This window comes from Ruminococcus sp. RTP21358st1_G6_RTP21358_211008 (genome assembly GCF_040908885.1).
GTDB lineage: Bacteria > Bacillota > Clostridia > Lachnospirales > Lachnospiraceae > Blautia_A > Blautia_A faecis.
In genome coordinates, this window is the sequence record NZ_JBDGDM010000024.1 from 1 (window position 1) to 57,671 (window position 57,671).

At 39.9% G+C, this 57,671-nt stretch carries 62 protein-coding genes and 3 pseudogenes (1 of these 65 running past the window's edge); 32 read left to right on the plus strand and 33 right to left on the minus strand.

The window, feature by feature from the left end; translation table 11 throughout:
- Nucleotides 1–89: 89 nt before the first annotated feature.
- The 15 genes from AB5Z12_RS10840 to AB5Z12_RS10910 all read right to left on the minus strand — a co-directional run bounded on the left by AB5Z12_RS10840 (nt 90) and on the right by AB5Z12_RS10910 (nt 12,195).
- Entirely contained in the window at nt 90–467 is a 378-nt protein-coding gene (locus tag AB5Z12_RS10840; RefSeq protein WP_117787972.1) for a hypothetical protein, read from the minus strand.
- Between the two features lie 50 nt (nt 468–517).
- The gene (locus AB5Z12_RS10845) at nt 518–736 is read right to left on the minus strand and encodes a hypothetical protein (protein WP_368368644.1); all 219 of its coding nucleotides are present in this window, start codon (nt 734–736) and stop codon (nt 518–520) included.
- A gap of 117 nt (nt 737–853) precedes the next feature.
- On the minus strand, nt 854–1,756 hold the full coding sequence (locus AB5Z12_RS10850) for a conjugal transfer protein (RefSeq protein WP_368368645.1): 903 nt from the start codon (nt 1,754–1,756) through the stop codon (nt 854–856).
- 14 nt (nt 1,757–1,770) lie between these two features.
- Complete coding sequence (locus AB5Z12_RS10855) at nt 1,771–2,778, minus strand: lysozyme family protein (RefSeq protein WP_055067926.1); 1,008 nt, start codon at nt 2,776–2,778, stop codon at nt 1,771–1,773.
- Nucleotides 2,775–4,922, minus strand: a complete 2,148-nt coding sequence (locus AB5Z12_RS10860; RefSeq protein ID WP_368368646.1) for a CD3337/EF1877 family mobilome membrane protein — start codon at nt 4,920–4,922, stop codon at nt 2,775–2,777. The genes AB5Z12_RS10855 and AB5Z12_RS10860 overlap by 4 nt, the downstream gene beginning before the upstream one ends.
- Nucleotides 4,919–7,372: an ATP-binding protein gene (locus AB5Z12_RS10865; RefSeq protein ID WP_368368647.1), complete on the minus strand. Its 2,454-nt coding sequence runs from the start codon at nt 7,370–7,372 to the stop codon at nt 4,919–4,921. The genes AB5Z12_RS10860 and AB5Z12_RS10865 overlap by 4 nt, the downstream gene beginning before the upstream one ends.
- Nucleotides 7,359–7,748, minus strand: coding sequence for a conjugal transfer protein (locus tag AB5Z12_RS10870; protein ID WP_005611098.1), 390 nt, complete (start codon nt 7,746–7,748; stop codon nt 7,359–7,361). Before AB5Z12_RS10870 ends, AB5Z12_RS10865 begins: the two co-directional genes overlap by 14 nt.
- Nucleotides 7,749–7,860: 112 nt before the next feature.
- Nucleotides 7,861–8,361, minus strand: coding sequence for an antirestriction protein ArdA (locus AB5Z12_RS10875; protein WP_204638399.1), 501 nt, complete (start codon nt 8,359–8,361; stop codon nt 7,861–7,863).
- A gap of 19 nt (nt 8,362–8,380) precedes the next feature.
- On the minus strand, nt 8,381–8,776 hold the full coding sequence (locus tag AB5Z12_RS10880; RefSeq protein WP_055200585.1) for a hypothetical protein: 396 nt from the start codon (nt 8,774–8,776) through the stop codon (nt 8,381–8,383).
- A 15-nt stretch (nt 8,777–8,791) separates the two neighbouring features.
- Nucleotides 8,792–9,283 carry an antirestriction protein ArdA gene (locus AB5Z12_RS10885; protein ID WP_003698244.1) on the minus strand — a complete coding sequence of 164 codons (492 nt, stop codon included), beginning with the start codon at nt 9,281–9,283 and terminating at the stop codon, nt 8,792–8,794.
- A gap of 83 nt (nt 9,284–9,366) precedes the next feature.
- The gene (locus tag AB5Z12_RS10890) at nt 9,367–9,894 is read right to left on the minus strand and encodes a YcxB family protein (protein WP_005334889.1); all 528 of its coding nucleotides are present in this window, start codon (nt 9,892–9,894) and stop codon (nt 9,367–9,369) included.
- A gap of 79 nt (nt 9,895–9,973) precedes the next feature.
- Nucleotides 9,974–10,195 carry a hypothetical protein gene (locus tag AB5Z12_RS10895; protein WP_004844214.1) on the minus strand — a complete coding sequence of 74 codons (222 nt, stop codon included), beginning with the start codon at nt 10,193–10,195 and terminating at the stop codon, nt 9,974–9,976.
- Nucleotides 10,192–10,326 carry a DUF3789 domain-containing protein gene (locus AB5Z12_RS10900; RefSeq protein ID WP_005334887.1) on the minus strand — a complete coding sequence of 45 codons (135 nt, stop codon included), beginning with the start codon at nt 10,324–10,326 and terminating at the stop codon, nt 10,192–10,194. Before AB5Z12_RS10900 ends, AB5Z12_RS10895 begins: the two co-directional genes overlap by 4 nt.
- A 3-nt stretch (nt 10,327–10,329) precedes the next feature.
- Nucleotides 10,330–11,535 (minus strand): MobT family relaxase, encoded by a 1,206-nt coding sequence (mobT, locus tag AB5Z12_RS10905; RefSeq protein WP_207635669.1) that lies wholly within the window; start codon nt 11,533–11,535, stop codon nt 10,330–10,332.
- 246 nt (nt 11,536–11,781) lie between these two features.
- The gene (locus AB5Z12_RS10910) at nt 11,782–12,195 is read right to left on the minus strand and encodes a hypothetical protein (RefSeq protein ID WP_005334885.1); all 414 of its coding nucleotides are present in this window, start codon (nt 12,193–12,195) and stop codon (nt 11,782–11,784) included.
- A gap of 119 nt (nt 12,196–12,314) precedes the next feature.
- On the opposite strand from AB5Z12_RS10910, the gene AB5Z12_RS10915 reads away from it, so the two are divergent.
- Nucleotides 12,315–12,503 (plus strand): helix-turn-helix transcriptional regulator, encoded by a 189-nt coding sequence (locus AB5Z12_RS10915; protein WP_226814521.1) that lies wholly within the window; start codon nt 12,315–12,317, stop codon nt 12,501–12,503.
- Here the strand turns inward: AB5Z12_RS10915 and AB5Z12_RS10920 are convergent.
- The 5 genes from AB5Z12_RS10920 to AB5Z12_RS10940 all read right to left on the minus strand — a co-directional run bounded on the left by AB5Z12_RS10920 (nt 12,495) and on the right by AB5Z12_RS10940 (nt 18,507).
- A complete protein-coding gene (locus AB5Z12_RS10920; protein ID WP_005334883.1) occupies nt 12,495–13,886 on the minus strand; it encodes an FtsK/SpoIIIE domain-containing protein in 1,392 nt (463 codons plus the stop codon). The genes AB5Z12_RS10915 and AB5Z12_RS10920 overlap by 9 nt on opposite strands.
- Before the next feature lie 90 nt (nt 13,887–13,976).
- A complete protein-coding gene (locus AB5Z12_RS10925) occupies nt 13,977–14,468 on the minus strand; it encodes a hypothetical protein (protein WP_005334878.1) in 492 nt (163 codons plus the stop codon).
- Nucleotides 14,469–14,556: 88 nt separating this feature from the next.
- Nucleotides 14,557–14,940, minus strand: coding sequence for a YdcP family protein (locus AB5Z12_RS10930; RefSeq protein ID WP_005334877.1), 384 nt, complete (start codon nt 14,938–14,940; stop codon nt 14,557–14,559).
- Between the two features lie 15 nt (nt 14,941–14,955).
- Nucleotides 14,956–15,279 carry a YdcP family protein gene (locus AB5Z12_RS10935; RefSeq protein ID WP_005334875.1) on the minus strand — a complete coding sequence of 108 codons (324 nt, stop codon included), beginning with the start codon at nt 15,277–15,279 and terminating at the stop codon, nt 14,956–14,958.
- Nucleotides 15,280–15,456: 177 nt separating this feature from the next.
- The gene (locus AB5Z12_RS10940) at nt 15,457–18,507 is read right to left on the minus strand and encodes a VaFE repeat-containing surface-anchored protein (RefSeq protein WP_368368648.1); all 3,051 of its coding nucleotides are present in this window, start codon (nt 18,505–18,507) and stop codon (nt 15,457–15,459) included.
- Nucleotides 18,508–19,261: 754 nt separating this feature from the next.
- Between AB5Z12_RS10940 and AB5Z12_RS10945 the strand changes: the two genes are divergently transcribed.
- From AB5Z12_RS10945 to AB5Z12_RS10955, 3 genes are read left to right on the plus strand one after another with little or no spacing between them, the layout of a single operon-like run.
- A complete protein-coding gene (locus AB5Z12_RS10945) occupies nt 19,262–20,146 on the plus strand; it encodes a ParB/RepB/Spo0J family partition protein (RefSeq protein ID WP_368368649.1) in 885 nt (294 codons plus the stop codon).
- A 10-nt stretch (nt 20,147–20,156) separates the two neighbouring features.
- The gene (locus AB5Z12_RS10950) at nt 20,157–20,942 is read left to right on the plus strand and encodes a ParA family protein (RefSeq protein WP_368368650.1); all 786 of its coding nucleotides are present in this window, start codon (nt 20,157–20,159) and stop codon (nt 20,940–20,942) included.
- Nucleotides 20,932–21,840 (plus strand): ParB/RepB/Spo0J family partition protein, encoded by a 909-nt coding sequence (locus tag AB5Z12_RS10955; RefSeq protein ID WP_368368651.1) that lies wholly within the window; start codon nt 20,932–20,934, stop codon nt 21,838–21,840. Before AB5Z12_RS10950 ends, AB5Z12_RS10955 begins: the two co-directional genes overlap by 11 nt.
- A 68-nt stretch (nt 21,841–21,908) precedes the next feature.
- Here the strand turns inward: AB5Z12_RS10955 and AB5Z12_RS10960 are convergent, their stop codons facing one another.
- Both AB5Z12_RS10960 and AB5Z12_RS10965 read right to left on the minus strand, forming a co-directional pair.
- The gene (locus tag AB5Z12_RS10960) at nt 21,909–22,655 is read right to left on the minus strand and encodes a response regulator (RefSeq protein ID WP_368368652.1); all 747 of its coding nucleotides are present in this window, start codon (nt 22,653–22,655) and stop codon (nt 21,909–21,911) included.
- Entirely contained in the window at nt 22,652–23,101 is a 450-nt protein-coding gene (locus tag AB5Z12_RS10965) for an ATP-binding protein (protein ID WP_330386372.1), read from the minus strand. Before AB5Z12_RS10965 ends, AB5Z12_RS10960 begins: the two co-directional genes overlap by 4 nt.
- On the opposite strand from AB5Z12_RS10965, the pseudogene AB5Z12_RS10970 reads away from it, so the two are divergent.
- From AB5Z12_RS10970 to AB5Z12_RS11030, 13 genes and pseudogenes are all read left to right on the plus strand, one after another.
- Nucleotides 23,014–23,817, plus strand: a pseudogene (locus AB5Z12_RS10970) (FGGY-family carbohydrate kinase); the annotation flags it as partial. The gene AB5Z12_RS10965 and the pseudogene AB5Z12_RS10970 sit on opposite strands and share 88 nt — an antisense overlap.
- A gap of 221 nt (nt 23,818–24,038) precedes the next feature.
- A complete protein-coding gene (locus AB5Z12_RS10975; protein ID WP_173769903.1) occupies nt 24,039–24,890 on the plus strand; it encodes a Gfo/Idh/MocA family protein in 852 nt (283 codons plus the stop codon).
- Nucleotides 24,826–25,041 carry a hypothetical protein gene (locus AB5Z12_RS10980; RefSeq protein WP_173769902.1) on the plus strand — a complete coding sequence of 72 codons (216 nt, stop codon included), beginning with the start codon at nt 24,826–24,828 and terminating at the stop codon, nt 25,039–25,041. The genes AB5Z12_RS10975 and AB5Z12_RS10980 overlap by 65 nt, the downstream gene beginning before the upstream one ends.
- 244 nt (nt 25,042–25,285) lie before the next feature.
- Nucleotides 25,286–26,983 (plus strand): sensor histidine kinase, encoded by a 1,698-nt coding sequence (locus AB5Z12_RS10985; protein WP_173771332.1) that lies wholly within the window; start codon nt 25,286–25,288, stop codon nt 26,981–26,983.
- Entirely contained in the window at nt 26,980–28,491 is a 1,512-nt protein-coding gene (locus tag AB5Z12_RS10990; RefSeq protein WP_368368653.1) for a response regulator, read from the plus strand. Before AB5Z12_RS10985 ends, AB5Z12_RS10990 begins: the two co-directional genes overlap by 4 nt.
- 56 nt (nt 28,492–28,547) lie before the next feature.
- Nucleotides 28,548–29,816, plus strand: coding sequence for an ABC transporter substrate-binding protein (locus AB5Z12_RS10995; protein ID WP_173769899.1), 1,269 nt, complete (start codon nt 28,548–28,550; stop codon nt 29,814–29,816).
- Between the two features lie 25 nt (nt 29,817–29,841).
- On the plus strand, nt 29,842–30,651 hold the full coding sequence (locus tag AB5Z12_RS11000) for an SDR family NAD(P)-dependent oxidoreductase (RefSeq protein WP_173769898.1): 810 nt from the start codon (nt 29,842–29,844) through the stop codon (nt 30,649–30,651).
- Nucleotides 30,652–30,660: 9 nt separating this feature from the next.
- Nucleotides 30,661–31,692: a lactonase family protein gene (locus AB5Z12_RS11005; protein WP_173769897.1), complete on the plus strand. Its 1,032-nt coding sequence runs from the start codon at nt 30,661–30,663 to the stop codon at nt 31,690–31,692.
- Between the two features lie 60 nt (nt 31,693–31,752).
- Complete coding sequence (locus AB5Z12_RS11010; protein ID WP_173769896.1) at nt 31,753–33,051, plus strand: extracellular solute-binding protein; 1,299 nt, start codon at nt 31,753–31,755, stop codon at nt 33,049–33,051.
- A 32-nt stretch (nt 33,052–33,083) separates the two neighbouring features.
- Nucleotides 33,084–33,992, plus strand: coding sequence for a carbohydrate ABC transporter permease (locus tag AB5Z12_RS11015; RefSeq protein ID WP_173769895.1), 909 nt, complete (start codon nt 33,084–33,086; stop codon nt 33,990–33,992).
- A complete protein-coding gene (locus tag AB5Z12_RS11020) occupies nt 33,992–34,843 on the plus strand; it encodes a carbohydrate ABC transporter permease (RefSeq protein ID WP_173769894.1) in 852 nt (283 codons plus the stop codon). Before AB5Z12_RS11015 ends, AB5Z12_RS11020 begins: the two co-directional genes overlap by 1 nt.
- 50 nt (nt 34,844–34,893) lie before the next feature.
- Nucleotides 34,894–35,964, plus strand: a complete 1,071-nt coding sequence (locus tag AB5Z12_RS11025; RefSeq protein WP_195590266.1) for a sialidase family protein — start codon at nt 34,894–34,896, stop codon at nt 35,962–35,964.
- A gap of 259 nt (nt 35,965–36,223) precedes the next feature.
- The gene (locus AB5Z12_RS11030; RefSeq protein ID WP_368368654.1) at nt 36,224–37,465 is read left to right on the plus strand and encodes an IS256 family transposase; all 1,242 of its coding nucleotides are present in this window, start codon (nt 36,224–36,226) and stop codon (nt 37,463–37,465) included.
- 512 nt (nt 37,466–37,977) lie between these two features.
- Here AB5Z12_RS11030 and AB5Z12_RS11035 read toward each other — a convergent pair.
- A pseudogene (locus AB5Z12_RS11035) lies at nt 37,978–38,193 on the minus strand (DUF6040 family protein); the annotation flags it as partial.
- Nucleotides 38,194–38,500: 307 nt separating this feature from the next.
- Here AB5Z12_RS11035 and AB5Z12_RS11040 point away from each other — a divergent pair.
- From AB5Z12_RS11040 to AB5Z12_RS11060, 5 genes are read left to right on the plus strand one after another with little or no spacing between them, the layout of a single operon-like run.
- Complete coding sequence (locus AB5Z12_RS11040) at nt 38,501–39,934, plus strand: phospholipase D family protein (protein ID WP_368368655.1); 1,434 nt, start codon at nt 38,501–38,503, stop codon at nt 39,932–39,934.
- Nucleotides 39,913–40,623, plus strand: coding sequence for a response regulator transcription factor (locus AB5Z12_RS11045; protein WP_003693048.1), 711 nt, complete (start codon nt 39,913–39,915; stop codon nt 40,621–40,623). The genes AB5Z12_RS11040 and AB5Z12_RS11045 overlap by 22 nt, the downstream gene beginning before the upstream one ends.
- Nucleotides 40,623–41,666: a HAMP domain-containing sensor histidine kinase gene (locus AB5Z12_RS11050; RefSeq protein WP_005347239.1), complete on the plus strand. Its 1,044-nt coding sequence runs from the start codon at nt 40,623–40,625 to the stop codon at nt 41,664–41,666. Before AB5Z12_RS11045 ends, AB5Z12_RS11050 begins: the two co-directional genes overlap by 1 nt.
- 33 nt (nt 41,667–41,699) lie before the next feature.
- On the plus strand, nt 41,700–42,791 hold the full coding sequence (locus AB5Z12_RS11055; RefSeq protein ID WP_195979693.1) for an FUSC family protein: 1,092 nt from the start codon (nt 41,700–41,702) through the stop codon (nt 42,789–42,791).
- Nucleotides 42,754–43,326 (plus strand): CDP-alcohol phosphatidyltransferase family protein, encoded by a 573-nt coding sequence (locus AB5Z12_RS11060; RefSeq protein WP_118254538.1) that lies wholly within the window; start codon nt 42,754–42,756, stop codon nt 43,324–43,326. The genes AB5Z12_RS11055 and AB5Z12_RS11060 overlap by 38 nt, the downstream gene beginning before the upstream one ends.
- Nucleotides 43,327–43,503: 177 nt before the next feature.
- On the opposite strand, the gene AB5Z12_RS11065 is transcribed toward AB5Z12_RS11060, so the two are convergent.
- Both AB5Z12_RS11065 and AB5Z12_RS11070 read right to left on the minus strand, forming a co-directional pair.
- Nucleotides 43,504–43,656: a hypothetical protein gene (locus AB5Z12_RS11065; RefSeq protein WP_005421564.1), complete on the minus strand. Its 153-nt coding sequence runs from the start codon at nt 43,654–43,656 to the stop codon at nt 43,504–43,506.
- A gap of 13 nt (nt 43,657–43,669) precedes the next feature.
- Nucleotides 43,670–44,380: a S24 family peptidase gene (locus AB5Z12_RS11070; protein WP_118698555.1), complete on the minus strand. Its 711-nt coding sequence runs from the start codon at nt 44,378–44,380 to the stop codon at nt 43,670–43,672.
- A gap of 182 nt (nt 44,381–44,562) precedes the next feature.
- On the opposite strand from AB5Z12_RS11070, the gene dinB reads away from it, so the two are divergent.
- The 3 genes from dinB to AB5Z12_RS11085 all read left to right on the plus strand — a co-directional run bounded on the left by dinB (nt 44,563) and on the right by AB5Z12_RS11085 (nt 46,865).
- On the plus strand, nt 44,563–45,813 hold the full coding sequence (gene dinB / locus AB5Z12_RS11075; protein ID WP_173683452.1) for a DNA polymerase IV: 1,251 nt from the start codon (nt 44,563–44,565) through the stop codon (nt 45,811–45,813).
- 5 nt (nt 45,814–45,818) lie between these two features.
- On the plus strand, nt 45,819–46,064 hold the full coding sequence (locus tag AB5Z12_RS11080; RefSeq protein WP_330386437.1) for a hypothetical protein: 246 nt from the start codon (nt 45,819–45,821) through the stop codon (nt 46,062–46,064).
- A gap of 237 nt (nt 46,065–46,301) precedes the next feature.
- Entirely contained in the window at nt 46,302–46,865 is a 564-nt protein-coding gene (locus AB5Z12_RS11085; protein ID WP_173719747.1) for a hypothetical protein, read from the plus strand.
- 74 nt (nt 46,866–46,939) lie between these two features.
- Here the strand turns inward: AB5Z12_RS11085 and AB5Z12_RS11090 are convergent, their stop codons facing one another.
- The 8 genes and pseudogenes from AB5Z12_RS11090 to AB5Z12_RS11125 form a co-directional block, all read right to left on the minus strand.
- Complete coding sequence (locus AB5Z12_RS11090) at nt 46,940–47,149, minus strand: DUF6219 family protein (protein ID WP_118511955.1); 210 nt, start codon at nt 47,147–47,149, stop codon at nt 46,940–46,942.
- Nucleotides 47,150–47,281: 132 nt separating this feature from the next.
- A complete protein-coding gene (locus AB5Z12_RS11095; protein WP_226815879.1) occupies nt 47,282–47,503 on the minus strand; it encodes an MmcQ/YjbR family DNA-binding protein in 222 nt (73 codons plus the stop codon).
- 72 nt (nt 47,504–47,575) lie between these two features.
- A pseudogene (locus AB5Z12_RS11100) lies at nt 47,576–48,467 on the minus strand (radical SAM protein).
- A 79-nt stretch (nt 48,468–48,546) separates the two neighbouring features.
- Nucleotides 48,547–49,017 carry a GNAT family N-acetyltransferase gene (locus AB5Z12_RS11105; RefSeq protein ID WP_005924656.1) on the minus strand — a complete coding sequence of 157 codons (471 nt, stop codon included), beginning with the start codon at nt 49,015–49,017 and terminating at the stop codon, nt 48,547–48,549.
- Complete coding sequence (locus AB5Z12_RS11110) at nt 49,017–50,492, minus strand: amino acid adenylation domain-containing protein (RefSeq protein ID WP_368368656.1); 1,476 nt, start codon at nt 50,490–50,492, stop codon at nt 49,017–49,019. Before AB5Z12_RS11110 ends, AB5Z12_RS11105 begins: the two co-directional genes overlap by 1 nt.
- A 20-nt stretch (nt 50,493–50,512) precedes the next feature.
- The gene (locus AB5Z12_RS11115) at nt 50,513–51,187 is read right to left on the minus strand and encodes an alpha/beta hydrolase (protein ID WP_118338790.1); all 675 of its coding nucleotides are present in this window, start codon (nt 51,185–51,187) and stop codon (nt 50,513–50,515) included.
- A gap of 375 nt (nt 51,188–51,562) precedes the next feature.
- A complete protein-coding gene (locus AB5Z12_RS11120; RefSeq protein ID WP_118512131.1) occupies nt 51,563–51,766 on the minus strand; it encodes a hypothetical protein in 204 nt (67 codons plus the stop codon).
- 26 nt (nt 51,767–51,792) lie between these two features.
- Nucleotides 51,793–52,512 (minus strand): hypothetical protein, encoded by a 720-nt coding sequence (locus tag AB5Z12_RS11125; protein WP_368368657.1) that lies wholly within the window; start codon nt 52,510–52,512, stop codon nt 51,793–51,795.
- Between the two features lie 138 nt (nt 52,513–52,650).
- Here AB5Z12_RS11125 and AB5Z12_RS11130 point away from each other — a divergent pair, with 138 nt between their 5' ends.
- The 7 genes from AB5Z12_RS11130 to AB5Z12_RS11160 all read left to right on the plus strand — a co-directional run.
- On the plus strand, nt 52,651–52,815 hold the full coding sequence (locus tag AB5Z12_RS11130; protein WP_118062271.1) for an Arc family DNA-binding protein: 165 nt from the start codon (nt 52,651–52,653) through the stop codon (nt 52,813–52,815).
- Between the two features lie 395 nt (nt 52,816–53,210).
- Complete coding sequence (locus tag AB5Z12_RS11135) at nt 53,211–53,687, plus strand: sigma-70 family RNA polymerase sigma factor (protein ID WP_294432410.1); 477 nt, start codon at nt 53,211–53,213, stop codon at nt 53,685–53,687.
- An 82-nt stretch (nt 53,688–53,769) separates the two neighbouring features.
- On the plus strand, nt 53,770–53,958 hold the full coding sequence (locus AB5Z12_RS11140; protein WP_055057014.1) for a helix-turn-helix domain-containing protein: 189 nt from the start codon (nt 53,770–53,772) through the stop codon (nt 53,956–53,958).
- Between the two features lie 5 nt (nt 53,959–53,963).
- Nucleotides 53,964–54,131: a hypothetical protein gene (locus tag AB5Z12_RS11145; protein WP_368368658.1), complete on the plus strand. Its 168-nt coding sequence runs from the start codon at nt 53,964–53,966 to the stop codon at nt 54,129–54,131.
- On the plus strand, nt 54,088–54,927 hold the full coding sequence (locus AB5Z12_RS11150) for a helix-turn-helix domain-containing protein (RefSeq protein ID WP_368368659.1): 840 nt from the start codon (nt 54,088–54,090) through the stop codon (nt 54,925–54,927). Before AB5Z12_RS11145 ends, AB5Z12_RS11150 begins: the two co-directional genes overlap by 44 nt.
- Before the next feature lies 1 nt (nt 54,928).
- Nucleotides 54,929–56,329, plus strand: a complete 1,401-nt coding sequence (gene xerC / locus AB5Z12_RS11155; protein ID WP_368368660.1) for a tyrosine recombinase XerC — start codon at nt 54,929–54,931, stop codon at nt 56,327–56,329.
- An 833-nt stretch (nt 56,330–57,162) separates the two neighbouring features.
- Nucleotides 57,163–57,671 carry the 5' portion of a hypothetical protein gene (locus AB5Z12_RS11160; protein ID WP_368366639.1) on the plus strand. The gene runs 16 nt beyond the window's last position, so 509 of the gene's 525 nt are visible here — the first part of the coding sequence; it begins with the start codon at nt 57,163–57,165; the stop codon falls past the right edge of the window.

Genomic DNA, 57,671 nt, shown 5'->3' on the forward strand with positions numbered 1-57,671 from the left:
CCACTGCTTTTTATTAAAGTGTAAAGAAAAACTGCGCCATAGCCTTGGCAGGCCATCGCGCAGCGATTTTGTTCAACGGGAATTTGTAATTACATTCCATACATATTGGCATTTTTTACAATTACTTTATCGCCTTTTTCTAATTGTTCCTTGGAAATTCCTCGTAACCCAAGTCCAACATGCTCTGTTTTATATCCACAACCATTTGCTTTTCGTTCTTTTGTATGTACATCGACAGTAGTAATTCTGGATTCTAAGATATCTCCATTTGCTTTATAAATACACGCATTTTCCCCTTCTCTGCACATCCCTATTAATATGTTTCCTGTGGCAACTGTTCCAACCCCCATAATTGTAAATGCATCATCAATAATCAATTCAAAATTTTCTTTTAAACACGATGGAACATCTAATTTGTTCATGTATTCTTTTTCTCGTTCTTTTTTGCTTTTACCAAATAATCCCATAGTATTTCTCCTTTAAAACTTCCGATTTTCTTAATTCTACAAACTTCGATTTAGTAACGCAAAAGGAAATATATGACATACACCCAACTAAGTAATCCATGAAAAATTGCCCAACCGACAGACTTCCACGTTGTATAACTAATAACCATAGCTAACGCACTTCCAAAAGTTATTCCTGATTTTACCGTTTTCTTGACAGTAGTTGATTTATTATCTTCCACATTTGTTTCCTCCGTAAATTCCGATTTGTCTTTTTCTTCATTATACACAGTATTTATGCATTTTTCTACATATTTATCGCTTTAGAAATTGCCTTAAGATATTATAATAGATTGCAGAATAGTATAGATTAAATAATAACTTTCCATACTATTCTGCTGTAATATTTATCCTACAATTTTCCAGTTATCGTCCTTATGAAGCACAAGCTCATACTGTGAGATTTGTGTCATTTTCGACTTGTTATCCAGATATTTCACTGACACACTGACTTTGAGGTTATCGCCGTCTTTGGTAAAGACAGGGTTTACCAGTTCCGAAAATACATAGTCGCCGGAAACAGGAGCAAGCACTCCGTCTTTGACATAATAGGCAAGTTCTTTTTCCGTAGCTGTCGGATAGAGCTTAAAGAATGTTTCCAAGAAAGCGGTAGCGTCCTTGACAGTATCGGAGCTGACACTGACATCTGTTTCCTGTGCTTTCGGTTCATACTTTGATTTCTGCATTGCCGGAGCAAGGGTAGGATTCTGGGTAATGACCATTGCACCGTCCTTATCCACATGAACGGTTACAGTGTAATTTTCTGTGACTGCCTGTGCCTGTTCTCCCTCTTTTACCTGCTGATCTACTTCGTAGGCAACGGTAAAATCGTCCGTTCCAGACTGTTCTATATTCCAGACCAGCACATTTGTAACAGTAGCACTGGTTGGTATGTCCGTTCTGATGGTATCGGCGTTCAAGTCCTGCAATTCTTTGGTAAGGTATTTACTGATTTCTGTTGTCCTTGATTCAATGGCTTCCTTGCTGGTATCCCATGAGTAGTAGGCTTTCGCAAAGTTCTTGACGAAATTCTCAATACCGTTGGTATCGTTCAATCTTAGCTGAATGATTTCTTTTTCATGTACCGTGTGGGTGTCAATGGCGGTAAAGTTCTTATACACACCAAAACTGGTGCTTGCCAGAAGCACCGCCCACAACAACAGGACAGATTTCTTATGTGTCCCGACTTTCATGGTACGCACTTTCTTATTCTTAGGTGCTTTCTCTGTTTTTTCTTTCTTCTTAAACATATTTCAAGTCCTTTCTATTGTTTGATTCTTCCGACACAAATGATGTGCTGTTGCCAGTAGGCAGAAGTCAAATCGGTATAGCCGATTGGATTTCCGGCATGATACATCTGATTGTTTCCCACATAGATTCCTACATGGGTTACATAGTCGCTGGTATTGTAGGTGGAATGGAAAAAGACCAAATCGCCAGCCTGTGCCTGTGACAACGGGATATGCTGGGTTGCGTCATACTGTGCCTGTGCGGTTCGTGGCAGGCTGATTCCGGCTTTTCCGTAGCACCACTGGGTAAGACCAGAACAGTCAAAAGAGGTGTTTGGGTTACTGCCACCATAGACATATTTCCAGCCTTGATACTTCAACGCTTCATTCATAACCGCCTGTACCGTTTCGTTACTGAACTGCTTTATATTCAGATATTGGTTGACCAGCTCCACATAGAACATATTCCCGTAGTTATAACGCCAGCCACCATTTTTGCTGACCGCTATCGGGTTCGTATAGGTCACTTTTGTACCGCCGGATTTATTCTTTGCGAAATTCTCTGCAAGGTTGAAGCTGTGCTTTTTCCCGTTCTTCGCCACATAGTCTGCATAGCCACCACCATAGTTATAAGATTGAATGACCACGTTAATGTCATTCATGCCTTTTGCTTTACAGGAAGAAAGCAGGGACGCAAAATATTTACACCCCTGCTTAATGGATTCTTCTGTACTTAATGAGTTTGGCGGTAGTCCCAGACTTTCGCTGGACTGCATGACATCGGTAGCCGTACCGCCACTTTCCACCTGTATGATGGCAAGCAGGACGTTCACATACTCCGAGATACCGTTTTCTCTGGCGTATCTTTCTACCATCGGCTGATGTTTGAGGACATCGGCTGACAGGTTCATGCCAGAATAGACAGGCGAATAGCTGTTTGAACTGTCGTCATCTTCGCCGGAAATCAATATCCCGAAAAAGAGGACGATGGAGAAAAGGACTGGAAATATCGTACCTATGATAAGGATACGTTTTAATCTCATTTCTTCCGTCCTTTCTCTGGTTGCTTCGTAACAGTCTTACGATTTTGTTTTTGGTTGACCTGTTTCTGTACGGTTGTTTTCTTTTGATTACTTCTGGATTCCGCTACGTTTGACTGATTCGTTCTGGCAACAGATTTGACCTGTTGTTCCTGTCTGATATTGGTTCGGACATTTTCTTTTCCAGCCTTGACTTCTGCATTTTTTATCACAGAAGAAGTAACAGGACGTTTCATATCCGGCTTAGTAACTGTATCGGTCTGTGCAGGTTTTGGAACAGGTGTGGCAACAGGGCGTTCATGGCTTCTGGTAGCTCCGGCTGTCGCTGATCCATTCGCATGAACTGTCTGTCTTGCTTCCTGTGCTTTCTGTAATTCCTGCTTTTTCTGTGAGATATTTTCCCTGTGCTGATTGCGTTTCTGTGTACGCTGTTCTTGTCGGTTTTCCCGTTCTTCCACAACGCCACGCTTAAAGTCAGATACGTTATCCTTTGCTTTCTGTTTTGCAGAGTGGACAGCATAACCAGCCTGTGTCGGCAGGTCTTTCACATTTTCTTTCAGTGAGGAAGCACTGTCACGGACTTTATTTTTCGTATCCATCACAGCACCTACCGCAGAACCGACACGGCTTCCCATCGAAACATCATTATTCCTTTGTGGTCTGGCTGGCGTATTTTTATGTGTAGAACGAGAGTGATTATAAGCAGAACCAGCGACTGCACCAGCACCAGCTCCGACCATACTTCCTGTACCAACAGCCCTTGCAATTCGGCGTTCCATACGTCTTGCCCTGTGTCGCATGAACACCATCGGTCTACGGAATATCCGACGACCTATCTGCTGGCTGTCATTCGCATTAAGGCTGAACATACTCATTAGTTCTCCGAGCTTCATATAGATTCCGGCAAAACAGATTATCTGCAAAAACGCCACCATGAAAAACGGGTAGTCCGTGGAAATGTTGTAGAACATACTGGAAATCGAAAATGCCACGGTCACAATCAGCGTAATTCCGGCTCTTGTCATAATGGCATTGAACACACGGACAACTGCCTGTTTCGCCATGTTCTCATAGGTCGGTATCATGGACAGTAAAAAACTAATCGGTAAAAACATGGCATATATGATAAATAGTATCTGGGAAAATAACATCATGCCGGTAAGCAGAAAGATAAAGATTGTGATACCGAGATTGAAAATGAGCAGGAAGAACACCATGCCAAGACGGTTGACGACCTGTGGAATGGTAAGATTGTCATTGTCGTTATCCTCGATCTCTGTTTTCACAATATTTTCCCTTGTTTCCCCATCTTCATCGGACGGGCTGGCAGATACCAGAGCTTCTACACGGTCAGTCCCGATTTCTTCGGTATCGCTGTTCCCGAACTGCAACAACAGCCACGGTTTTTCTACCTGTATCGCAAAAAGGCTGTCACGGATAAGGTCTACGCTGTCCTTGCCTTTGCTTTGTGAATCGGGGAGCATGATTTTTGTCCCCAAGTCCAGAGAAGCGGTGCTGATGTCCGAACTGAAATCATTGATTTTCTGGATATAATTGGGAGCATAAGCAATAAAGGACGCAGACACAATTAACACCACCACAAAGTTGATAACAGCGTGAAGTGCTTTGCTTGTTTCCCGTTTGAGAAGCCCTGTATAGGCGGTGTAAACACCTACAATCAGAATGATAATGAGCAGGAATCCCACATAGAATCCACTGCTGGAAAATCCATGTTCGGTCACTCCGGCAAGTGTCTGGATACTTTTCCCGATACTGTCTGCCATGTCATTGATGAAGTCCAGCTTATACGCCTGTTGCACCACATATCCTGTGGCATTGCTAAGATACAGGCTGATTGTCCAGACAAAATTTGTGATACAGTAAAGTCCGTACTGCACCGATTTTCCAATGCCGTCCAGCCAGTTCCACGGTAGCCAAGACCAGCTATTGTCCACATAGAAATCAAGCTGATAGTTGGAAAGCGGATACTTTGAATACAGGTTGTCTGCATTGACCGTATCATCGACCAGTCCAGACGCATGAGCTACCGTCCCAAGCAGGGACAGCAGTACCAGCGTAACGGTCACGGCAAGCAGTACCAGTTTCAGTACATGGAATACCTTTTCTCTTGTGATAGATTTCATCATTCCAAATCCACCTCACTTTTTATCGGCGGTCTGGTATCAAAGGCATGGAGCAGTTCTACAAAGACAGGGTGTATCTGTACCACACCGACACGCCCGTATAAATCCTGCATTAAGCATTGTCCGTTCTCCAAATCCCTCAACCGTTTCTGGTTGTTTTCGTCCTCACTGTCCAGTCCGAAAAACTCTAAGGTCTGTTTGATTTCATTGGTATCTGTGGAGCGGAACGCAAACTTTAAACCGATGTTATTTTTTAGGCTTTCTTTCGATACGTCCCCAGAGGATTGTGTTACGAAATAAACTCCGGCGTTCATGGCTCTACCAGCACGCACCAGCTTATTTGAGAGTGTTTCACCCTGTGCCACATTTAAGAACGCCCATGCTTCATCAAGGTCTACAATCTTAAAAATGCTTCGGTCTGAATGGATAAAGTCTAAGGCAAAGGTAGATATTACAATCAACATTGCCACCGATAATAATTCAATGGTCGTGTATTCGTCAAAAGTAGTATCTTTATCCGGCAGAACCAAATCCGCAACCTGTATGATATTGAGCTGGTTATCCAAACTGATAGTATTTTTCGCTGTTCCGTCTGAAAAGAGCAGGTGTGCAAAATCATAATTTGTAAAACTGTCAATATGATTTGCGATATGGTTTGAAATAGGCGTATTTTCTTTCCGTAATTCTGTGATAACATTTAGCAATCCTCTTTGTTCACTTTCTGATACTTTGCTGATTGCACTGATAAGCACAGGGAACTTGTCTCCATCACGGGTTGAGATACCTGTTAAAAATGTTAAAATTTCTTTTGCCAGTGTAGCTCCGTCCTCTTTATCTTTCATAATTACAAACGGGTCAAGAAGCCCTGCATTTTCCTTGTCGCTAGTAAGATTTACAATGTTGATTTCCTCTGCAATCTCCGGCAGTGTTTCTTTCCAGTTTCCACGCTCACTTTTCGGGTCTAGGATAACTGCCTGTCCACCGAACAGAACGGAATAATACACTAGCAGGTTATTACAGAATGATTTTCCACCACCAAGCGAACCTACAAAAGCAGAAGCCAACGCATTTGTGACCGTACCTTTTACCCCTTGACTGGCAAGGGACGGTTGCAGGTAGACATTTCTTCCCGTATCCACGGAATATCCGATATAGATTCCTGTATTTTCGCCCAACATCTGGGTAGCACCGAAGCCAAGTCCGGCTAAAAAATCGGATTTCACATACTGGATATAATCATTGATATAACGCCTGCTGGCGGGAAGAAACTCTCCATGCAGTCCCATCATATCTCCGGCAGGACGTACCAGCTTCACGTTCAAATCATCGTAAAAGTCCTTGACTTCATCACAACGGCGTTTCAGTTCGTCAAGATCGGGTGCAGACACCCGTATGACGTAACTTAACTTGTACATACTTTCCTTGCTTTGGTCTAAATCTGTTTCCAGTTCATCGACACTGTCTAAGGCTTCCACCACATTGGAACTTGTTTCATTTCCTGCTTGATAGGCGTGATTGTCCAAGTCTTTTAATTCCTTTTTCTTATTGCGGACAGTGGTTAAGGCTTTCTTATTTCCCACAATTTCAACATTCATGGAAGTGTCCACAGGGAATGTGAACTGCTGTTGCTGGAAATAAAAGATTTCCGATGATGGGAAGTCCAGTTCCCCGACAATGGCATTGACCGTAAAGTAGGATACATAACTTTCGCTGTTCTCATGTTCCAGACGCAAATATCGCTGGCTTTCTTCCACCACGCAACGGGTAGGACGGATAAGGTCATAATACTTAATCAGTGTTTCTCTTTTTAATTTTCTTTTTGGGAGAGGATACACATAATCTTCATAGGCTATCCCGTCCCTGCCGTAGAGGTGTTCCATCAGATAGGCAAAGTCTTTGGCTTCCAGTCGGCGGATTTTGAACCTACGGGAGATTTTGTTTTCCAGTAATTTCTCCATCTTCACATAACGGTTGATTTCATCATTGCTCATAGAAACAAAGTCGTTCATCAGCGTATGCCTTACCTCATTCAAAAACTCACGGAATGTCAGAAATACCGATTTTTTGATGTTCTTCAGATTGACTTCGTCCTCTGTGACCATAAGCTTGAATCCCAGAAAGAAACGGTAATCAACTTGATTGTCGCCTATCATGGATACAAGGGCTTCGGTCTGGTCGTCTATTTTCTGATAGGCGACTTCCTTTAATTTCCCCGTTACCAGCTTCTTTGACTGTTCCTGTATGCTTCGGATTGAGCTTTCGGTTGCAATCTGCAACGCATGAATCTTTCCCTCACGGGACTGTGCGATAAGCTGACGGAAGCTGTCATGCACAAGGTATTTCTGTTCTGGGGATAAGAACGAATAGTTGTACGGTATCAGCTCATAGTAGGCGAACACCTCATTGTCCTTATTCCAGACAAGGTTATTGTCGATATATTTAATCGGGAACATAGGTCACACTCCTTACTGCCGTGATAGTTTCCTCAAATTTCTGCTTATGCAGGTTCACGGCTTTTCCGGCATAAGTCACTTTGGGACGCAGGGCATACAGAACCATCGTCTTGATGTAACTGTATGGCTTTTTCCCGTCAAAGGTTTTCTGTGACATAAACCATGTAAGAGCAACGGGAATCCCGAAATATTTTAAAAATGCTCCCTCAATCATGGAAAGTGGCGGTACATCTGCAAACAGAATGATGATAAATTCCGTCAGTACAAACCATGTAATCTGGGTAAAGGTCACGGGGAATGGCAGGTTTACATCATTGATGGCATACAGTACCTTTTCCACGTTCCAGATACTTGTATAACTTCGGATTTTCTTCACTTGTAAATGCTCCTTTCTTCATTTTCATAACAACAGGGACAGCCGGATTTCCTAGACTGTCCCCAAGAAAAAGCTGACAGTAGCACCAGTGGCGGTGCTGATCTGCCAGCCCTTAACGCAGTACCTCACAGATACCAGCGTTTGTTGCAATAAATGTCCCCTCTATATCGAGGTCACGCCCGTAGGCTTCATAGTCGATATAGTTCTGTAAAGAGGACGGGATTTCTCCGAGTACCTGTTCTTCATCAATCAGATAGTAGGCTAAATCGGTCATCGTTTCACAGCCGGAATACAGAATGATGTCGTCCTTATGTTCCACCAGTTCTTCCAGACTTCCATAGCAGGATATAAAACTGTCCAAGTCGTCCAGCAGGTAATCCGGTAATTCTTCCAACTGCTCATAGATACGGTTCAGTTCTTCGATGGAAATGTATTCGCTAATCTCCATCGGGAAGTTGTCCGTATCATGGATTGCGTATTCTTCGTACTCAGCATTTAAGCCGATACGTTCTGCAATCACTTCTTCGTCCAATGGAAAAGAGAACCAGTCCCCGACCAGTTCTCCCTCATTGTACTTGCCAAGATTGGCTATATAGACTTGCATATCATCAATCATAAGCGGTCACTTCCTTTCACTCATTGTATTCATAAAATCTGCCATGCACACACAGGAAATGTTCTGATGTTTCTTCCATATCTGAACAGTTCCGATGGTATGTAATATTGCAAAGTCCGGCTTCCAGCTCTTGCAGGTTTGAAAACCATTCTCTTTGAATTGCAGGTATATCTTCGGGTGGGATTTCACTCTCCGAAATCGCAAGGCAGATATTGTTTAACAGGTCAAGGTCTGTATCTTGCAGGATTTCAAAAGGGAAATCATAATCACTGATAAGATAACGGTCACTGTCCGGCGGTAAGCCAATGGATTGTTTTAATGCTTCTATGTTGCAGGGAAGTGTAAACCATGCACAGCCTGTATCTTTTTCCTGTTCATCAAGATTGATAACAAATACTTTCATTTCTGCCATAAGCAATGCCACCTGTCAAAGTTTGAACATACCATTGTTGCAGAGAGCATAACGTCCTTTTTCTTCCAGTTCATGGGCGTAGGCTTCCAGATTAAAATATTTCTTTCCCTTTTCGGAGAGAGCAGAAAATTCAATGTTATGCTCCAAGCGGTAGCGGGCAACGTCCATGATGTTGTGACACTCTGGATAAAACAGAAATTCTTCTGATTTCTGCAATAAATCCTCTACACCGCCACAATAAGGAATCAACTCTTTGTATGCCTGCTGAACTTCTGGCGATAAATCCGTGTAAGCAAAGTATAGCTTGTTTAATCGTCTGACAGAAGTTGTCCTTACAATATCGCCAGCAAAGGGGAGCTTCATATCTGTGATTTGATAATCATTGCTGTCAGCTTCCACACCGAGCAGGTCACGGAACAGCTCATAATCAATGGGTAAATCAAACCAGCGAGAGGTTTTATCCTCTGCTGATTTGGTCGTTTCAATCAATACGCTACATTCTTCCATCGTAATTCAGTCCTTTCTTCTAATTTTGAGTATGAAAAAAGCAGTCGATCATAACTGAAAGACTGCTTAACTCTAAAACAATATTAAAGCGTTTCTTCTTTTAAATTCTGACTCAAAAGGGATTTTAACTCTTTTACATCATTTTCAGACAAATCATTTTGATTAACAAGAACCATTTCATTTTTTATTGTTCTGATATATATGTAATTTCTGAAAATCCCCCAACATTTAAAGGCGTTCCAATGATTAGTCCCGTTACCGATATCAGAACTAACTGTAATACCATCGGTATCAAAACAATATTCACGTTTTCCCGAAGTCAATTTATTATCCATCTTTGAATGAACAATATTTATTACTTTTTTCTGAAATGTGTTAGCTCCGTTTATGATAATCCAGATAAAGAAAACCGAAAATAATAATCCAATAATACCATATCCAATACGACTATTCATAAAACAAAGAATCGTATATATTAACATTATGACAGCCATCACAGACGATAACCCTGTTGCAAATTTACGTTTCTTTACATTTTTATCACTGGCTAAAACGATTTCTTTTAAAATATCTTGTTCTTGCTGTCCGATTTCAATACTGTATCTAACCATAATAAGAATCTCCTTTAAACATTTTAATGATATTAGTATATTACCACAAGTTTGTGTTCAAAATGTGGGATTCTTAATTTTACGCTCCAATAATCTTATTGAATAACTGTAACAATACGTCTTTTACGCCGGACGCATTGAATACAAGACCAACGGCTACTAAGGCAACTACCAAGAATCCGATGAGTTTGGAAAACTCACGTTTGAATCCCAAGTAGATACCGATAACCACAATCGCCATAAGCACAAGGCTCTGTGCGTTGCTTAAAAACCAGTTATAAAGGTTCTGTCCAAAATTCATGCTTTCTTTTCTCCTTTCAGTTCCATCATTTTTCTGTCAGACTGTCTGCCAGCCTGTAAAATACACATGGCAATCACGCCAGCCGTTCCTCCTAATGAGAAAAACAGGAAATCAAATAATAATCGTTGCATTTTTCAATTCTCCTTTTCTAAAATCACATCTTCGGTAGATGTGGTCTGTTGTTCGATTATCTTGTAGTGCTTTTCCGTCAGCTTCGTGGATTTACGGATTTCTTTCAGATAATCAATTCCTGTTTTTGCTGTGATTGTTTCCAGCATTTTGAGTGTCGGGTCAACCTGCCGTTGAATCCAGCGTAGGGTTCTGTCCAGTGTGTAAGGTTCTGGTTTTGTCGTGAGCTTTAACGGCTCTCTGTTTTCTCCGATGAACCACGCCCAGCGGACAGATAATTTCCAGTCGCTCCGTTTTTTGTCCACCTCCTTATCCACGAAACGTATGTAACGGTTGATAATAGAAAATGCCGTCCGTTCAGCGTCATAGTAAGTCAGCAGGTCACGGACGGCATAATAAGCACGTTCATTTTTCAATCGTATTTCAAATCTGTTTTTTATCGGTGCTTCCTCAATGGGAATCCCAAGTTTGATGTACTGTTCATAACTTTTTTCATAGACACAGAAGTACACCTCACTTTTTAATGAGCCGATATACAGGGTGTAGCCCATACCAGCTTTGTCCTGTTCCTCATGCTTCACTAATTCGCCGGAAGCATAGGACTTAAAGGAACGGAACACCGATACACATTCCTCATTCCGGCATTTTTCGGTCAGTTCTGGAATATCTAACATTCCCGTATGGTCATTGATGGCAAGGTCAAGGCGTTTCATCACACCGCCGTCCACCAGAGCGTCCATAAGGAAATCATACCAGCTCCGTTCCTGTGCCAGCAGATAACTTTCAAACTGGCGACAGCCTTTTCCTTTCAGTTCCAGCAGGACACCTTTTTCTTCATCGGGGGAAGTATATACAAAAATATCTCCGATGTAGTAGTGTTCCGTGTAGCTGTAATGCCCGAAGTCCTCATGTATCATGTACTGGATATTGAGCTGTAAGATGTCCTTAATGATATGTCCAATATCCAGTGTCGGAAACCGTATCCTCACATAATCAAACAGCATGGTAAGCGGTGCGTCTGGATTGAATTTTTCCAGAGCTTCCAGAAGTTTTATTTTCATTTCCTCTGTGACCGCAACCTTGCCGGATTCGATACGGCTTAAATGTTCACGGCTGATTCCAGCCATGACCGCAAGTTTCGTCTGGGATACACCGTACTGCAAACGTTTGTCTGCAAAATCCTGTATCCACTCTGTATCATTCAGTGCGATACCCCCTTTACGAAAAAACTGTGACATTTTATATCCGATGTCACAGCAGTAAAAAAAGCTACCAAATGCTTGATTTCAGCCAAGAATCAGTAACTTTTGTGTATGTTTCCTTGTGATTTGTGCCCCTCTGTTAGATACCGAGGGGCTATTGTCTGCTGGCGTGGCTACCGCCACACCAGCAAGGCTAGTCCGTACCTGTGGCTTTCGCTTCGCACGCCACCTGTCCGTCCTGCCTTATGTGTGCAATCAGTCCATTTCCAGAGTAAATTTTTCTGGATTGTCCACAATATTGTATGTGCCGTCTATCTGGTTCTCCTGCCGATAGGAAAAGCTAAATGCCGAGTTGCCGGATTCAGCGTCTTTCTGGTTCTTGTAGACCGTAACAGAAAGTGCGTGGGGAATCTGAATATCATAACTGAAACGGACACTGTGAAAAGAGTTGTCCCTGCATTTTTCAAATATTTGTTCCGCACATTTCTGTTGATCGGTCACGACCAAAGTGTTGAGTATGACCGACACCCGTAGCTCATAATGGTTATCAGAGCCAGAGCCAGACGAAGAAGATACGTCCATCTGTCGTCCCCATTGCAGGTAAAACAGGATTCCTGCCAAGAGCAGAAGTATAGTGATTACTATAATTATTGTCCGTTTTCTTATCATTTTAATTTCCTCCGTACACCTGTATTACAGTACAAGTGTAGAGCAAAACAGCTTATTTTTCAATACAGCTATATTTATAATTTGATTAAAAGACGAGGTAAACAAAAATGACAGTATACATGGATTTAGAAAATCTTCTCAAAGAAAAGAATATCAGTAAAAACAAAGTCTGTGAAGCCTGTAATTTACAGAGGACACAGCTCAACAACTACTGCAAAAATAAAGTAACCAGAATCGACTTCTCCATCTTAGCAAAGTTGTGTGAATATCTGGACTGCACACCTAATGACATCTTGAAATTAAAGTAAGGCTTCGGATTGTTCGAGAGCCTTTTTTTCTGTTCTCCTTTCTGCAAGTTCCCCAATCGTACCCAAGAAATCATAGCCTTTGGGTACAAGGGGAGTGTAAAATTCTGATATGACACTTGTTCCCACATCACAGTATCCACGCCCTTTAATTCGCTTCTGGAAAAATTGTTTTTTCACATCACTTCCAAAGAGCATACCGTAACCAAGTTCACTCATGCGACCAAGCCCCACACGGAAGTTAAAGTTATCTCTGATACCGTCCCCGAAATATTTTGCGTCTGGACGCTGGCAAGCCACAATCAGAAAATAGCCAGCCTGTCTGCCAAGCATGACGATTTTCTTTAGCTGGCTTAACAGGGCGGTGCTTTCTTTTGTCGTGAGCATTTCCAAGAACGCCACATACTCATCAAATACAAGGAACTGTGGAGCAAGCCCCAGATAGGCATAGTTTTCCCCTGTACGGTAATTCGGGTGCAGTTTCATTTCTTCCGAGCGTGTGACCATGCCCTCATAAAAGGCATTGACGCACTCAATCATATCGTCTTTCGTGTGGTAGACATTTCCCATGACCGTTCCCAAGTCTGCAAGGTCAGCGTTCTTCGGGTCAAGAATGTATAAATTCGCATTGGTTCTTAGCAGGGCTTCAATGATGGTCAGCAGAAAATAGGTTTTTCCACCACCTGTACCACCGCAGATAAGGGCATGAGGAAGTGAATCATATTCCCACACCAGATTTTTCATTAACCATAGACCGCCGTTTTCAGCAATCACTTCATCAATCGAAATACGGTTCGCTATCATATCATAGAGCAGGGTGTATTCGATATAGCCGTCATGCAGTGTCTTGTCGGTCAGCTCACAGTACAGTCCTGATTCCAGTTTATCCTCTAAGGACAGGAGCTGTTCTTGATATTTTCCCATTGTAATTTCACACAGGATATGGAGCAATCCATTGTCCATCTGGTAGTAAATTTTCGGAAACCACACGATTTTTTCTCTTGATCTGCTTTGCAGGTCAGTGAAAAAAACGCTGTCTTTGGTGTTCTCCGCTTCATACCATTTATTTTCCAGCACCATGCGAGCCAGTTTTTGTCTGTGTAGCAACCGCTTGATACGGTCATATCCATAACGGTAGTAGAGAAAAGCGACCAATGCACAAACACCAGTCGCTATCAGAACCGTAATGGAATTGTAGGCAGTCCAAGTAATTCCGGCATGGAACAGGTTAAAATCTTTCCATTCTGTAACAAGAATCTGTCGCAGGTTCAGTAGCAGGAATACCGCAACAAACAGGAGCAACAGCCAGCCAATACAGAAATGATAGACCAGCGATTTGTCACTGGCACGAATCCTGTTACCTTTAGATTTTTGCCATACTTTCATATAAACTCCTTTCTTTGGACGTAAGAAAAGCAGTCAATCATGTAGACTAACTGCTTTGTGAATATAAGTATTGAATTGTAAAACTGGAATTTATAACAGTCCTTCTGCTTTTGCCCGAATCGCATAAAACTCTTGAAATGTATCTGGTTCTTCCATTATAGTTTCTTTCATAATTCTTAATCGCCGTTTACCAACTCGTCTATCCAATACAGCAAATATTTTTACGATTAAATTTTCACTTTTAAGACTCGCTTCAATATCTTGATTATCAAACTCTGCAAACGCATTATAAAAACAACGTTGGTCAAAAATACCCAATTTTATAGCTGTATCGTCCATATACGCATTTTCTACTTTCATGCGTTTCTCATATTTTTCGTCTTGAGGAAACATGTCTGCTTTCGCCCAATTGTTCCAATAGCATCCCTTGATGATTTCTTTTCCATCATATCTTATCGCCGCCCGTCCCTCATGGTCGTGACTCCTGCTATATGATGTTGCATAATACTGAATATGACCTTGCAGACTTTGAGCCAGATATTCCGTTTCCAACTTTTTCCTTATACCACTCCATGTTGCCATTCATTGTTCTCCTCAAATCCCGATTTGATTTTTTTATATTATATCAATTACATTTGAACAATACAATGAAAATCCATTAGTTACAAACTTATTTCTTCGGCGGTTGCTGGGGAGCATTGTTCTGTGGATTTCCGGCATGAGTGCCTTTGTTCTTCGGAACAATATCGTCTGCCTTTACATACCAGTCCACATCTGCACCACGGTAATTCGCATTGGCTACCGTATCTGCAACAGGATTGATAAGTTCCACTTCGGCATTGTAATCATAATCCTTTAATGGTACAGTCGCCGGAACGGATACCTGTATCATGCGTCCCTGTGTATTGCATTTTAAATCGTAAGTACGTTCCTTGATTTCTTCACTGACTGTTCCATCTTCATTCTGTACATGAACTTCACGGCGTAATGCGGAGAACTTCAACACTCCGAAAGTCTTTTCTTTATCAATGACGATTCCATTTGCTAATCTCATAATCTGAATACCCCCTTATTTATTTTCTGCTGGTAACATATCGTCTGCAAGTAAGATGTAATTGACAAATCCACGTTCTCCGATTTTATAGCCATCAGTAGTGATTCGTGGGTTGATAAGTTTTACTTTCTGCTCCGGCGAGAAATGTTTTTCGCCAGCTTTGGCAGGAAGTGTCACAACTACATCATCGGCTCTCTGCACATCGGAATACAGGTTGTAGCTTCTGGTAATGACAGCCATACGCCCGTTGATTCTCTGCTGTTCCGTAGTATTTTCTCCGGCAAACTCCAAGTTTCCGAATGTCTTTTCCATATTTGGTACGACAAATCTTAATTCCATGATAATTGACCTCTTTTCTTTCTATATATAAGTTCTTTCCTGCTGTACTTTGTGGGGAGCTACACTCCCCACGCCCCTAGTGGACTTCACGCCCCCGTAAATCAGAGCTTCACGGGAGCGTGAAGTTGCAAAAAGGGTGGCGACCTTGAACGCTCTACCAACCGCTACATTACCGCCTTATGATTTCTTTCTACGGCGTTTGAAGTAAAGCATACCGCCAAGCCCTACGCAGGAAAGACCGAGCATGGCAAGGTAAGCATAGATATTGGTATTGTCGCCTGTTTTTGGGCTGTCACTTGTCTTAACCGTAGATGGTGTATCCGGCGTGTCAGTATCCTTTGGTGTGTCTGGGACTTCCGGCACTTCCTTGATTGTCACAGTCTGTCCATCGTCTGTGATGTCCTTATGTTCTGTCACTTTCTTTGGTTCGTCTGGATTGGTCATATCGTATAATTCCTCAAATGTGACAAGGCTCTTTCCACCAAGAGAAGAACCATCAAAGGTAAATGCAATCTCAACCGTCATTTTTTCACTGTCGGCTGTAAACTCATAATCATTGGATACTTTCTTTCCATCAATCAGAAGTTCTGCATTTTCCTCTTTTAACATCTGCCAGCCGGAAAGTTTGTATTTTGTTCCAACTTCCAGACCATCTAATGTGACTTTATCCACAATCGTTACATCTTTTCCGGCTTCGATTTCTTTCTTGCCGTTCTTGTCCGTAGCGGTCGTATGGATTTTGATGATACGTTCTGTGATAAGAACCGTCTGTCCATCATCGTTGATGTCTTTATGTTCGGCAACCTTGACAGGCTCTTTCGGATTGCTCATATCGTACAATTCCTCAAATGTAACAAGGTTCTGACCGCCAAGAGCTGAACCATCAAAACTGTAAGTAATCTCAACCGTCATTTTTTCGCTGTCAGCAGTGAATGTGTAATCATTGTCTACACGTTTCCCGTCAATCAGAAGTTCGGCGTTTTCTTCCTTTAACATCTGCCAGCCGGAAAGTTTATATTTTGTTCCAACTTCCAAGCCATCAAGTGTGACTTTGTCCACGATCTTGATGTCTTTTCCGGCAACAATCATTTTTTCGCCTGTTTTCTTGTCGGTCGCTGTGGTATGGATTGTGATTTCTTTTTCGTATTCATCAGTAAGTGTCCCTAAATCTACGGTCACTTTATTTCTGGATACAACCACCTCAAAGGCTGGAATCAGCTTAAATCCGGCGTTGGAATCACACTTTAATTCCTCAATCACATAGGTATCATAGAGTAATGCACCTTTGCTGTCGTCTGGTTCAGATGTCCCAAACCATACACCGTCCTCACTGGATTTTCCGGCATTGGTATTGACCTTGTGGGAAGCCCAGCTTGAAGCAGTAGAGAACTGACCGTTTTTGTCAGTAACTACAATATGGGATTCTCCCGTTGTCTTGCTTGTAATTCTGAATGGAACACCTGCAAGACGTTTGTGTGTACCTGCACCGATTTTTACACCCTCAATATCGCCACGTTTAATCTGGTTGTAGACAGAGTGGGATTTGTCGGTCAAGTCCGCGATTTTTCCATTTTCCGTGATAAAAAAGTCGATTGCCTTTGCACCATCTGTCAAGTAGCCCTCTGGTGCTTTGCTTTCTTCTAATCTGTAATTTCCGTAAGGGAGTAAATCAGCAGAAGTAGAAGCGATTCCGTCAATTCCTGTCTGAATTTTCTTGACAGTTTCATTCTTGCTGTATAATTTTCCCTCAACCAGTACAGGACTGTCATTTAAGGAAATGATATTAAATTCTGTGTACTGTAAGGTCGCACTTCCCTGTGCTTTGGTATCCTTTGTTTCAAGGTCACGTTTCTGGATTTTCACACCGCCACGGATAACCTTGTCAGATACGGAATACTGGTTGCTTCCAGAAAGTACGGCAAGTTCGCCATCTTCGGAAATCTGTGTAAGGTACGTTCCCTTAATCTGTTCGGAACTTCCGTCAGCCTGCATATATGCACCATCTAATAAGTAGCCGTTTGGTGCTTTTGTTTCTGTGACAGTGAGTGTACCAAGTGGCAATACATTTTTACCGTCCTGTGTATAGAAGCTGTCGCCGGATACTTTGTAGCTGTCGGCAAGTCTGGATACATAATGGATAGTTCCGTCACTGTTTTTTTCGGCAACGGTTTTGGTTGTCCATGTACGGGTAGCCTTTGCAGGAAGATTATCTGCATTGTAGTAACCGTCATAATAGCTCCATGTGAACTCTGCACCCTCTAAAGATGCATTTCCCTGTGGAGTGGATTTTCCTGTTTCCATGTCGATTTTGAATAAATCAATCAAAGTTTCTGTGACCTTTGGAGTGTCAGCAACAGTCAATGTCGCTGTTTTTCCAACTTCCACATTTAAGGCATGGACTGTAGAATCCAGCTTGTAACCCTTTGGAGCAGAAAGCTCTTTGATGTAAACTGTTCCGGCTTTTACCTCAACTTCTTTGGTATCACCGTTTCCATCGGCAATAAGTGTGGCAAGCTGGCTGTTACAGCTCTTATCAGAATAGACACCAAATGTCGCACCCTCAAAGGAATAGCTGGCGTTACCATCTGTGACCGTTGGATTGGAAGAAGTCTTTTTGACTTTTGCATTTCCCACATTTAACTTCGCCCAGAACTGTCCGATGTCCTGTCCTTCGCCAGTATAAATGTAACCGCCACATTCATAGCGTCCTTTGTTTGCTTTCACAAATGCTTTCGCACCAGCATACACTTCATTCTGTACTGCCTGTGAGATTTCATTATAGGAAGCTCTGACGTTGTCGCACTGCCAGCCGAGCTGTTCACTCAATCTCTGCCAGACAACACATTGTTCCAGCAAATACTTCTGGTTGTTATTCAGCCCTGTATGAGTAGCGGTATATTGCTTGACGTACTCTAAGGAAAGAGCAACGTCCGCAATCTGATCACTACTCATGCGTGTACTTGCGTCAGACCTTGTTTTATATCCATTCTTGAAATTGGTATTGATGTCCACGCAGTAGGCAGTTTCGCCCTCAACTTTCATGTGTCCCTCATGGAACGTAGATTTGATAGAACCATCATTCATAACGTGTTCAATGTAGCCGACACGTTCTGCTGATTCTGTCCAGTATTGATTGCCGGAAGCATGAACCGCCGTCACTGGTAATGCCGTAAGAATGGTTGCAAAAGCAAGCGTTCCTGTCAGCAATCGCTTTACTAGCTTATTCATATTTTCTCTTTCTCCTTTCGATTTTGGGTATGAAAAAAGACGCTCATTTCTGAACGTCCTTTAACTTAATTAAATTCAACCTAACGGGTATCTTGTTTCCATGTGATAAATGATTTTAAATACGATTGTAACAAATTATCAGTAATTCCCGAAAAAGTGGTTGGTTTGCTAACAGCCTGCTAACACTCTAAAGGATATAATTGAATATTAGAGTTTATTAGCAGAGTCGTTGTGCAAGCCCCTTTTCCGCTTTTTGGGGCGTTAAACGTCCCTTACAGGATAATCGAACTACTGCATACTAACCACCACAGGGAACTCCTAAGCACTAGATGTGGGTTCGATTCCCGCACGGGACGTCCTATCAAAAGCGGAATGTATTAGAAAAATTTCTAATATGATTTCCGCTTTTTTGTTTTTTCAAGGGGAAAAAGGAATGGAATATCAGCTAATACGGAAAGAATTCTATTAGCCGCTGTCTAATAAAACGCACTGCTGGTATAATAGCTGGAAATAAATCGAAATTCTAATAAAAGAGAAAAGCCAGCTGTTTATTTGAGAAAGTGGATGTAAATTCAAGCTCAGATAAGAAAAAAGAGGAAGGGAAATATCCGGCGGTAAGTTATTAGGTGTGAATACAATAGAATCTTTGCTTAGTGAGAACTAAGGTCAACAGTAAGCCTGTTTGGATCAGATTTCAAAAAGAAATCTATCTGGACAGGCTTTTTCTGTTGCAGATAAGAAATGGAGGAAAGATATGGATACAGTGGATACACGAAGTGCATCAGTTCCAGAAGATGGCGAAAAAATTATAGAGATTCAGCTGGAACGTCTGCGGACCTTTAAGAACCATCCATTTAAGGTTCGAATGGATCAGGAAATGATTCGGCTCAGTGCGAGTGTTGAGAAATACGGAATCATAAACCCACTGATTGTACGACCGATTCCAGATGGTGTTTATGAGATTATCTCCGGACACAGAAGAAAGGCAGCTGCTGAAAAGTTTGGTTACAGGAAGGTGCCGGTCATTATCAGAGTCATGTCAGATGATGAAGCAGTAATTAATATGGTGGATTCCAATTTACAGAGGCAGCAGATAACATTCAGTGAAAAGGCTTTTGCTTATAAGATGAAGAATGAAGCTATGAAGCGAACCGGAGGAAGAAGAAAAAGTAGCCAGTCTGACTACCCGTTGAAAGGAAAAAAGACAGTAGAAATCATTGGTGAAGAATTTGGTGACAGCGCAAAACAGGTACAGCGGTATCTGAAACTGACGGATTTGATTCCTGAGTTACTGGAAAAGCTGGATAACGGTGAACTTTCATTTAACCCGGCTGTGGAACTTTCGTATTTAACGATAGAGGAACAAAAGGAATTTATAGATGCTATGGAGTATACACAGGCAGTCCCATCCATTTCCCAGGCACAGAGAATGAAGAAATTAAGCCGTGAGAAAAAGCTGACGGGAACAAAAATGAGAGAGATCATGGGTGAGATCAAAAAAGGGGAAATTACCAGAGTGATGTTTAACAACGAACAACTGTATCGGTATTTCCCAAAATCATATACCCCGGCAGAAATGAAAGAAGAGATACTGAGCATGTTAAACCAATGGAAACCGCAGAAAACGGCAGCAAAATAGGAGGAAAATTATGTGTAGAGTAATCGCAATATCAAATCAGAAGGGCGGAGTTGGAAAAACCACCACAACCGTAAATCTTGGAATTGGACTTGCCAGACAGGGAAAGAGAGTTCTGCTGATTGATGCAGATCCACAGGGAAGCCTTACAGCAAGTCTTGGCTATGTAGAACCGGACGAAATAGGAACTACACTTGCTACAATTATGATGGCTATTATCAATGAAAAAGAATTTGAGATCACAGATGGCATTCTGCATCATAAAGAAAATGTAGATCTGCTTCCGGCAAATATTGAATTATCTGCATTGGAAGTAACAATGGGGAACGTGATGAGCAGAGAGCTGATTATGAAGGAATATATTGAGGCTGCGAGAACGGAGTATGACTATATCTTAATTGATTGTATGCCAAGTCTGGGACTAATGACAATCAATGCGCTGGTTGCTGCGGATTCCGTGTTGATTCCAGTACAGGCGGCTTACCTTCCGGTGAAAGGTCTTCAGCAACTGATACATACGATTGCAATGGTGAAAAAACGGCTGAACAGGCAGCTCGTATTTGAAGGAATACTTCTCACAATGGTAGATTTTCGCACAAACTATGCAAAAGATGTGGCTGGTAAAGTGCGTGAAGCTTATGGAGAAAAGATAGAGATTTTTGATACGGTGATTCCTATGTCAGTGAAAGCAGCTGAAACAAGTGCAGAAGGTGTCAGCATTTTTTCTCATTGCCTGAATGGAAAAGTAGCGAAAGCATATGAGACGATTGCAAAGGAGGTACTGGGAAATGAAGAGTAAGAGTGCAGACAAAATAAAGATGCCTAGTATAGATGAACTGCTGGGAGTATCCGGCGAGGAAAGTGCAACAGATATTGAGATTAGCAGAATACACAGCTTTGTAAATCATCCATTTAAGGTTTTGGATGACGATAAGATGGATGACCTGGTAGAGAGTATTAAACAGAATGGTGTGCTGACACCTGTTTTAGTAAGGCCAGATAAGAATAATAGTTATGAGATGATATCCGGGCATCGGAGAATGCACGCTGCAATAAAAGCTGGATTGGAGACAATACCGGCCATTGTAAGGGATATAGAAGACGATGAAGCCATTGTCATAATGGTAGATGCCAATATCCAACGAGAAGAACTACTTCCAAGTGAAAAGGCGTTTGCATATAAAATGAAATTAGGCGCAATGAAGAGACAAGCAGGAAGACCACCTAAAAATAATTCGTGCCAAAGTGGCACAAATTTAAGGTCTGATGAAGAACTTGGAAATCAAGTGGGTGAAAGTGCAAGAAGTATTCAGCGGTACATCCGCCTAACGGAACTCATTCCAGACCTTCTTGATTATGTAGATAAGAAACGTCTGCAGTTTACTGTTGCGGTTGACATTTCCTATATTGACAAAGAGATTCAAACATGGTTATTTGAATACATCAAGGAAAATGGTACGGTTAAAGCAGTTCAGGTAGCGGCACTCCGCACAGCACTTGAAGCAGGACCGATGACGCAGGCGAAAATGATCTCCATACTGGTAAACAGTCAGCCTGGCAGGAAGCAGGAACAAAAAATCACGTTATCAGAGAAAAAACTGAGAAATTTCTTCTCTGATAAATATACGACGGAGGATATGGAAAGTGTAATTCTGGAACTTCTGGATCAATGGAAAAGAGGTGAGATAACAGTATGAATTTTGAATACTATTATGGCACTCAGGCTGATCAGTTCAGTTTTATCCGGATTCCAAGAATATTATTATTAAAGGAATAAATTATTTTCCAGTACATCCACCATTTCTTCACATAATTTTTTTATCTGATATTCTATTTGTTGTGTCTGCATTGTAGAATGAAAATATTCTGTATAAAAAACCAGATAGAACATATTATATGATTCACTGATCAGGCAATACTGAATTTTCTGCTTCTTCAATTCCAACAATTCTTCTATGATATTTTTTACTGCGTATAAAATAAGACCTGAATCAGATGGCGTAAAGCCTCCTATTTTCTGATATTCCTGAATCCTGCATCCAGATAAAATGACCTGTTTTTTCCAAAATAACGATTCTGCTGAAATCAGCCCATGAAGCATATCTGAAATTTGTATCTGCAACTTATTATCACGATCTATATTTTTGGCTTTAACCATTTCTATCAATTCACAAACCGTTTCCTGTACTGATTTTATCGTAATGGGTTTAATTAAAAAATCATGCACCTGATACTGAAGTGCAGATCTGGCATATTCAAAATCTGCATAAGCAGTAACTATTACAATCATCGTATCCTGAGACAATTCCAGTATCTGACGAGTCATTTCTAATCCATCGCATACAGGCATTCGAATATCTGTTAAAACAATTTCCGGTTTATATTTTTTAAAAAGTTCTACCCCCTCTTCTCCGTGACAAGCTGTAAATACTTCCAGTGGAAACATTTTCTGTATCTGTTTGGCCACACTTTCTCGGATTAGTCGTTCATCTTCTACATATAATAATCTCATATCTCTTCCCTGCCTTTCGCATCGGTTTTTATATTAATTATCAACATAAACATATGATTTTCATAATGTACCTGTAGCTCCACATTATTGCCATACATTAATTTTAATCTTCGATAAACATTATATAGTCCAATTCCTAATGATTTCACTTCTGTTTCATTCGGTCGATAATCTTCTGTAAATTTTCTTTTCAAATTTTCCAGTTCTACTGGTTTTAATTCTGCATAATTATTACTAAAGCAAAAGGATATGATTCCATTTTCTTTTTGAGCTGTAAGTTTAATTTCTACTGTTTCCGTATGAAATTCCACACTATGCTTAATCGCATTTTCAACAATGGGTTGAAAGGTTAATTTGGGGATTCCCAGAGACTGTAAAGATTGTAGCAGGTGCCGGTGATAATGCAGCGGCAGCAGTAGGAACCGGAACCGTAGGTGATGGAAGATGTAATATCTCCCTTGGAACCAGCGGAACCATCTTTATCTCAAGCAAGACATTTGGCGTAGACGAGCACAACGCATTACATTCCTTTGCTCATGCAGACGGATACTATCATCTGATGGGCTGCATGCTTTCTGCAGCATCCTGCAACAAGTGGTGGATGGATGAGATCATCGGAACCAAAGATTACGCAGCAGAGCAGGCAAAGATCGAAAGACTCGGAGAAAACCATGTATTCTTCCTGCCATACCTGATGGGAGAACGTTCTCCTCACAACAATCCGAATGCAAGAGGAACTTTCATCGGTATGACCATGGATACCACAAGAGCCGATATGACACAGGCTGTTCTGGAAGGTGTAGCATTTGCTATCCGTGATTCCTTTGAAGTAGCCAAGTCACTTGGTATTAAGATCGAGAGAACCAAGATCTGCGGCGGCGGAGCAAAGAGCCCATTGTGGAAGAAGATTATCGCTAACGTACTGGGAATCAAAGTAGATGTGATCGAAAGTGAAGAAGGCCCTGGATACGGCGGAGCTATGCTGGCTGCAGTAGCATGCGGAGAATTTGCATCCGTAGAAGAAGCAGCAGAAAAGCTGGTCAAAGTAATCGATACCATCGAACCAGATCCGGAACTGGTAGAAAAATACAATGACAGATATGCAAAATTTGCAAAGATCTATCCGACAGTAAAAGGACTGTTTGATGAGGTGACGATCTAAGCCGCCTCGCAAAAAATGGAATAGAAAACCCCGATAGCTCGAACCTATCGGGGTTTTCGTTGTGTTAACGTATGGTTTCTTTACTACCTTTTGCCTGCTGCTACTATAACATATTCAGCAGGTTAATTCAAGTATTACATAAAATATAATTTTTATGAGAATTTTTCCTTCAAAAAGTAAAAACATGCAGTATAATAAAGATAAAAATGGGGGCGAAAATTATGAATAGAAAAATACGCTGGGGACTTTTGGGTGCGGGTAAGATTTTAGATCGTTGGATGAAAGGGGCATGCCAGATTGATGATATGGAGATCGTGGCAGTAGCATCCAGAACCAGAGAAAGTGCTGCAAAGACCGCAGAAAAGTTTCAGATACCGGAAGTGTTGACATATGAAGAGATGCTGTCAAGAGAAGATATTGACATTGTCTATATCCCGGTACCGCATACCGCACATATGGAGCTGGCAATCAAAGCTATGGAAGCTGGAAAGTCTGTACTGGTGGAAAAACCGGCAGGTATCAATGTGCATCAGTGGGAGAAAATGACAGAGTGTGCGAAGAAGAATCAGGTATTCCTGATGGAAGCAGTATGGACCAGATTCTTCCCATTGATCAAAGAGATCGAGGCACATTTAAAGGACATCGGAGATGTGCGTGTAGTAAGCACCAATTTTTCTTTCCGCAATGAAGATATGACATCCAGATTAATGGATCCGAACCGTGCAGGAGGAAGTCTTCTGGACGTAGGAGTATACGATCTGCATTTTACCAAGATGATACTGAAAAAAGAACCGATATTCATCAGCGGTGTGGCATCCATGGATACAGATGAACATCATCTGCAGGTGGATGAACAGGCAGCATGGATTGCCCAGTATGATAAAGGGGAACTGGGACTGATGTGCAGCTCGATACGTACAGACATGATTGATACGGCTTATATCTATGGTACAAAAAGGACATATGGTGATCCCACAGTTCTGGAAACCATGGCAGTTACAACTGACAGTGGGAGACAAGACAGAGGTCATCGAAAGACCAGTACCACAGAAGATTGCAGGCATCGAAGATGAAGGGTATCAGTTCGAGATCGCACATGTGAACCAGTGCATCCGAGATGGAATCAAAGAATCACCGGTGATGACCTGGGAAGAGACAGTATCAATATTAAAACAGTGTGATATGTTAAGAAAACAGTGGGGATTGAAATATCCACAGGATTAAAGATAGATATTATAAGATTGTTGAAAAAGCTCATACAAGAAATACTATGAGCTTTTTTATGTGTAAGGGCGTTTCAGATTTATAATAACGATAAGCGTAAAATAAATTGCTTTACTAACATTAACAAACAAAATATTAGAATAGCAAACAAAATATGAAATACATTATATTTTGTGCTGGCTATTGATATGGTATATATTAAATAGAGTGAAAATGGTTTATAGATAATGAAAGGATGTGTTTTATGAAAGCAAAAGTGAATTTATCATGGATCACTTTTATTGTTATTGCACAATTCGTAATATTGTTGATTTCATCTTGTATTATAGGAATTACCAGTTTTTATTCAAAAAGAGACAGTATTTCAGAAATGCTAAAAGCAAACACTAACCAAGTGGCTGAATTACTCGGAAAGGATTTAAATAGTATATATACCATTGCGGATAATTCTTATTTGAATATTTCAGTACAACAGGCATTACAAAGAGATAATGCTCAGGAATCTTCAGTTTATGAAAAATATTGTACGCATCAGCTGTTGGAATCTTTGAGCACAAGTCATCCAGCCATTAGCGATATGATTATTTATCCTTTAATTGGAGAACCATATCATATTCAAAATGATATTGTTGGAATTCAGAACTGCTATGAACTCAGGGAGAAGAAGTGGTTTAAGCAAATTTCCAAACTTGAAAGTGGGTTTACACTTTTGCCAGAAGAAAATGGACTGATTATAAAAGGAATAGAAAGACCGTATAGTGTATTTGGTAGAACAATATATGCGTCAAGTAGTCGAAAAATCATAGGTTATCAATTTCTGGTTGTTAACACTAAATGGATTGAAACGGTAAGTCAAAATGAAAAGGCGGTTATGCAGTATTATGTTTGTGATAATAAAAATATTCCTCTTTTGTTAAGAGAACAGGAAAAAAAGAAGTTTCAGATATCAGAAAGAGAAGGATATTTTACAGAAGAATCATTAATTAACAATAATCTGAAAGTCGTGGGGCATTATGCGCGTTCCTATTTGCTTGAGGAATCCTGTAAGAGTATCATTATTGTATTGATTTGTATGAGTCCCGTCATGCTGCTCAGTTTGTTTTGCAGCAGTATATGGATAAAGTGGATCAAGCGTCCAACGTTAGAATTAACTGGAGTTATGAAACAAATTGAGCAGGGAGATTTTTGCATTCAGCTTCCACACAGTCAGGTGGAAGAAATCAATGCTTTGAGTGTACAGTTTTCTAGGATGTTAACAGAGCTTTCTATTGAAAAAGAACAGAATCGAAAATTGGAAATGCGTTTTCTTCTATCACAGTTAAATCCCCATTTTTTATATAATACACTAAATTCTATCTATTGGATGATTTTAGATGAAGAAAGAGCTATAGAGGCATGTGAAATGGTGGATGCACTGTCAAATCTTTTGCGGTATGGCTTATATGAAATTGATGCACCATCTACAGTAGGACAGGAATTAGAGCATGTAGAGCAATATTTGTTATTACAGTCCAAGAGATATGAAGATCGATTTTGCTATTTCGCAGATGTTCCAAAGGAATTACAGTCTCTGGAAATTCCCAAACTAACATTTCAACCCATTGTTGAAAATGCGATTAAGCATAGTGTGGAATTTCATATGGAAACAGTAGAAATTAAACTTACAGCTAAAAAAGAAAATGGAATCATATCCTTTTGTTTTAGTAATAATTATGCAGAATTAAAACCAATAGAACTGGAAAATTTGAAAAGAAAATTTACAGAAGATTATCGACCGAATGAAACAGAAGTGAAATCATTAGGAATTGGACTATATAATGTTTACCGAAGATTAAAATTAATGTATGGCAGTAATGCGGAGCTACAGGTACATTATGAAAATCATATGTTTATGTTGGTAATTAATATAAAAACAGAGGCGAAAGGCAGGAAAGAGACATGAGATTATTATATGTAGAAGATGAACGACTAATCCGAGAAAGTGTGGCCAAACAGATACAGAAAATGTTTCCACTGGAAGTATTTACAGCTTGTCATGGAGAAGAGGGGTTAGAACTTTTTAAAAAATATAAACCAGAAATTGTTTTAACAGATATTCGAATGCCTGTATGCGATGGATTAGAAATGACTCGTCAGATACGGGAATTGTCTCAGGATACGATAATTGTCATAGTTACCGCTTATGCAGATTTTGAATATGCCAGAACTGCACTTCAGTATCAGGTACATGATTTTTTAATTAAACCCATTACAATAAAATCAGTACAGGAAACGGTTTGTGAATTGATAGAAATGGTTAAAGCCAAAAATATAGATCGTGATAATAAGTTGCAGATACAAATTTCAGATATGCTTCATGGGCTGATTTCAGCAGAATCGTTATTTTGGAAAAAACAGGTCATTTTATCTGGATGCAGGATTCAGGAATATCAGAAAATAGGAGGCTTTACGCCATCTGATTCAGGTCTTATTTTATACGCAGTAAAAAATATCATAGAAGAATTGTTGGAATTGAAGAAGCAGAAAATTCAGTATTGCCTGATCAGTGAATCATATAATATGTTCTATCTGGTTTTTTATACAGAATATTTTCATTCTACAATGCAGACACAACAAATAGAATATCAGATAAAAAAATTATGTGAAGAAATGGTGGATGTACTGGAAAATAATTTATTCCTTCCTATTGCTCATATTGAGACTGGATTTTTCGATGGAAGAGATTTATATTCCAAATATCTGGAAGTGGAACAGTGCATGGAAAATGACAGAACAAATCAACATATGATCATACAGATGAAAGATGCAAAACTGGAAGAGGAAAGAATAATTTATGCATTATGGAAAGACAAAAAATTTGATCAAGTTGCTGAAAAACTGGTGTTATATTTCAATAAAACAAACAGCATTCAGGAAAGACAAAATCTTATGATTCGACTTTCGTATTATCTTTATATAGCCATGAATGAAGAAAAAGGCGAAAAACAACTGATCTTTAAAGAATTTTACGATTCATTTCCAAAAATAAAACGGGAATTTTCTGAAATGGAAATTGCTGTAAGAACAACCGAAACATTAAAAAAGCTTACAGAAAAAATGGAAAAAATGGAGAAGAAAATACTACATCCTGTTATTTACAATATCCAAAAAGATATTCGTGATAATTATTCAGAAGTAAAACTTTTGAAAGATTATGCAAAGAAATATAATATTAATGCTACATATTTGAGTGAATTATTCGTGAAAGAATGTGGGAAAACTTTTTCAGATATAGTCACGGATATTAAGATGGATAAAGCAAAGAATATGTTGAATGAACCAGATGCACGTGTATACGAAGTAGCAGTGAAGTTAGGGTATCATGATGGACGTTATTTCAGTCAGTTATTTAAACGATGTACAGGTATGACGCCAAAAGAGTTCCAAAAAAGATGCGATAAATACGAATAAAGAAAACAAAATCTGAAATCTGCGATATATAACCAAAATAAACAGGGTGATAGAATATGATTACAAACAAGAAAAATAAAAAAATTGTAATAACCGTTCTTTTGACGATAGTTTTAGGAAGCGCATTTGTTTTTTCACTATTGGGGAAAAATAAAACATCTGCAAAAGAAAAAGAACTTCTGGATGTGCTAATCTGGGGAGAAAAAACAGATCTGTTTGACCATATATTTCAGAAGTTTGAGGCAAAATATCCGTCTATAAAGATACAAGTGTCTTTCGTTTCAGAAAACTATTATGAAGATTTTATGCGGGAGCAGATCAGCAGTGAGAAAAAAATAGCAGATGTAATATTTATGAAACCGAAGTATGACACGTTTTTATCACTGGAAACCAGAGGACGTCTGACCGATTTGACAGGAGAAATATATCTTGATAATTATCAGTCAGAAAACCTAAAAATTTATGAAGTGAATAAATGTCAGTATGCAATTCCTTTTATATCAAATAAACTGGTTGCCTGCTATAATCTTTCAGTTTTGGAAAAACTGAATTATGAAATTCCGAAAAATGCGCAAGACTTGGAAAAGATTTTCAGAGAGGCATTAAGAAGAGAAATCACGCCAATTATTTTTGGAGGTGAAGATGAAAAAGGCTTTTATGAAATGTACATACAATGGTTGATGTTGGTACTGAGGAATTTTAATCAGACAAGCTTTTTTGCAAATGACCTTCAGAATGGAAAAGTCAGGGCAGATGATCCGGTTTTGTTGGAATACATGGAATTAATTTATAATTTGAGCCAAAAAGGTTATTTTTCGAATAAAAATTTGTTGATTAATACAGCAGAGGCTATGGATGCTTTTGAGTCAGATAAAGCGGTTGTGATAATGAGTGATATATGGTCATTGTATCAGCAATTGGGAGATGATTTCGAAAAAAAATATATGCCGGGTTCTTTGGTTGTCGAGGAAGGTGAGGCAAATGAAATCAATTCCCTAAGCTTTATTCTTGGAATTGATTCAAAATCTGATGCAAAAGAAAATGCAAATCTTCTTATAGAATTTTTATCAACAGATGTAAACGAAGATGATATAGAATTACCAGAAGGAATGCATTTGCTTAACACGGAAGCAGATGAAAATTCATTATATAAAAAAGAGTATGATTATGAAGTGTATATGGATAAATGTGCCTGGTGGATTAAAGAACCTTTCAAGGATATGACAGCCAGACTGCTCTCAGATCAGAAAATTGAGGATGTAATTGCAAGCACAGAAGAACTGTTTGAGAGTCTAACGATACCGACATATATATATGTACCATAAATAAAAATAATAGGGAGGTCGAAAAATGGGTAGAAAAACAGCAATTATTACAGGTGCCAACAGAGGGGTTGGCAGAGGAGTTGCTAATGTATTTGCAGAAAAAGGATATGATCTTTTTCTCGCATACAATGGTGAGACAGAAAAGGCAAAAGAAGTGCAGCAATATGTAACTGAAAAATATGGTGTTCGATGTGAATTATTTGATTGCGATTTAAGTAAAGTGGAGGATATTTATAAGCTGGTTGATACAGCAATTGGCATTTATGGAAAAATTGATGTACTTATGAGCAATGCAGGAGTAGGATACGAAAAATATCTGCGTTATGCAAAAGTAGAGGAAATTGACCATGTGTATATGGTGAATTACAGAGCAGGCATTCTTTTGGCAACTTTGGTTGGGCAGCATATGATTGATAATAAAATCAAAGGCAGTATGGTTTTTACTGCATCTGTCAAATCTATACAGCCGACCCCTATTGATTGTATTTATGGTGGTATGAAAGCCGGCTTGAAACGTTCTGTACAATCTATTGCCAGAGAGTTTGGTCCATTTGGAATCAGAGCAAATACTGTATCACCAGGCTGTATCGCTATCAATCCAAAGGGATATGAAGATAAGACTTATGAAGGGGATGCAGATCGTATTCCGATTGGAAGAACAGGAACAGGCGAAGATATAGGATACATGGCAGCGTTTCTTTGTTCTGAAGAGGCAGGATTTATTACCGGTGCGGATTTTTTAGTTGATGGTGGACAGGCATGCGGAGAAAATTCTATGGATGCGACAGAAGATTACGACGGTATTCATGGAAGAGGAACTTATATTGTAAAGTAGGAGATTAGGATGAGAACGGTTCTGTATACAGGAATTCATCAGAAAAATAATGGAATTATTGCATGGGAATATAATTGGGAAAATAAATTATTTTCCATCCTGTTTGAGAAAAGTGAGGTACAGAATATTACTTATCTCTGTAAAAGTACTGATGCTCCTTATCTGTTTGCAGCAGGTGAATATGATGGACAGGGGATGATTGCTGTGTACAGAATAATCTCGGAAGGCGAGCTACAGTTTTTGACTTCTTATATTTATAAAAAAGGAACATTCAGTCATTTACAGAGCAGTAAAGATGGAAGGCTTTTATTTGCAAGTTGTTATGGAACGGGAGAAGTATTGATATTTTCTGTTGTAGCAGAATTGCCCAAATTAGAAATGGTTAAGTCCTTTATGTTTGAAGGTAGTGGACCAAATGTAAAAAGACAAGAAAGTTCACATCCACATTCCGTATATCTGTCTCCAGAGGAACGACTGGCAATTGTGTCAGATCTTGGAGCAGATAGACTATACATGCTTTCAATAGAGCAAAAAAGCAAAACTGTAAAATTTGAATTTGAATGGAAAGCAACTCCTGGTTGCGGACCGCGGCATATAGCTTTTCACCCTGATGGGAAATGGTGTTATCTGTTGACAGAATTATCATCGGAAATCTATGTTTTTACGTATGAAGAATCTTGGAAAAATATACAGAAGATTTCAGCTCTTCCAGAGAGTTTTGTTGGAGAAAATCTGGCTGCAGATATATTGGTTTCTAAAGACGGAAAATATTTATATGCAAGTAACAGGGGATGTAACAATGTGTCTGTTTTTAAGATTGAGCAGGATACAGGTTTGTTGCATTTTTGCAAAAGTGTTTCGACTAAGGGTTGGACCAGAGCAATTGAACTTTCGGAAAAAGAGGAAATATTTTTTGCTCTAAATGAAGAATATGCAGATTCAATTGGAGAGCTGGAGGCGTTTTCTATGAACGGTGGTATGCCAGAACAGGCAGTCTCAAACAGACGATGTATTTTTGCATATTCATTTTGTGCAATGTAACAAGATACTTATATATAAAAATGAGTGTAAAAAATAAGATAAATGATATGGAGGGCGCTTATGAAAACAACAAAGAAATTAAAAAGAATGGTTGCAGGAGTATTGGCTTCGCTTATGGCAATGTCTGGGACAGCAAACATCTGTGCAGCAGATACGGAAGAAAATGTACATTTATCAATGGCATTCTGGGCAGAACAGTCGGAGATTGATCGATTGGATCAGCTCCTGGAAATTTGGAAAGCAGATCATCCTAATGTAACATTGGATTATACATATTGTTCAGGTCCAGATTATCCTACCAAGTTACAAGTGTGGTTTTCCTCTGGGAAGGCACCGGATGTTATCCGTATGTCGCGTGATATTTTTTCCCCATTTGCATCTGAGGATTTATTTGCTGATTTGACACCGTATTTGGAGGCAAGTGGATCAGCAGGTTGCTGGGACGAAAGTTTGTTGGATATTTTTGATTTTGATGGAGAACTGCTTTCTCTTCCTTATATGTATTCTAATTATGTAATTGCATACAATAAAGACATTTTTGATGAAGCAAATCTGGAATATCCTACTGCGGATTGGACAGAAACAGAATTTGTAGAACTTGCCAAAACACTAACTTCTGGTGAGGGACCTGAGAAAACATATGGCATGTGGTTTGGCGGTTGGGTGTGTGAACTTGTACGAGCACTCTATGGAGAACCGAAAATGTATGATACAGAAAATATGGTTATGCAGGCAACAAATAATGAAAAGTTCAAAGCAGCATTCCAGCTTCTTGGGGATCTTCATAAAGATGGATATTGTTCTAATGAAGTAACAAAAACAACGACAACAGGTGGATTTGTTACTGGAAAATATGCCATGGCTATAGCAATGACTGGTGATATTGCAAGTTATCAGAAACAGATTGGTGACAATTTTAAATGGGATATTGTGGAACTTCCAATTAGTGAAACGTATGACACGCGTTGGAATACGAATATGCGGCTTCAGGGTTTTGGTATGTCTAAAACAACAGAGCACCCGGAATTGGCATATGATCTTATAGAATATATGACAACCAATTATGAAGTTCAGAAAGCAGTGGATGAGGATGGCGTAGGCATTCCGGCACTTACCGAGTATCTGGAAAGTGAGGAGTTTAAGACCAACTATGGAGGCGGTTTAGCTTACAATAAAGAAGCCTTTGTAAACATGGCAAAAGTAGGAACTTCATGGGAGTATGCAGGAATTTGGGCAGATATTAATGATACTTTGACCAGTGAGTTCAATGCTTACATTACAGGTGCAACCGATATTGATACAGCACTTGATAACTTGCAGAAAAAAGGTGAGGCTGTTATTGAAGCGGCTAAATCCTGACAAAAACACATCCCAGATTATGAAAGAGAGAAATGATGAAGAAAAATAGAAAGAGAAATGGCATTTACAGAGAGAAAGATTTTTATATATTTGTAGGACTCTGGATTATCGGATTCATTGCATTTACATTGATTCCGATGGGGTATTCATTATATGCATCTTTTACTAAGTGGGATGGCGTTTCTGCACCTCAGTTTAATGGGGTGCAGAACTATATAAGAATGTTTGTGCAAGATGAACGATTCTGGGGAAGTTTGAAAAATACATTGTACTATACTGTAGTTTCTGTTCCATTGAATATTGGGATTGCACTACTTCTTGCTATTTTACTTAACAAAAGATTACCAGGAACCAATATTTTCAGAGGAATTATTTATGCACCGTCGGTTTTAGCAGGTGTAGCGGTTTACATAGGGTGGACTTATCTTTATGGAAATGATACAGGAATGATTAATTATTTGTTGTATAAGATCTTTCATATCATTGGACCTAATTGGCTCCAGGATGCGAATTGGGCTATGACAGCACTGATTATTATGAATGTTTTTACCTGCGGAAGTGTTATGTTGATTATTCTGGCTGGTTTACAAGATGTACCTGCTATATATTATGAAGCTGCGAAGTTGGATGGTGCATCACCATTCAAAATGTTTATGAAGATAACGATTCCTATGTTGTCACCGGTTTTATTTTATGTATTGATCATGCAGGTGATTGCTGCACTTCAAATTTTTACTCAGCCGTATATTATGACCCAGGGCGGACCAATGTTTTCTACGTATACATTCGGGTTGCATTTATACAATCAAGCATTTCGTTACTATGACTTTGGATATTCCTGTGCTTTGGCCTGGGTACTATTTGCAGTAATTATGTTGATTAGTATTGTGATTTTTAAGTCTTCCAAACTTTGGGTATTTTACAGAGAGGATGTGGATTGATGAAACAGAAAGCTTTTTTTAAATATAAAATCAGCAAAATATTGGATGAGATAATTTTGATTATTGTGGCAATTATGTTTCTATTTCCGCTGTTGTGGATGCTTTGTGCTTCGTTTTATGATACAACACAGGCTTCACAGTATCCACCGAGGTTGTTTCCAGATCCGATAAGTCTTCGAAGCTATCTATATGTATTTAGTGATAAACGCATTCCAAGATACTTTTTAAATACATTTTTACTTACTGTTATTTGTGTAGTGGGAACGCTGATAACCGCATCATTGACAGCTTTTGGATTTGCAAAGCTGAAATCAAGATTTAAGAATATTTTATTTTTTATATTGCTTAGTACAATGATGATACCATCATCAGTAACGTTACTTCCAACTTACACGATTTTCAGTAAGTTTGGTTTGGTAAATACTTATTGGCCGTTAATTATTCCTAGCCTTTTTGGTGGGGGTGCATTTTATATTTTTTTACTCCGCCAGTTTTTTGCGGCAATTCCGAATGAGTTGTCAGAGGCTGCAATTGTAGATGGTTGTTCTTGGTTTGGAGTATTTTGGAAAGTAGTATTTCCAAATGCAAAACCGGCATTAATTGTTGTGGTGATTAATCAATTTGTATATTCCTGGAATGATTATTTTGCACCGATGATCTATTTGCAGCAACCAGAGAAATATACGGTATCTCTTGGAATCAGTTTTTTCAAGAGCATGTATGGAAGTATGATTGATGTAGGACCGATGATGGCAGTGGCAATGTTGGCTATCGTTCCTATCTTGATTTTGTATATTTCCTGTCAGAAATATTTTATTGAAGGAGTTGTAACAAGCGGAATTAAAGGATAAAAACATGGAAAATAGAGATGTATTGAAATAAGAAAGGATGAAATGTTGTTATGAAATTTGAGGAAGGCTACTATATTACACCGTCCAATTTACCAAATAAAGGAATTCTTTTTGTGGATCATGCAGCCAATAATCGTAGTGGGCATTTGGGACATGCGCTTGTGCAATGCGAGAATGGAGATATTCTTGCTTTTTATCCTAATTGTTCTGATGATGGTGGAGGTCATTCGGCAGTGGGATGGATGGAATATAAACGTTCCAGAGATTTTGGAAAAACCTGGGAGCCACCTATGATATATACTTATTCAAAACAATATTTTCAGTTGGACATCAATACATCTGTAATGGCAGAAAAAGCAGTTGTTACAAATGATGGAACGATTGTGATATTTCATTTGTTGTGTGATATTTCAGAAAATCCATTGTGGGAACCTTATAGAGTACCCACTTATAGTCGTAGTTTTGATCAGGGTCTTACATGGTCGAAAGCTGAAGAAATTGATAAGGATTGCGGGCGCATATATGATGCAGTATATTATGAAAAAGAAATTTTTGTTTTGAAATTTTGTAATGACGCACGAATAAACTGGACGGGATGTTTGCCGGAACATCAGTATAAAATATATGTAAGTAATGACAGTGGAGCATCTTTCCATAAAAGAAGTGTAATTCCTTTTTCAACTTATGGACGTGGCTATGGAACGCTTTGCTTTCTGAAAAATGGAGATCTCATTGCATACTGTTACAACAGTGCAGATGAATATCACGCTGATTATGTAATTAGCCATGACTCTGGAAGAACCTGGGAAAAACCTGAAAAAGCTTATTTTGCTAAGAAACTGCGAAATCCACAGATGATAGCTTTTGGGGATGGTTACTTGATGCATGGAAGAAGCGGAAATACAGAGCCAGATGCTGGGAATTTTGTCTTGTACTATTCGGAAAACGGTATAGAGTGGGATGATGGACGGATATTGGCAAAATGCGAAGCTGGATATGGGGCTTATTCAAATAGCATCATTGTTGATGAACCGAATCGAGAAAGAGTATATATACACAGTTCGCATGCATATGCAGATAATAAAACAAACATTCTTGCTTGGTGGGTAGATAAAATATGATTTTGTGGCTTAAAATGTAGTAAGAAAAGAATCTCTTATAGAAGTTGAAAAATCTGGCTTCTATGAGAGATTTTTGATATCTAATTTAAAAGAAGTTTTTTAATGTATGAATATAAATGTTTATGAAACAAGTTAATTCAAGTATTATCAGTAATATAATTAACATGTGATTTTTCGAGAGTATGAAACTTTTTCTGTAAAATAATGTTTAGAAGGTTCTTCTATGATACAATAAATATCATTAGGAGGACCTTTTATTATGGCAAGACAAAAGAAACCTGTACATCGAGTACAAATGACCGAAGGAAAACGAAACATCATCCATCAGCTCTTGGAAGAGTATGATATCCAATCTGCCGAAGACATTCAGGATGCACTCAAGGATCTTTTAGGCGGCACCATTAAGGAGATGATGGAAGCAGAAATGGATGAGCATCTCGGCTATGAAAAATCAGAACGCTCAGATAATGATGATTACCGCAATGGTTATAAGCGTAAACAGGTCAACAGCCGGTATGGCTCGATGGAAATCGAAGTGCCACAGGATCGCAAATCAACGTTTGAACCACAGGTTGTAAAAAAACGTCAGAAAGATATTTCAGATATTGACCAGAAGATCATTTCCATGTATGCCAAAGGAATGACTACCCGGCAGATTTCCGAAACCATTGAAGATATTTATGGCTTTGAGACTTCCGAAAGCTGTATTTCTGATGTGACCGATAAGATCCTGCCACAGATCGAAGACTGGCAGAACCGACCGCTGGACGAGGTCTATCCCATTCTCTACATTGATGCAATCCATTATTCTGTAAGGGATAATGGCGTGATCCGAAAGCTTGCTGCTTACGTGATTCTGGGAATCAACACGGAAGGAAAAAAAGAAGTTTTAACCATCAGTGTTGGCGATAACGAAAGCGCAAAATACTGGCTTTCCGTTATGAATGAACTGAAAAATCGTGGTGTCAAAGATGTATTAATCATCTGTGCCGATGGTTTAACCGGAATCAAAGAAGCGATCGCAGCAGCTTTTCCAAAGACGGAATACCAGCGCTGTATTGTACACCAGGTAAGAAACACGTTGAAATATGTCCCGGATAAAGACAGAAAATCCTTCGCTACGGATCTGAAAACCATTTATCAGGCCACAGATGAAAAGAAAGCTCTGGCAGCCTTAGAGAGTGTAACAGAAAAATGGACACCGAAATATCCGAATTCCATGAAGCGCTGGAAGGATAACTGGGACGCAATCTCGCCGATCTTTAAATTTTCAACGACGGTCAGAACGGTGATTTATACTACAAATGCTATTGAATCTCTGAATTCTACCTACCGGAAACTGAATCGCCAGAGAAGCGTATTTCCAAGCGATACAGCTCTATTAAAGGCACTGTATCTTGCCACATTTGAAGCTACGAAGAAATGGACCAGTACGATCCGAAATTGGGCACAGGTGTATGGTGAGCTGAGTATTATGTACGAAGGCCGCCTTCCAGAGTAACGAATAAACCAGCGAGCAAGACTGGCGGAAAACCGCCTGCTCTTGACATGCCCGTCAACAACTGTTATATATAAAACAAAGGTGAAAAGCCTGATTTTCAGGCTCACCACCCTTGCATATCATAGAAGAATCTTATTTACAGACTTTTTCTCACAGTCTCGATTTTTCATTCAAAAAGCAAGTCAATTTTCTAGAACATACTCTTCAAAGAATGGCAATGTGAACTTCACATATCCCCGTGTTTCGCCATCGATCAGACCTTTTCGGATCAGACGTTTTCGGTAAGGATTAAATTCGTTGGTTTCCATATGCAAGATTGCACGAATCTCACTGATTTTTCCGCTGTTCACCTGAGCAATTCCCCGTGCAACCATCTTATCTTTTGCAGATAATTCAGACCAGAGCTTATCGTATACAAATTCACTTAAATATTGTTCATACTGTGGAAGTATAGACTTATAATCACCATGATTGTTCCAGGTCAGATAGCCTAGAACCTGAAATGCAAATGGATATCCCCTTGTTTCTCGCCATCCCCTTACATACCACCTGATTCCAACATATACCAGTTGCACGAATAATAAGAGAAATAGCAGATTGATTGGCAATGTTATCTTTATCCACTTCCCAAAGTAGATAGCTGTTGCCATGCTTATAAGTATTACCATTATGGTAATACTGTCCCAACAGTATTTCTTATATAGACCTACAATCTTTATTCCGATGAATTAAGTAATTGTCAGAAAGAAAAAATGATAGAAGCTTATGAAAAAATCATATCGAATATACAAGAAGATGACCTGGCAGTTACACGGTGTACATTGAGAAAAATCCGACAGCTTATGGAAGAAATAAAATAGTGATTAATACAACGGAGTAAGAAAGGCTCCTTCATATATTAGAATAAAAATATGACTGTTTCTTTAAAAAGAAGCCGGTCATATTTTTTTATGAAAAATAAATTTTGTTGAGGTTAAATTGAGATTGACTTTGTATTGTATAAGTATGAAATAAAAAGGAATCAGGTGATGTACAATGAAAAAGCATAAAATATGTAAAATCCTTCTTGTTATACTCGCAATTTTTTTATGTGTGGCTTTTTATGAATTGCTCGGAATCTGCGTTGCATATAAAAAGCAGCCGGAAGTGTCCAATACAACCAAAAAAGAAACAAAAAATGGGTCATGGAACGAATGCAGTGAAAATACAGAACGGGCAGTAATCATAGAAAAGAATCCAGAAGCGCTTTTACAAAGAGTGCGTTTGATCAAGAATGCAAAAAAGGAAATTATTCTTTCTACTTTTGCATTTCAATCCGATGAAAGTGGAAAATTGATTTTAGGAGCACTGCATGATGCGGCAGACAGAGGTGTACATATTCGTCTGTTAGTAGATGGAATGGAGAGCTGGATTGATATGGAAGGAAATCCGTATTTCTATGGATTATCTTCCCATGAGAATGTTGAAATTAAACTGTATAATAAGGCCAATCCGTTGAAACCGTGGAAAATGATGGGTAGAATGCATGATAAATATTTGATTGCAGATGGAAAGAGATATATTCTTGGGGGAAGAAATACATACAATTATTTCCTGGGTGATTTTCCGAGACATAAGAACTATGACAGAGACGTGTTAGTGGTTTGCGATGAACCTGAGAAAGAAAATTCAGTTAACCAGTTGTCAGAGTATTTTGAAACCATATGGAATCAGGAAGACAGTGGTTATTTTCATAACAATAAAAAACTGGCAAATAGAAAATCTGTAAAGAACGCAGTTTTAGAGCTGCAGAACAGCTATCAGAAATATTTTGAAGAGAATAAGGAAAGAATCTGCGAGACCGATTATACGGACGAAACTTTTGAGACAGAAAAGATTACATTAGTGTCAAATCCTATTCACACAGGTTCCAAAGAACCAGTAGTGTGGTATCAGTTGGGAGAATTGATGAAAAATGCAAAAAATCGTGTGAAGATCCACACGCCATATATTATCTGTAATGATATGATGTATAATACATGGGAAGAGATTGCAGAGAACGTTTCAGATTTTTCTATCATGACAAATTCAGTTGCGAATAATGGGAATCCATTTGGGGCTGCCGATTATGCGAAAAACAGAAATAGAATCTTAAGTACAGGAATTAATATCTGGGAATATGAAGGCGGTTATTCATACCACGGAAAAAGTATTCTGATTGACGATGATCTGTCTGTAATCGGTTCCTTTAATATGGACATGAGAAGTGCATATCTGGATACGGAACTGATGCTTGTAATTCGCAGTAAAGATATTAATAAACAGTTGGAAGAGGGCATGATGGAATATGAAAAAGTGTCCCGCCAGATATTAGAAGGCGGAACTTATAATGATCCATATCATGTAGAGCCAATCGAATTAACAAAGAAACGTCAGAGAAAAATATTTTTGGTACAGCATCTGCTTGGATGGGCAAGGTATCTGTTTTAATAAGGAGGAAGGAAAACGTGTTTCAAATATTGATTGTAGAAGATGATAAAGAATTAAGCCAGCTATTCCAAAAAGTGCTTGAGAAGAATGGATATCAAGTCAAAAGTGCATCGGATGGAGCACAGGCATTAGAAGTATTGGATAAGGAATATATTGATCTGATCATTTCTGATATTATGATGCCGGTTATGGATGGCTATGAACTGGTGTCAGAACTCCGTTCAGCAGGATATCAGATACCAGTGCTTATGATCACTGCGAAAGGTTCCTTTGATGATATGCGCCAGGGATTTCTTTCGGGAAGTGACGATTATATGGTAAAACCGGTAAATGTGAATGAAATGGTTTTAAGAGTCGGAGCACTGCTTCGCCGTGCACAGATACTGAATGAACACAAAATTGTGATCGGTTCAACAGAGTTTGATTATGATGCAATGACGGTTACAACTGATAAGGAAAGTCTTGTTTTGCCTAAAAAAGAATTCCTGCTTTTATATAAGCTTGCAGCTTCGCCAGGCAGAACATTTACAAAACAACAGTTGATGGATGAAGTATGGGGATACGAGACGGAGGCAGACCCACATACGATAGAGGTACATATAGGAAGAATCAGAGAGCGTTTTAAAGATAACCCTGATTTTGAAATCGTAACAATGCGTGGAATTGGATACAAGGTGGTGAAAAAATAATGGAACAAAAGAAAGAAAAAGGATTGCGGATCCGATCCTGTCTGACTGGTGCAATCTGGCTGGCACTTGTATTTTCAACAGTCATATCTGCTTTATTATTTGCTTTTTTGAATCATTTTTTTAATCTGCCGGGCAGCATACCTGTGCTTGGCTGGCTTTTGATTTTCAATACATTGATTGCAGGGCTGATCACTTCCTTTATCAATGCAAAGTTACTGGAACCAATTACCAGACTCAGTAAAGCAATGAAGGAAGTTTCTCAGGGAGATTTTGAACAGCATTTGGAAACGAACAGCCGTATAGCAGAAGTTGGAGAATCTTATCAAAGTTTTAACGTTATGACAAAAGAACTTCGTGCAACAGAGGTGCTGCAGATGGATTTTGTATCTAATGTTTCTCATGAGTTTAAGACCCCGATTAATGCCATTGAAGGGTATACAATGCTGCTTCAGGGAGAAGAACTGTCTCCGGATCAAGAGGAATATGTAGAAAAAATCTTATTTAACACCCAAAGACTTTCCGGATTGGTTGGTAATATTTTGCTGTTATCCAAGTTAGAGAATCAGAATATACCAATGAAAAAAACAGAATATCGTCTGGATGAACAGATCCGCCAGGCATTTCTTTCATTGGAAACAAAATGGACAGAAAAAGAAATTGGTTTTCAGGTAGAATTGGAGGAAGTTAAATATACTGGGAATGAAGGACTTTTTATGCATATCTGGATAAATCTTTTGGATAATGCGATTAAGTTCAGCCCTTCAAAGGGGACAATTACGATGTTTCTGAAACAAGAACAGGATTCTGTTAAGTTCATTCTGGAAGATGAAGGACCAGGAATAGAGGATGATGTAAAATCCAGAATATTTGACAAGTTCTATCAGGTAGATGGATCTCATAAAGCAGAAGGAAATGGCCTAGGTCTTGCACTTGTAAAACGGATTGTAGATAGTGCCGGAGGAACAATCAAAGCAGAAAACCGTGAATATGGTGGATGCAGATTTGTTATAGAGCTGCCAAAGCAGAAAGATGAGATTATATAGTTTTAAGATAAATTAGAAGATGGGAGGATTTATATGACATTTTATCAGGAGTTGCAGTTAAATCAGGCAGGTTCTAAAAACCTGTTGAAAAAGAGTGAAACACTAAAAGAAAAATTATATCATATGTGGGTATATCTGGTGAAGATAGCTGTTACAATGGCATTTTGTTTTTTCTTTGTTAGTATTTTCAGCATCCTATTTGGAAATGAGAACAGCATTGTAGGTGTAGTAGTCTTATTATGTCTCATGGTGTTTAGAAATGCGGATCTGGGGATCCACACCGGACAATCTACGATGCTTTTGGCTTTGTTCTTTGTAATTATGACTGTATGTCCGCATTTAGCAAATCAGTTTTCACCGGTATTGGGAATGCTGTTAAATATTGCGGCACTGGCTGTGTTGATTCTGTTCGGATGCCATAATCCATTCATGTTTAATCAATCTACATTGGTTCTTGGGTATCTGCTGCTATATGGTTATGATGTTACGGGAAAAAGCTATCAGATGCGATTAGTCGGAATGACTTTAGGTGCAGCACTTACCTGCTTCGTATTTTATCGAAATCATAAAAACAGAACTTATAAAAGAAATCTGAAAGATCTGATACAAGAATTTGATATCACTTCTTCCAGAACAAAATGGCAGATATGTCAGATTTTATGCGTACCGATTGTCCTTTGCATTGCAGAACTTTGTAATATGCCACGTGCAATGTGGGCTGGTATTGCGGCCATGTCCGCGATTTTGCCGTTTATGGAAGATATGCACTACAGAGTCCGTAAAAGGATTGTCGGAAATATTGCAGGTGTTATATGTTTTACAGTATTATATTTTCTGCTTCCTTCATCAATCTATGCATATATAGGAATTCTTGGTGGAATCGGTGTAGGATTTTCAGCACAATATGGCTGGCAGGCAGTATTTAACACATTTGGTGCTTTAGCCATTGCTGCAGAGACTTATGGACTACAAGGAGCGGTTAGTCTTAGAGTGATTCAAAATGTTTTTGGTGTTGTGTTTGCTTTAGCATTTTGTGTTATATTTTATTGGTTTATGTCTAAAAAAAAGGAAAGTGAGGTGACCGTACATGCAGAGGGAAGTGAATCAGGAAGAAAATTTGAATAGAATTATTACGGTTCCTAATCTTCTTTCTTTTTTTCGGCTTTGTCTGATTCCGGTAATTATATGGAGTTATTGTGTAAAGAAAAATCCTCTGTTAGCTGGTGAAATCTTATTGCTGTCTGGTCTTACGGATCTTGCTGATGGATATATCGCAAGAAGATTCCATAGGATTAGTAATTTAGGAAAAATACTTGATCCGGTGGCTGATAAGCTGACACAGGCAGCGATGTTAATCTGTCTGTTTACTCGTTTTCCGCATGTGCTTCTTTTAATCGTAATAATGGCAGGTAAGGAGCTGTATATGGTAGTCAGTGGATGTCTTGTGATACGAAAGACAGGAAAAGTACATGGTGCAGACTGGCATGGAAAGATAGTAACCTTTTTATTATATGGAACTGCAGCGGTGCATATTATATGGTTCCACATTACACCGATGGTATCAGATCTGTTGATTGGTTTGTGCGCTATAATGATGGTCATATCGGTCGCTCTGTATATTATCCAGAATACCAGGACTCTTAAGGAAGAGACTGTATAAGCAATTTTATATTGCAATGACTAGAAAAATATTTAGGAGAAGATAGATATAAACAGTAAGTCAAACACACAAACTATGAAGTCTTTAGTCGGTTTAATAAAATTTTAGATAGAAAATAAATCATTATAAAAAGATCCTGTTCATACTATGATATATAGAACAGGATCTTTATTTACTTTATTTCGCCAGGAAATTGCTCTGAATCTCCATCGGCATATGATAAGCCTGGCCTCGTTTTGTCAGGCTGTATAATTTAAAGCTCATTAGTTCCGGAGTCGCATTCAATGAACTGCAGAGTCCGAAATAATCCAGGTCCTCGTTCTGAACCATCAGCCTTTTAAAATTAGCCAACTACTTTTCCAAAAGTTTTTAAGATGGATCCGGAAGTGACTTGGATAGGGGCATATTTTTTATTTAGAGAAATAAGCTGAATACCGGAATCGGATTGATGATATTTCTTTACATAAGCATCACCATCAAGGAAGAAGACACCGATTTCTCCTTCTTCAAGTGTTTCTTGTTTATGAATCCAGATGATCTGTCCATCCAGATAGAGAGGCTCCATGCTGTCACCACATACCCGGACACCGAAGTCAGCACTGGAAGATACTTCATCACCAACTTCAATTTCGGAAAAACGGTCGGAATCAAGGAATTGTCCTGTTCCAGCTGAAACCGGGAGATCATAGAGACTGAGAGTTCTTCGTGGAAATTGATAAATGATTGGTTCTTCTCGAATGTATTCCCCACTTTTCATTAATAGGTTCATGTAGTCAAGAACTTTGGCTTGTCCTTCGTCATTTAATTTGGAGAAAAGTTTCTCATCCGTTCCAATCTGGAATGTTCTATTTATATCGGAAATCTCAAGAATCTCACAGAGGGCAAAAAATTGTAAAACATTTGGCAGGTTTACATTTTTTTCCCATTTACTGATAGAATGAGCTTTTACATCTAAGCCTCTTTCACACAGAAGAGCTGCCAGTTGTGGTTGAGACAGTTTTCGGTCTTTTCTTTTATTAGCAATAATGGATCCAAAATCTTTCTTTATCATCATACACCTCCATATGCAGGTATTTATTCCCTATATATACTATAACCCATAACAGATAAAAAATCAACAATAATAGCGTTAAAATCCATAAAAACGACATATCTGCTACTTTACAAAGATTTAAAAGCGATATATAATGCCTATATAGAAAAAGAACGCACGTTCTAAAAAGGAAAGGTGAAAATGTGGAAAGAACAATATTGCACAGCGATGCCAATTGTTTTTATGCTAGTGTGGAAATGCTTTATCATCCAGAATATGTTGGTAAGCCATTAGCTGTAGGAGGAGATTCTGAAGCGAGGCATGGAATTGTATTGACGGCGAATTATATTGCGAAGAGAAGCGGCGTTAAGACTGGCATGGCATTGTGGCAGGCAAAGCAGGTTTGCCCGGATTTGATATTTGTGCCTCCGAGGATGGATTTATATTTGAAATTTTCCTCAATGTTGCGAGAAATATATTCGGAATATACGAATCAAGTTGAACCGTATGGATGTGATGAAGCTTGGCTTGATGTAACTGATAGTTTTTCACTGAAAGGTGACGGAAGAAAAATTGCAGAAGAAATTAACAGAAGGGTAAAGAAAGAACTGGGTATTACGGTAAGCATTGGAATTTCCTGGAATAAAATTTTTGCAAAACTTGGAAGCGATTATAAAAAGCCTGATGGAATTACAGAATTTAATCGGACGAATTATCGTGAACTAATCTGGAAACTTCCGGTATCAGATCTTCTATATGTAGGAAGATCAACGAATAGAACTTTACAGAAATATGGTATTCGCACAATCGGAGAACTGGCAAGAACAGATCCAAGTTTTCTGGAACGGCAGCTTGGGAAAATGGGACTTGTCATTTATTCATTTGCGAATGGCTGGGATGATTCACCAGTTTCAGTAGAAGGATATCAGGCACCGATAAAGTCTATTGGCAACAGTACAACGACACCCAGAGATCTGGAAAATGATCAGGATGTACAGATTATTCTGATGGCATTGGCAGAAAGTGTCGCAGCCAGACTGCGGAAACATGGTTTTAAATGTAATGTAGTGTCAATTTCGATTCGTGATAATGGGTTATTTCATTTCTCCAGGCAAAGAAAGCTGCAGGATCTGACCGACATTACAGATGAGATAATGAGTGCAGCATACCAGCTTTTTAGAGAGAACTATCATTGGCCTCGTCCAATCAGAAGTCTTGGAATCCGTGCAGATGATCTGGTTATGGGGCAGGTTCCGGTGCAGTTAGATTTATTTATGAATGAGCAGCGCCGGGAAAAACAGGAGAAGTTAGACAGGGCAGTAGATGATATCAGGCGACGGTTTGGATATCACAGTGTCCAGAGAGCATTTATGTATCAGGATAAAATATTATCCAGCCTGGATGCACAGGGATCCCACACCGTTCATCCAGTTGGATATTTCAATGGGAGGTAAGTGCTTTGAATGATAACAAAGTTTATGTAGAAGTCATTGTAAAATTCAGCACAGAAGGCGCAATGATGCCAATAGAATTTATTTGGGAAGATGGAACTAAATATTTAATTGATAAAGTAAAATCGAAAGAACGTTGTGCCAGCCGGAAAGCGGGTGGTACAGGAATTATGTATACTGTAATGGTAGATGGTAAGGAATGCCATTTATATTATGAATTTGATAAATGGTTTATGGAGCGCAAGAGTGCGTAAAGATTTAAGAAAGAAAATAGGATCTGCAAAAGAGCTGACCTTTCCCTTTTGCTCTTTTCAGATTGACATATAAGGGCATTACATCTATGTTCATGAAACAATATGCCCACTATATTGTCCATGCAGATGTGTCTCTGCTCAAGAATAATTCTTATTGAGCTTCCGTCAAAATCACAGGGATGGGAGTGTAGAACGTCAGAGAAAGACGATTCAATACGAAAAAAGGAGATTTTGATAATGACAGAGAGAGATTATGCGATTAGATCGTTTAAGGAAATTACATTAAATGCAGCACGACATACAGAAGAGAGAATGGATCTGTACTATGAAAAGATGAAAGCACTGATGAACAATTATCAGGATTTGATTTTGGAAAATCAGATGGTTCTGGATGAATTAGAGCAGGAGTGTCAGGAAAAGATCAATGAGAATATGGCCTATGCCCTTCAGTATATGGATGCCTATGATTACCGCATGAATTTAGGAAAATTGAAAAAAGAAGTAAACAATATCATTCTAATCTATGGACTTTGTGATATGGTCAACCGGGCAATGACACTGGTAAAATATTTTACACCGAATTTTGGAACCGAATATTATGATGTGCTTTATGGCTGCTTCTGCAGGCACAGAAAAATGACAGATATGGAAATTATGCTTGAACTGGGGATGAGCCGGGCAAGTTTTTATCGAAAGAAAAAAGCAGCTCTCCGGTATCTGGGATATTATTTTTTTGAAATCGTAGTGCCACAGTCTGCAAACAAACGATATAAGCCATCTTTTCCAGAAACGGAAGAGTAGATTTGAAAGAGCCTGATGGAATCTCCCCTTTTCATCAGGCTTATATATAATGGAATACTCCCCTATTTCTCTTATTATTCCGCAGATTCTTCAGCTGCAGTTTCTTTCTTTTTTCTGGATTTGCCAGAAATCATTTTATGACCTGAGTAAATGGCCATAGCCATACAAATCAGTGAACTGAATGCAAAATATTTATGAGCTGATTTCATATCCTTGTAGCCGGTGTAGCAAGTTCCGATCATGGAAACCAGTGCACCGATAGACCAGTATTTATGTGATTTCATTTGAACCTCCTGAGCTTTTTTATATCATACATCTTTTTAAGAAATATGCAAACTGGAATTTATCAGTATCTCTTTTTGCATGTTTTGGGTATCGTTGCTTCATAACTCATATCAAGCAACATTTTGATTTTGTCATCTGATACGCTGCACATCCAGTGCAACAGTAATCCAGCTATCCTTGCTCATGTGATACGCCGGGAAGAAGCCGGGTTCCTCTCGTAGTGTGCCAATCAGAATTGGGTCACATTTGAAATCGACCACTTCCAGCATTTCTTCGCCTTGCAGCCCCAGCTTGTTCTTTGGTACATCCATAATCAGAGCAAACCACTTCCGATTATTACAATGCCGGAACACCTCATAATTCGGATATTTGAGCCACGGATAATCTGTCTCGGCGTTATATGTCTGATTCTAATTCTGCGCGTTTCATAACCTCACCTCTACAACTTCTAGCTTTCTGCATGTTACTATATAGTTTTGATTACCTGTTCTTCTGCATTTTGGCCGAGGGATAATCTCTTCGTTGAAAAAATAATTGACCACGATAGGCGGATCGTTGAACGGGCGTTTGATGGAATCATCATCCTGGACATACAGTAGCCCTTCCTCTTGGCAAAACTGCCGCATCTGCGCATCCAGCATTGACCAGTAGCTGCGTTCTTTTTTATTGTAAATGGTATCGTACAGCGGCAGCAGGTCTGGATGTTTTTCCGTTATATAGTCAAAAATCGTTTTCTTATAACCGCCCCGCAAGTTTAGGTTTTCCAGCCAGACCAAATTACATTGATTCTTCGCCCGGTGGATGATGGAGGGCAGGTCGGTGAGGCCGGGGAAAATCGGCGAGATAAAGCAGGTGGTGCGCACACCAGCATCATGGAATGCTTTCATAGCGGCCAGCCGCCGCTCAATGCTCACTGCATTGTCCATATCAGCGCGAAAATCTTCGTCCAGTGTGTTTGATCGACCAGGATACCCGCGCATTGGGGAATGTTTTAATGAGGTCAAGGTCACGCAGCACCAGGTCAGACTTGGTAGCAATACTGAGGCTACATTCACTGCCCTGCATCTGCTCCAAAATGGCGCGGGTGCGGCAGGCGGTTTCCTCCAGCGGCTGATATGGGTCGGTCACGTAACAGAGAAACAGTTCTTTCCCTGCATACCGCTCCGGGTGTTTGATTTCCGGCCAAAATTTAACGTCTATGAACTCTCCCCAGGGCTCCGGGTGATTGGTAAAACGCTTCATAAAAGATGCGTAGCAATATTTGCAGCCGTGGCCACAGCCCACATAAGGATTGACCGAATAATCACTCACAGGCAAATTGGATTTTGTGAGGACGCTTTTTACTTCAACGTTTCAGATGATTGGCTCCATTGTATGTATGCTCCTTTGATTTTGCTTATTTTTCACGGGACAGTTTCATCATATCCTTCATATCGGCAAAACCGATTGTTTGATACAGCGGCCTGCCTTTGTTTGAGGTTTCAAGATAAATTTTTGAAATATGCCGCTGACGAGCCTGCTCTACAAGCCACCTGACGATTCTGTTCCCTATGCCGTGTCCGCGAAACTGCGGCCGGGTATAAATGTTCATCAGGTAGGCACATTTCCCGTTTAGATTGTCCGGTGAGGGCATCTCATGATAGAGGCATATCCCGCCGCAGCCGACGATTTCCTCCCCTACGTAGGCAAAGCAGGCAATATGTCCGCCCTGCGGCAGTTCTGTTTGATAGTAGCGGCGATTTTCCGATTCCAGCTCTGTTACAGACCGCTCCGAGGGGATGGAGAATACCTCATGCAAGACTTCCATTCGCCATTGCATCAATACATTCAGGTCCTGGATCGTGGCCTGCCGGATCTGAATCTCCATTATAATGCCCCCGCTTTCATTACCACCGGCAGTTTCGACACATCCGGCTTACCGTTGACATTCAAAGGAATCTGCTTCATCTTCACAAAGAACTCTGGGATCATAAAGGAAGTCAAATTTTCAGACAGTTCTTTTTTTACTTCCGAGACTTTCAGCTTATTGTCGGAAGGCACCACATAGGCGGTCATATAGGACAGTCCATCCTCGTCTGTAAAAGCCCGGACAATAGCCTGCTGCACATCCTTGCACCGATAGAGCCGGGACTCCACCTCGGCAAGTTCCACCCGCTTGCCGTAAATCATGATCTGGTCGTCCTTGCGGTGCAGGAATGCAATGTTGCCATCCGGCAGGATATAGCCCAAATCGCCGCTGCGGTACATGGTGCTACCGTCCGGCTGCCGCTCAAAAGCTCTGTTTTCCTCGGCATGGTCGCCAATGTAGCCCAGAGATACACCGCCGCCATAAATGCAAATCTCACCCGTCTGCCCTTTGGCAACCTCGTTGCCAGACTGATCCAGAATCCTGATTTGCGCACCTAGTACAGGATGACCGATGGGATAGGTACCGTCCTCCAGCACAGTTCCACTATTACAACGGTAATAGGAGGCGCAGACCGTTGTCTCGGAGGGGCCGTAGGTGTTGTAAACCTCTGCTTTGTTCAGCAGGTGATCCACATAAACGCCCCGCAACACATCGCCGCCGCTGATAAGCAGCCGCAGAGAGGACGGAATGACAGACAGGTGGTTCATTTCTGCCAGCAGATACGGAAAGCCGCTGATCATAGTCACATGGTGGCGTTCCACAAAAGCCATCAATGCATGGATGTCGGCCTTATCCTCGTCAGCGGGGATGGCCAGAGCGGCACCATTCAGCAGACTGGTGAACACTTCCTCCACAAAGATGTCAAAAGAACAGACGGAATATTGCAGCATGACATCACCGGGGCCGGGATGGAACTCGTTGGCAAAGGCACGGACATAATGGCAAACATTGCGGTTGGTGACACAGACACCTTTGGGCCGCCCGGTGGTACCTGACGTATACAGCACATAGGCGGGGCGTTCCGGGTCTTCGATGGCGTTGCGCTTCCAGGAGGGCGTCTCCACGCCGCAGATCTCACAATCTGTATAGCGGATGGGGAAACTGCTCAGTTTGGGCGCAAAGGCGTGTTCCGTCAGCACAAAATCCACCTGTGCCTCGGGCATCATGTCATGGATGCGCCCGGTGGGAAAATCCGGCTCGGCTGGGACATATCGGCCGCCGCATTTGAGTACCGCCAGAATCGAGGCAATCATCTCGGTTCGGTGACGCATGACGATGCCGATGCTGTGTACTTCCTGCGGAAAGCTGCACGTGATCATATCCACCATGTTGGACAGCTCTCCAAAAGTCATGGCGCGGTCGTTTTCAATGATAGCCGGGGCATTTTCATGTTCTTTAACTACTTTCTGAAAAAGCGAATAAATCGTATCCATCGTTTTATCTCCTTGTCGGTTTATCTATTTAATATCCAGTGAATGCCAGCCGCTGTGCGCTTGTTGCACGCCTGATAGTGGCTGCCACTGTTCAGTACGAAGGTGGTTTCGATGCCTTTCCCGTGGCACAGTGTTTCTATCTCCTGCGTATTCTGCTGCACAACGTTCAAAATCGGATTATCGGTGGAGCTCTCCTTGTCTCCGAGAGAAAAATACAGACAGTCAGGTTTGCGCTTCATCTCATGGGAGCACACATATTCCATGATGCCCTCAAACCAGAAGGAACCTGACATACTCGCTGCGCGGGCAAACACATCCGTTTGGTAGAGAGCGTAGAGGGCGAACAGCCCGGCCAGCGAGTAACCGGCGAGGCCCCGCCAGGCGGGCGCACCGGGAAGGAGCGCTTCCGCTTCCGGCATAATTTCATCCAGAAGCAGTTTCAGGTAATCATCCGCACCCCCGGTGCAGGGCGTATCGTGTTTAGAGATCGGCCCCATATACCACGGTGTCATGTCATGATCCCATTTCAGCTTACTGACCGCCACCAGACAGAAATCTGGGCAGCCGAGCGCCATCAGGTTTTTATACACACTGTTAACGGCATTGGAAAAGGTGTTGAGATAGATAACTGGGCTGCCCGGCTTTGCGCTTGGGTATATGTCCACTCTTTTTTGTTCTATGGTTAAAGAAGTCACCTTGTTGCCTCCTCTCTTGACGATTCATTGTATAAATATTGTACGGTATCCGAAAACGAAAGCAAGTACGCAGAAAGTTCGTACATATATTCATAATTATCCTTATATTCTTTATATTTCATCTCGATTTTTTCATCTCCTAATACGATACATTTAAATTTTCTGTTCCCTATAAAATTAATCTATCGGGCTTTACTAAATCGCCAAACAACGATTTATCTTTGCCTTATGTTATCATAATTCGGTTTAAATTGCTATAAATAGCCTTATCTCAATAATAGAAAACCCCAGAAATCATTAAGATTCCGAGGCCTTATGTTTGAACATATTTACCTTTTAATTTATGTAACAAATAAAATTTTGATTGACCTTTTGTTAATATGAATCAATCATCTGCATTAGCTTCTTATAAAATTCATTTCTATCGTTGTAAATTTTTTCCAATTCTTTTTCTGTAAACAGTGCATAGGCTCTATCAGGAACAGCTGTCAAGCCATCGCAGCTAAATGGTATGCGCCGCCCACCCCTGAAAATGGCTGCTTCCCAGTATTTTTTTCTAAAATATTTAATTATTCCCATATAGTATCACCTCTTTCCCATATTTGTTAGTGACGTTCTGGCAAGTAAAATACTTCTGTTCTTACTATATTATCATCAAAATCCATTTCTACATAATAGTCTCGGACAAAATATGATCTCCAGTAATCTTGTAGTGAGTAAATTTCCAATGTTTTGAAATCAACAATGCACAATGGAATGGCTTCTTTATTTTCTCCGTCTGTCTTTCTGTATTCTAATGAAGCTGCTACTTTATTTAGACAGTTCTGACATAAATGGTTTTCCAGCATGTTAGTATCAATTTCGTAATTTTCTGGCAATGTCACATCTATGCTTGCCATACCACGGCTTGGAGTTCCGTCTGAAGAATAAGATATTTCACCTGTATTCCCAGAAAGGAATGAAGTTGAAGTAGCATTTTCTACCTCATTTCCATTTTCATCGTAATTTTTCAGTGGAAAATCAATCACATACCAGTCATTCAGCGAGATCAATCCAATAGTGTCAAAGTTTCTAAAGTAGCTCATCAGGCTTTCTTCCGCATTTCCGCATAGATAACATTCAGATGTGTTTTCCAGGGATGAGCGCAGATCGTCAAAAGTTACATCAATGTCAGCACGGTGTTTAGTAGATACTGGTTGGGAAGATGTCTGCTCATGGGCAGAGGCATAATATGCGATGATTATGGAGATAACAATTATGACTGCCAGAATGGAAAGCCAGAAATAATCCATTCGGATTTGATAATATCGCTTTTCTTTCTTCATATTTTTGATGCTCTCCCCTAATAATAAAATATAGTGTACTTAAAACAAGTTCATTTAAACCATTTTACCATGTTTTGTACTTAAAATGTACTCGTAACATGAACTTATTTTGTACTTATCAAATGGAGAGGAAGCCATATGGAAAAAGATAAACACCTTGGTCTTCGGATTGATTCTGAGACGCACGGAAAATTGAAAAGTCTTGCTGAATTTGAGGGACGTTCTATCAATGGAGAAGTGCTGTATCTGATTCGTCAGGCGATTGCTCAACATGAGAAAGATCATGGCACATTAAATAAATAGGAAGATTATACATCGGGCTGGTGAGTTCCGGTGTATTTTTATGCCAATTTAAAAAGTATCAAATGATGATACTTTTATAGGAATCAGTGATACTTTACGGCAGGTATTTGAGATACCCTTGATACTTTGGACTGTTATACTGATTATGCTGGAAATAAAAGAACAGCAGGAAAACTTCATATGATTATTAGAAAAGCTCTTTCGGGTTAGCACCTCGGAGGGGCTTTTTTTGTTGCCCTGAAATTTTGATTTCCGGCCAATAAGCCACAGGTCTGTCTGATCTGGTGGCCTGAAAGGAAATCAGTACGCATGATCAGAGACATCAGAAGGAGCCGGTCTCCTCCGCTCTTGAATTTGGAACACGAAACAGATTTCAAATTCAGGAGGAACGGACGATGTATGTAGAGCATCCATATAAATTCAATGACAAATTTTATGCAAAAGTTGATGGGAAATTTTATGAAATAACCAGAGAGGTAGCCAAGGCAATGCTTTCCGCTTACCGTAATGAAGTTTACAGAAGTAAAAAGTGGCAGCCAGAAGATCCGGAAACCATGACAAGAAAAACAAAGTGGACGGAGCTGTTGGATTGTGTTTTCAGTGAGAATACAGATGGAATCGGAGTGCAGGACTTACCGGATGAAGGACAGCGGAGCGTAGAAGATCTGGTAATTCTGCAGGCTGAATCTGCAGAACTGCATCAGAATATCGCAAAGCTGTCAGAACATGAACAGTTTATTATCAAGTCCATCTACTTTGATGGTATGAAGCAGGTAGAACTGGCGAAAATACTGGGAATTTCAAAGGTTCGGATGTCTCAGAAGGTCAGCGCAATCTTAAAGAAAATGCGGAAAATGTATGAAATGGGTTAAAGAGTGGGAACGGCACTCTTAACTTTTTCACGAGTTTTGTATTTAGAAATAAAATCAAAACAGATAGAAAGAGAGTGAAAATATGGCAGAAAAAAGATGTTATACGGTGAAAGATTTACAGGAAATGCTGGATGTAAGCAGATCAACGGTCTATAAATTGTTGAGACAAAATGAGTTCCGTTGGATTCAGTTAGAAGGCGGTGGATACCGCATTTCCAAGAAGAGTTTTGACGAGTGGCTGGATAAAGGAAATGCTTCTGTGACATCCTAAATTTTTTGCGAATTGTGAGATATGATTTAAGAAAAATAAATGGAAGGAGAGTGAAACAAGGCAGTGATACAAAGAGTTGGATCGCCGGCAAAACCCCGAAAGTGGATGAGTGTCCACGAGATGGGGGATATGCTGGGATTAAAGAAGACGGACCGTTACTGGCTGGTTCATAAAAACTATTTTCGGACAGAAACATTGCTTGGAAAGATGAGGGTTGAAATTGCCAGTTTTGAAAAGTGGTATGCCAATCAGGACTGGTATCACAAAGTCAATGGAGAAGCACCGGGAAAGGAGTTGAGGCTCAGATCTTATTCCCCAAAAGAAATACATGAAATGCTGGGGACGGACAACGCAACGGTATATGAGATATTGAAGAAAAACAATATTGAGACAATTACAGTGAATGAAAGAATGCGAGTGCCGACGGATGCTTTCTGGGACTGGTATCACAGCCAGTCCAGATACCGTACACAGGAAGATCGTAAGAAAGATGCAGCTGCAGAGGCAGCCAGTCTCAGTATGCCGGAAATGGCCCGGCTGCTTGACGTTCCACGAAGTACCGTATATGGAATCCTGAGCAGTAAAAAATATGCCCCATTGCTGGACGTCATTGTAATTGCCGGACGGAGAAGGGTGACAAGGGAGAGCTTTGAGCGGTTCTTGCAGGCACAGGATACTTATGAACTGTTTAATTTTGAATATGAAGAATTGGAACTGGAAGAAAAACGAGAATATGAGAATTATAGGCGAAGATGCCTTGCAGAAGCAGATCACAGCCAGGAGAAAAAATGTCCGGAGTATCTGACAGTGCCGGAAGCGGCAGAACTGGCAGGAGTGGAGCCTGCAACTATCGCTTATTGGTATACAACAGGAAAAATACCGATTCGGAAAACAGGAAAGATCATTCGTATTCCAAGAGGAGCATTTGGACAGTGGTTATTGAAGCGGAAGGAAAAGGGGGTGGTATAGCATGGCTTCGATACAGAAGAAAAATAACAAATATTGTGTTGTATATTACTGTAAAGATATAGAGGGAAAACGGAAACAGAAATGGGAAACGTATGATACAAAGAACGCAGCTAAAATCAGAAAAGCAGAAATCGAACTGAAAGAGAAAAAAGGCGGTATCATCGTATCGAACTGTAAGACGTTGCAGGATCTGATAAATGAGTATGTAGAACTGTATGGAAAAGACAGGTGGGCATTGTCTACCTATGACGGGAATATGTCATTGCTGAAGAATTATATATTGCCTATCATTGGGAAAACTCCACTGACGGATATCAATACCAGATTCCTGGAGCTTTACTATAAGACGCTGACAAAGACGCCATCCGTTCCAGACTTGAACGGAAATGTCAGAAGCGAGTTCGTATCTACCAGTGTAATCCGTGATGTACATAAGTTGCTAAAGAGTTGTTTTAATCAGGCTGTGAAGTGGGATATCATGGAGAAGAATCCAGCATTTAAAGCAACGGTACCAAAGCATAAATCAGAGAAAAGGGTAATATGGGATGCAGAGACCTTTGCATATGCTCTGGATGTGTGCGAAAATGAGTGCCTGAAATTGTGTATGAACCTTGCCTTTGCAGGCTCTCTTCGAATAGGGGAACTGCTGGGGCTTACCTGGGATTGCGTGGATATATCGGAAGAAGCGATTAAAGAAAACAGGGCGTATCTTTATGTAAATAAGGAAGTACAGAGGGTCAGCAAAAAAGCGTTAGAGGAATTAGACCAGAAAGATGTGATCGTCATATTTCCAGAGGAGCGGAAAACGAATAAGACGGTACGCATTATGAAAACACCAAAAACAGAAAGCAGCGTGCGGAAAGTGTTTTTACCCAGGAGCGTAGCTGAAGAACTGATTGCATGGAAAGCACAGCAGGAGGAGATAAAGGATATTTTGCAGGATGAATACCAGGACTATGGCCTTATCCTTGCTACTGAATATGGACTTCCAAGGGGAGGTGCGTATATTAGAGATTCCCTGAATAAGCTGATTAAACAACATGATTTACCACAGATTGTGTTTCACAGTTTCCGGCATATGAGTGTTACCTATAAGCTTAAGCTGAACGGCGGTGATATAAAGGCGGTACAGGGAGATTCTGGTCATGCACAGGCAGATATGGTTACAGAAGTATATTCGCATATCATAGATGAAGACAGACGGCGCAATGCGACACTGTTGGAAGATTCCTTTTATAACAGGAAGAATCTGAATCCGCAGATCCATGATACAGAAAAGAGGACGATGATGGAAGTTCCAGAAGGAGTGGACGCAGAGTTACTTGCAAAAGTTCTCAGCAATCCGGAAATGGCTGTGTTGCTGACATCATTAGCAAAATCAATGCAAGGGGAACATAATTAGGATAAAAGCAGACCGGTGGAGAGCAAATTCTCTGCCGGTTTTATTTATGAGATCAAATCAGAGCATGTGAGAAAAAAGAGGTAAAATAGTGGTCAAAGCATCTTGCGTAAATGGCGGTATCTGATGTATAATTTAGAAGAAATCTGACAAAGAAAATAGTGTATCATACATTTCATTTCCCGCTTTTAAATGGGCAGGATAGTTGGATTTTATGATTTGAAAAATTATAGATGGAGTTGGCGCTTTATATTAGAAGCGTACAATCATTTTCTCAGAAAATGTAAAAATCCGGAATAATTTTCAATGATCTTATATGAACAGAAATAGTCCGGGAAGGCGCTTTTTTACTGGACTTATAAATGAATAGGTTGTCTCTGTTGGACTAGTCTGAACCTGCATAAAAGTTGCTCCTAAGCACTAGATGTGGGTTCGATTCCCGCACGGGACGTCCTATCAAAAGCGGAATGTATTAGAAAAATTTCTAATATAATTTCCGCTTTTTTGTTTTTTCAGAGGGAAAATGGAATGGAATATCAGCTAATACGGAAAGAATCCTATTAGCCGCTGTCTAATAAAACGCATTGCTGGTATAATAGCTGGAAATAAATCGAAATTCTAATAAAAGAGAAAAGCCAGCTGTTTATTTGAGAAAGTGGATGTAAATTCAAGCTCAGATAAGAAAAAAGAGGAAGGGAAATATCCGGCGGTAAGTTATTAGGTGTGAATACAATAAAATCTTTGCTTAGTGAAAACTAAGGTCAACAGTAAGCCTGTTTGGATCAGATTTCAAAAAGAAATCTATCTGGACAGGCTTTTTCTGTTACAGATAAGAAATGGAGGAAAGATATCAGGAAAGAGAAGAGGCACAGCAGTTGGCAGATATGCAGGAGCTTCAGAGCCAGTTACCGGATGTTGAATTGCCAGAAGATGCAGAAACGGAAGAACCATTATTTCCTGATCAGCAGGCAATGACAAACGAATTGCCTGCTCAAGAGGATTCAGAAATATCAGAACCAATACAGGTGGTTAATTTTCACATTACAGACGATGCTCTTGGGCGGGGGACTGCAAAAGAAAAATTCCGTGCAAACATCATGGCTATTCAGTTGCTTAAAAAATGCGAAAGTGAAAACCGTCATGCAACAGCAGAAGAACAGGAGATTTTATCCCGGTATGTTGGTTGGGGCGGATTGTCAGATGCTTTTGACGAAAGCAAGCCTGCCTGGGAAACCGAATATCTGGAACTGAAGACAGTACTAACCCCGGAAGAATCGCCAGTCTGTTATATCCAGATGCCAATATCCAGATTAAAGGATTTGAGAAAACAGATTACCCGAATGAC

Coding starts and splice junctions, on each gene's coding strand:
- AB5Z12_RS10840 (WP_117787972.1), bottom strand. CDS start 467: ATGGGATTATTTGGTAAAAGCAAAAAAGAACGAGAAAAAGAATACATG.
- AB5Z12_RS10850 (WP_368368645.1), bottom strand. CDS start 1,756: ATGTTTAAGAAGAAAGAAAAAACAGAGAAAGCACCTAAGAATAAGAAA.
- AB5Z12_RS10855 (WP_055067926.1), bottom strand. CDS start 2,778: ATGAGATTAAAACGTATCCTTATCATAGGTACGATATTTCCAGTCCTT.
- AB5Z12_RS10860 (WP_368368646.1), bottom strand. CDS start 4,922: ATGATGAAATCTATCACAAGAGAAAAGGTATTCCATGTACTGAAACTG.
- AB5Z12_RS10865 (WP_368368647.1), bottom strand. CDS start 7,372: ATGTTCCCGATTAAATATATCGACAATAACCTTGTCTGGAATAAGGAC.
- AB5Z12_RS10880 (WP_055200585.1), bottom strand. CDS start 8,776: ATGGCAGAAATGAAAGTATTTGTTATCAATCTTGATGAACAGGAAAAA.
- AB5Z12_RS10885 (WP_003698244.1), bottom strand. CDS start 9,283: ATGGAAGAATGTAGCGTATTGATTGAAACGACCAAATCAGCAGAGGAT.
- AB5Z12_RS10890 (WP_005334889.1), bottom strand. CDS start 9,894: ATGGTTAGATACAGTATTGAAATCGGACAGCAAGAACAAGATATTTTA.
- AB5Z12_RS10895 (WP_004844214.1), bottom strand. CDS start 10,195: ATGAATTTTGGACAGAACCTTTATAACTGGTTTTTAAGCAACGCACAG.
- AB5Z12_RS10900 (WP_005334887.1), bottom strand. CDS start 10,326: ATGCAACGATTATTATTTGATTTCCTGTTTTTCTCATTAGGAGGAACG.
- AB5Z12_RS10910 (WP_005334885.1), bottom strand. CDS start 12,195: ATGATAAGAAAACGGACAATAATTATAGTAATCACTATACTTCTGCTC.
- AB5Z12_RS10915 (WP_226814521.1), top strand. CDS start 12,315: ATGGATTTAGAAAATCTTCTCAAAGAAAAGAATATCAGTAAAAACAAA.
- AB5Z12_RS10920 (WP_005334883.1), bottom strand. CDS start 13,886: ATGAAAGTATGGCAAAAATCTAAAGGTAACAGGATTCGTGCCAGTGAC.
- AB5Z12_RS10925 (WP_005334878.1), bottom strand. CDS start 14,468: ATGGCAACATGGAGTGGTATAAGGAAAAAGTTGGAAACGGAATATCTG.
- AB5Z12_RS10930 (WP_005334877.1), bottom strand. CDS start 14,940: ATGAGATTAGCAAATGGAATCGTCATTGATAAAGAAAAGACTTTCGGA.
- AB5Z12_RS10935 (WP_005334875.1), bottom strand. CDS start 15,279: ATGGAATTAAGATTTGTCGTACCAAATATGGAAAAGACATTCGGAAAC.
- AB5Z12_RS10940 (WP_368368648.1), bottom strand. CDS start 18,507: ATGAATAAGCTAGTAAAGCGATTGCTGACAGGAACGCTTGCTTTTGCA.
- AB5Z12_RS10945 (WP_368368649.1), top strand. CDS start 19,262: ATGGATACAGTGGATACACGAAGTGCATCAGTTCCAGAAGATGGCGAA.
- AB5Z12_RS10950 (WP_368368650.1), top strand. CDS start 20,157: ATGTGTAGAGTAATCGCAATATCAAATCAGAAGGGCGGAGTTGGAAAA.
- AB5Z12_RS10955 (WP_368368651.1), top strand. CDS start 20,932: ATGAAGAGTAAGAGTGCAGACAAAATAAAGATGCCTAGTATAGATGAA.
- AB5Z12_RS10960 (WP_368368652.1), bottom strand. CDS start 22,655: ATGAGATTATTATATGTAGAAGATGAACGACTAATCCGAGAAAGTGTG.
- AB5Z12_RS10975 (WP_173769903.1), top strand. CDS start 24,039: ATGAATAGAAAAATACGCTGGGGACTTTTGGGTGCGGGTAAGATTTTA.
- AB5Z12_RS10985 (WP_173771332.1), top strand. CDS start 25,286: ATGAAAGCAAAAGTGAATTTATCATGGATCACTTTTATTGTTATTGCA.
- AB5Z12_RS10990 (WP_368368653.1), top strand. CDS start 26,980: ATGAGATTATTATATGTAGAAGATGAACGACTAATCCGAGAAAGTGTG.
- AB5Z12_RS10995 (WP_173769899.1), top strand. CDS start 28,548: ATGATTACAAACAAGAAAAATAAAAAAATTGTAATAACCGTTCTTTTG.
- AB5Z12_RS11000 (WP_173769898.1), top strand. CDS start 29,842: ATGGGTAGAAAAACAGCAATTATTACAGGTGCCAACAGAGGGGTTGGC.
- AB5Z12_RS11005 (WP_173769897.1), top strand. CDS start 30,661: ATGAGAACGGTTCTGTATACAGGAATTCATCAGAAAAATAATGGAATT.
- AB5Z12_RS11010 (WP_173769896.1), top strand. CDS start 31,753: ATGAAAACAACAAAGAAATTAAAAAGAATGGTTGCAGGAGTATTGGCT.
- AB5Z12_RS11015 (WP_173769895.1), top strand. CDS start 33,084: ATGATGAAGAAAAATAGAAAGAGAAATGGCATTTACAGAGAGAAAGAT.
- AB5Z12_RS11020 (WP_173769894.1), top strand. CDS start 33,992: ATGAAACAGAAAGCTTTTTTTAAATATAAAATCAGCAAAATATTGGAT.
- AB5Z12_RS11025 (WP_195590266.1), top strand. CDS start 34,894: ATGAAATTTGAGGAAGGCTACTATATTACACCGTCCAATTTACCAAAT.
- AB5Z12_RS11030 (WP_368368654.1), top strand. CDS start 36,224: ATGGCAAGACAAAAGAAACCTGTACATCGAGTACAAATGACCGAAGGA.
- AB5Z12_RS11040 (WP_368368655.1), top strand. CDS start 38,501: ATGAAAAAGCATAAAATATGTAAAATCCTTCTTGTTATACTCGCAATT.
- AB5Z12_RS11045 (WP_003693048.1), top strand. CDS start 39,913: ATGGGCAAGGTATCTGTTTTAATAAGGAGGAAGGAAAACGTGTTTCAA.
- AB5Z12_RS11050 (WP_005347239.1), top strand. CDS start 40,623: ATGGAACAAAAGAAAGAAAAAGGATTGCGGATCCGATCCTGTCTGACT.
- AB5Z12_RS11055 (WP_195979693.1), top strand. CDS start 41,700: ATGACATTTTATCAGGAGTTGCAGTTAAATCAGGCAGGTTCTAAAAAC.
- AB5Z12_RS11060 (WP_118254538.1), top strand. CDS start 42,754: ATGCAGAGGGAAGTGAATCAGGAAGAAAATTTGAATAGAATTATTACG.
- AB5Z12_RS11065 (WP_005421564.1), bottom strand. CDS start 43,656: ATGGTTCAGAACGAGGACCTGGATTATTTCGGACTCTGCAGTTCATTG.
- AB5Z12_RS11070 (WP_118698555.1), bottom strand. CDS start 44,380: ATGATGATAAAGAAAGATTTTGGATCCATTATTGCTAATAAAAGAAAA.
- AB5Z12_RS11085 (WP_173719747.1), top strand. CDS start 46,302: ATGACAGAGAGAGATTATGCGATTAGATCGTTTAAGGAAATTACATTA.
- AB5Z12_RS11090 (WP_118511955.1), bottom strand. CDS start 47,149: ATGAAATCACATAAATACTGGTCTATCGGTGCACTGGTTTCCATGATC.
- AB5Z12_RS11105 (WP_005924656.1), bottom strand. CDS start 49,017: ATGGAGATTCAGATCCGGCAGGCCACGATCCAGGACCTGAATGTATTG.
- AB5Z12_RS11110 (WP_368368656.1), bottom strand. CDS start 50,492: ATGGATACGATTTATTCGCTTTTTCAGAAAGTAGTTAAAGAACATGAA.
- AB5Z12_RS11120 (WP_118512131.1), bottom strand. CDS start 51,766: ATGGGAATAATTAAATATTTTAGAAAAAAATACTGGGAAGCAGCCATT.
- AB5Z12_RS11125 (WP_368368657.1), bottom strand. CDS start 52,512: ATGAAGAAAGAAAAGCGATATTATCAAATCCGAATGGATTATTTCTGG.
- AB5Z12_RS11130 (WP_118062271.1), top strand. CDS start 52,651: ATGGAAAAAGATAAACACCTTGGTCTTCGGATTGATTCTGAGACGCAC.
- AB5Z12_RS11135 (WP_294432410.1), top strand. CDS start 53,211: ATGTATGTAGAGCATCCATATAAATTCAATGACAAATTTTATGCAAAA.
- AB5Z12_RS11140 (WP_055057014.1), top strand. CDS start 53,770: ATGGCAGAAAAAAGATGTTATACGGTGAAAGATTTACAGGAAATGCTG.
- AB5Z12_RS11150 (WP_368368659.1), top strand. CDS start 54,088: ATGCTGGGATTAAAGAAGACGGACCGTTACTGGCTGGTTCATAAAAAC.
- xerC (WP_368368660.1), top strand. CDS start 54,929: ATGGCTTCGATACAGAAGAAAAATAACAAATATTGTGTTGTATATTAC.